Below are 57671 nucleotides of genomic sequence, written 5' to 3' on the forward strand. Positions count from 1 at the left end.
TCACACAAAGCGTGAGCTGCTGCGGGATTCGGACAGTCGCTCCCTCTACTCTCATTTTGTCTCCGCTACTCAGCGTGATGAATGGGATTGATCTCGCCAAACGACCATTAGTGAAAATTTAACGGAAGCATAATTCTTCAGCTTTGCTGATAACCACCAAGAATGGTTGCGCTCAGTTGGTGTTCGGGGTCCCCATCTGCCGCGCCGAGCAACGCAGGGTTGACGGGAATTTTCGGCCATCGGCTGTCCGAGTTCCGCAACAAGCCACGTNNAAAAGTAACTCGCCTACAGGCGAAAAACGATGTCACCCAAGCCCACAAAACAAAAAATCAGAAGAATGACTTTCTTTGACATTATCTAAGGAATATCAGCCTTAGCAATATTGGCTATGTCGACTCAATATATGTTGGAAACTTCTGCATAATCTGCGCAAACAACGCACTTTCCAGCCAACCGTTTAACCAAGCCCGCAATTGCGGATAAGCACTACCAGCGAACCACCCAGCATCCACAGCCGCAAACTGGCGGATAAACGGAAAAATCGCGACATCTGCCATACTGGCAGAATCACCTAATACAAAGCGATGTTGCTGCAAGGCGGCCTCCAGCAGCTGCAAAAACTGCTCCCCCTGTTGCCGATAAAACACTTGCGGTTGCTCGGGATAACGTTCGGGATATTTGTAGCGGTCCAGGGCTTTTTTAAAGTCACCATCATTGATCGCGATCAGGCGCACTATCGTGTCGCGGTCTGCGTTGAGCCAACCTTGCGGATCACGCTGTGCCAACGCCCACAGCATAATATCCAGGCTTTGCTCCAACACTGTTCCCTCTGTCAGTTGCAATACAGGTACGGTGCCCTTGGGAGAAATCTGCAACAAGTGTGCAGGTTTATCTCGTAGCGACACCTCTCGTACTTCGACCCGCATTTGTGCAGCCCACAATGCCACGCGTGCACGCATGGCGTACGGGCAACGCCGATAGGAGTAAAGGATAGGCAATGCCATTACAGCAGCGCTTTACGGCAATCCTTAATCAGCTGCGGGCCTTTATAGATTAACCCGCTATACAACTGCACCAGGCTGGCGCCCGCAGCCATTTTTTCTTTGGCATCGTCCCCATTCAAAATGCCACCTACACCAATAATCGGCAAACTGCCTTGCAATGTAGACGCCAGGGTTTGAATCACACGTGTAGACCCTGCCTTCACAGGCGCGCCTGACAGGCCTCCAGCTTCTTCCGCATTCGGCAACCCGGCCACAGCATCACGCGCCAGCGTGGTATTGGTCGCGATGACGCCATCCATGCGGTGCTGCATTAGCAGTTCAGCAATTTCCTGCACTTGCTCAGTCGTAAGGTCAGGTGCAATTTTAAGCACCACAGGCACATATTTACCATGCACCTGTGACAGGATTTTTTGCTCGGATTTGAGTGTGGCCAGCAATTGGCCTAGCGCGTCTTTTTCTTGCAAGGCGCGCAGGTTCTTGGTGTTGGGTGAAGAGATATTCACCGTGATATAGCTGGCATGGCTATACACTTTGCGCATGCAGGTCAGGTAATCCTCAGCCGCCCTGTCGTTAGGCGTATCAAAATTCTTACCAATATTGATACCAAGGATGCCTTTAAACTTGCTGGCTTTTACGTTCTGGATGAGCTGATCCACACCCAGGTTATTAAAGCCAAAGCGGTTAATAATGGCCTGAGCCTCAGGCAAACGGAACAAGCGCGGCTTGGGGTTGCCCGGTTGCGCGCGTGGTGTGACGGTGCCTACCTCAATAAAGCCAAACCCCAGCGCAGCCATGCCGTCAATCACGGCAGCATTTTTATCCAGGCCTGCGGCCAGGCCCACCGGGTTAGGAAAAGTCAGCCCCATCACCTGCGTAGGCTGTTCTGGCAAACGGCCAGCAGCCAATGCCAGCAGCCCCAGTTTTTCAGCGCGCTTGAGCGATTGCAAGGTGAGGTCATGTGCCTGCTCTGCATCCAGTTGAAACAGCAGCGGTTTGATTAGCGGGTAAACATTCATCTGTTATTTTCCTGAAAAATCCTCAAGTAAGGCAGCACAAGCTGTATTTCAGCGCTTACTGCCTGCATCACTTTTGCGTTACATCAAAAACCATGTCAACAATAGGGTTCAAAATTATCCTCAGAATCAGTGCTTGCTAATCATGAGCTTACAGGAGGAAACCCAATGAAAATTTTGATTGATTTATTATCTACAGACTATGGCTTGATGAGTTTTATCGTGATTGCCGTTATTTTTGTAGTCATGACCTGGGCGGGCATTTACGTCTACCTCAAGGCGCGCCAACAATAAGCGCCACACGACCACTAGCAGAAACCCCGCTTTCGCGGGGTTTGTCTTGTTTACAGCAGCACTTTTTCAATGCCGCCGTTATTGGCTTTTTGGATGTAATTTTCCATCCAGTTTTCACCCAGCACATGCTTGGCCATTTCCACCACAATGTAGTCGGCCTCAATACCGGTGTCGTCACCGTAACGTGACAAGCCTTGCAAGCAGCTTGGGCAAGAGGTCAAAATCTTGACCGCCTGCTCAGGTGCACCGACGGTCAGGCCCATTTTTTCCATGCCTTTTTCCAGTTCTTCCTGCTTGCGGAATTTCACCTGGGTCGCAATGTCAGGACGTGCCGCTGCAAACGTGCCAGACTCACCGCAGCAACGGTCATTCAGTGCCACATCGGTGCCCATCAGCTTGTTGGTGACTTCCAACGGCTTGTAGGTTTTCATCGGCGAATGGCATGGGTCATGGTACATATAACGTGTACCAGTCACGCCTTGCAAACGCATGTCTTTTTCCATCAGGTATTCATGGATATCAAGCAGACGGCAGCCGGGGAAAATTTTCTCGAACTCGTATTTCTGCAACTGATCCATGCAGGTACCGCAAGACACAATCACGGTCTTGATGTCCAGATAATTCAGTGTATTAGCCACGCGATGGAACAACACACGGTTATCAGCGGTGATCTCCTGGCCTTTATCGTGGTTGCCGGATGCTGTTTGCGGGTAGCCGCAGCACAGATAGCCTGGTGGCAATACGGTAATCGCACCGACCTCGTACAGCATGGCTTGTGTCGCCAGGCCCACGTTAGAGAACAAGCGCTCGGAGCCACAACCCGGGAAGTAGAACACCGCTTCTGAATCTTCAGTCACCTTTTGCGGATTGCGAATGACCGGGATCATGGTGTCGTCTTCCACACCCAACATGGCGCGCGAAGTTTTGGACTGCATTTTCTTCGGCATCGGGCGATTGATAAAGTGAATCACCTGCGCCTTGATTTCAGCCTTGCCCACCGTGGCTGGCGGCGCTTTTTTATCCTTGAGCAAGCCAAACTTCTTGGCCAGGCTATTGGCGATATTAATGGCCTTATAGCCCATGCCGATCATGGTGCCGCGCAAGAATTTAATGGTCGCCGGGTCTTTGGCATTCAGGTACAGCATGCCCGCAGCGGTGCCTGGGTTGAATTTCTTTTTACCCTGCTCACGCAAGAAGTTACGCATCTTGACCGACACATCGCCGAAGTCGATATTGACCGGGCACGGCTTCTCGCAACGGTGGCAAACCGTACAATGGTCGGCCACATCGTTGAACTCGTCAAAATGCTTGAGTGAAATACCGCGACGCGTTTGCTCTTCATACAAGAAGGCTTCGATCAACAGCGAAGTACCCAGAATTTTGTTACGTGGCGAGTACAGCAAGTTGGCGCGTGGCACATGCGTTGAACACACCGGCTTACACTTGCCGCAGCGCAAGCAGTCAGAAATATCATCGGCAATTTCGCCAATGGCAGACTGCTCCATGATGATGGACTCTTGCTCCAGCAAACCAAAGCTAGGCGTATAGGCGTTTTCCAGCCCGGAACCCATCAACAATTTGCCTTTGTTAAAGTGGCCTTTCGGGTCTACCTTGTTTTTATAAGCGGCAAAGGTATCAATGGTGGCCTGGTCCAGGAACTCCATCTTGGTGATACCAATACCGTGCTCACCGGAAATCACACCATTGAGGCCACGTGCCAGATCCATCACACGTGCCACAGCAGCGTGTGCGTCCTGCATCATGCCGTAGTCATCGGAGTTGACTGGGATATTGGTGTGCACGTTACCGTCACCGGCGTGCATATGCAGCGCAATAAACACGCGGCTCTTCAATACGGTTTTCTGGATTTCATCCAGCTTGTCGAGAATTTTCTGGTATTCGCGGCCGGCAAAAATATCTGCCATCGGGCGCTTGAGCTCACGCTTCCAAGACACGCGCAGATCATACGACTGCACGGCACGGAACACGTTGTCATATTGCGTAAATGCTTTGCCAAGCTCACCCAGCACGGCCACAGGCTCATCCAGCGTATTTAACAGTAAACGCCATTTGGCACGCACGTCGCGCAATAATTGCAGCGCAATATTCTGTTTGGATTTCACACCTTCAGGGTCGGCGTTACCGTCTTCGTCCGGCTGCAATGGCAGGTCGCCAGACACAAACGCTTCCAGTGCATCGACCAGGCGCAATTTATTCTGAATCGACAGCTCGATATTAATACGCTCAATACCGTCAGAGTATTCGCCCAGGCGTGGCAATGGAATCACCACATCCTCGTTAATTTTAAAGGCGTTGGTGTGACGCGCAATCGCCGCCGTGCGTGAACGATCAAGCCAGAATTTTTTACGCGCATCTGCCGAAACGGCAATAAAGCCTTCACCGTTACGCGCATTACACATACGCACCACAGCAGACGCCACTTCACCGACGGCATTCTCGTCATCAGAGGCGATATCGCACAACAACACCATTTTCGGGCGTTGCTGACGCGCGGCTTTGGTCGCGTAACCCACGGCTTTCACATACCGCTCGTCCATGTGTTCCAGGCCGGCCATAATTACGGCCGGGTCTTGCTTGGCGGTTGCATCCAGGTAGTCTTTAATCTCGACAATCGCCGGTACCGCATGTGACACATTGCCAAAAAACTCCAGCGCAATGGTACGCACATGCTTGGGCATGCGGTGCAGAATAAAGGTCGCGGAAGTAATCAGGCCATCGCAACCTTCTTTTTGCACGCCAGGCAAACCAGACAGGAACTTGTCAGTTACGTCCTTACCCAAGCCAACCTTACGGAAGCTAGGTCCTGGAATCGCGAGGATTTCTGGCTCAGACAGCAGATTCTTGAAATCAATGTCGTAGCGGCTGATTTTAAAGCGCGCCATCTCGATATCATGAATCTTGCCCAGGTTATGATCCAGACGCTCGACTTCCAACCAGGTGGCGTCAGGCGTCACCATACGCCAGGAGGCGAGGTTATCCAGTGCAGTACCCCATAGCACAGCTTTTTTACCACCAGCGTTCATGGCCACGTTACCGCCGATGCAGCAGGCATCCGCAGAGGTTGGGTCGCAGGCAAACTCCAGCCCAGCCGCAGTGGCTGCGTCCATGGCACGGCGTGTCACCACCCCGGCGCCACACTCAATGGTGGCCACCTGGCGTGAAACACCCGGCAAAGTGCGCATTTGCACGCCAGTGTGCTGATCCAGTTTTTCGGTATTGATGACTGCCGATAACGGTGTCAGCGGCACGGCACCACCGGTATAACCCGTACCACCGCCACGCGGGATAATGGTTAAGCCCAATTCGATACACGCACGTACCAGATAGGAAATCTCGGCTTCAGTATCCGGGTTAATCACCACAAACGGATACTCGACACGCCAGTCAGTCGCGTCGGTCACATGTGACACACGTGCCAGGCCATCAAACTGTACATTGTCTTTGCGCGTAAACTTGGTCAGTTTGGCCAAGGCTTTTTTACGCAAATCAGCCGTTTGCTTGAAATCATCGGCAAATTTTTCAACCGCCTTGGTGGCCGCAGCCACCAGCTTTTGCACTTTATCGTTACCGCCGCTACGCTCATTAATAGCAGAGATACGGTGGTACAAGGCTTCAATCAGCGCCTTGCGACGTTTTGGGTTTTCCAGCAAGTCATCTTGCAGATAAGGGTTACGTGATACCACCCAGATATCGCCCAACACCTCGAACAACATGCGTGCACTACGACCCGTCTTACGCTCTGCACGCAAGGTATTTAAAATCTCCCAGATTTCTTCACCCAGAAACCGAATGACGATTTCGCGGTCAGAGAAGGAGGTATAGTTGTACGGGATTTCGCGTAAACGCGTGAGAGGAGTAGAATTGTGCTTTAACAAATCTGCGTTGACAGGTGCGTTCATTGATAATTTATCAAAAACAAAAGCTAATTATACCACGCCGTATTCGGCACAAACACGGTACAGCCGCCAGGGTTTTTGACTAATCAGGTTTTCAGATGTCTACATTCAAATCTAAGTTTAAAAAATGGGTAGTGCCACTGGTCGCGCTGGCCCTGTTTGCAGGGCTGGCCTTGGCTGTAATGCAAAAACCGCAAGCGCCCGAGGTCACCTTCACCACCCTGAGTGGCGAAAAAATCAGTATGGAATCGTTGCGCGGCAAAACCGTGCTAGTTAATTTCTGGGCCACAGATTGCCCGGGCTGTATCAAGGAAATGCCAGACCTGATCAACACCTACCAGCAATACAAAGACAAAAACCTGGTAGTGATTGCCGTCGCCATGCCTTACGACCCGCCCGCGCAAGTCGCCAATTACACCAAAGAAAAAAACCTGCCTTTTACCGTCATGCATGATGGCTACGGCGAAATGGTGAAAGCTTTTGGCGACGTCAACCTGACGCCCACCACCTTTATTTTTGATGCCCAGGGCAAGCGCCTGCAAAAAACCATAGGCGAACTCAACTTTACCGAGTTACGTCAGCTATTAGACAAGGAAGCCAGCTAAATGCTGTGGGTTAAGGCGTTCCACATTATTTTTGTCACCAGCTGGTTTGCAGGCTTGTTTTACCTGCCGCGCATTTACGTCAATCTGGCCATGGAGCAGGATCCACAGGCACAGGCCAGATTACTGCTGATGGCACACAAGCTTTACCGCTTTATGCAACCATTGATGTTACTGGCGCTGGCTTTTGGCCTATGGCTATGGTTAGGTTATGGCTTCACAGGCGGCTGGCTGCATGCCAAGCTGACACTGGTGATTGCGCTGATCGGCTACCATCATTATTGCGGCAGACTGTTAAAACAATTCCGCGCACAGCAAAACCACCACAGCCACGTCTGGTTCCGCTGGTTTAACGAAGTGCCGGTAATGCTATTGGTTGCCGTGGTTATTCTGGTCGTGACCAAACCGTTCTAAGCGCATGCTGGACGCGCTACTGCAATCCGAATGGCTGATACGCATGCTGGACAAGTCCGGCAAGCAAGCAGCGCACAAACTGCTAGCCTTATTCAACATTCTTGACGACCTGCTGTCCAGTCCGATCGGGCAACAGCCAGCCAACACGACAACAGACATTAACCAGCCTGACAGGCTGCAATACTACCTGACCGCCCAGGCACAACTGGCAGGCGCCAGACTGCCTGACATGTTGGCTAATCAGTTGTATTTTATGGCGCGCAGTGCCTGCCAGGAAAAATTGCTACATCCGCAATCCAGCGCCCTGCAACATGCCAGGCAAGCTGCGCAGGCACTGCTTGATGTGCAAACCAGGCGCGAAATCAACTGGCTAGCCATCCGCAACTATGGCGTGGTCATCGTGACATTATTGTTTGGCGTCATCGGCGGATATTATTGGCACATGCAGGTCACGCCAGTACCCGCGCTGCAAGCAAAAGCGCCAGAATACTCGCCGCCTGCGCACCCCCTGTCACACGAAGCCAGCCCCTCTGAAACCGCTGCCATTTACAGCCGCCTGGAAACCATGAAGCACGGCGATTGCCGCTTGCTGGAAGCGATTCAGCTGCCAGAGCGACTGAAAAGTATATATATCGAAAACATCATCAATGGCCATGTCACCACCAATCGCGATGAGCAAGTGCTGGTCAACCAATTGCTGGACCAGGTGAAATGTAATTACACCCCCAAGCTGATGCTGAACTCCAAATAAAAAAGCCGTCGCAATCACGACGGCTGATCATTCACATTTGCCCAATTACTGGAATAATGTTTTTAGCTGATTCAAACCACCATCGTAAACGCCTTTAATCGTATCAGAAGCCGCTTTTTCGTCAGCCGGCGCTTTTGGCAAGAAATGACCTTCCCACACCACCACAGACTTGCCGTCGCCATTGCTGTGCACACTCACGGTAGAGGCGTATTCATTCACAGGCAACACGCTATCGGTGATTTTGTAAGAATAGCTTTTAGATTTGGCATTGTAGGCCGTCAATGTTTCGTTAATTTTGCCGCCATCCTGCAAGGTTAATACGCGCTTGGCACCGGCATGGTTATTTTTACCAGAGACAATTTCAGTTTTGGCCACTGCCGGATGCCAGGCGCCAAGATCGCCAAAATCAGCGACTTTTTTCCAGACCACCTCGACTGGCTGGTTAAGCTCCACCGACTTGACCACAAACAACGGCTCCGCCGCAAACGCGCTGCCTGCAGCCGCCAATAATGTTGCTAATACCAATGATTGTAGTTGACGCATGATGTTCTCCTGTTGTGATTGATTGTCCATAAAACTATACTATACGGTATAGTATATTTAACACGATAATTAAAACTAAATCAATAGGATTTATTCCTTGCGACTTGGCTTACCTCTATACAAGGCGGTATAGAGTGCTATAATCAAAGCATGAATACTTTAAAGCAAAAGATTCTTCAGGTTTCCACTGACCTGTTTCAGACGCGCGGTATCAATTCCACTGGCGTGGATACGATTGTGGCCGTGGCCGGCACCACCAAAATGACGCTTTACAAGTATTTTGAGACCAAGGAAGAACTGATCCTGGCCGTGTTGCAGCAAAGCCATCAGGACTTTCAAAACTGGATGAATGAAAAACTGGGTGGCCTCGGTGGCAGCCCGAATGAAAAAATCCAGAAACTGTTTGAATTCATTGAAGAATGGGTGACTTCGCCCTCCTTCACCGGTATCGCTTTTATCAAGGCATCGGCAGAATTCCCTAACGAAGAAAACCGCATCCACCAACTGTCTTCACAGCAATCGCGCGAGTTTCGCCAGTTCATCACCAAATTGGCGCAAGACGCCAATATTAAAGATGCCGAAGGCCTGGCGCTGCAACTGTCCATCCTGTTTGAAGGCGCCGTACAGGCAGAACAAATCAAGCGTGGTTCCGGCGCGATCAAATCGGCCAAAAAAGCCGCCAAAACCTTAATCGACATGGCCATCAAACAATCCTGAGCCTCATCAGGCTTTCAGCACTTGCCAGCCGCCTGTCTGGCGGCAATAATAGCCTCACTTTCAATTAAAGACTTTAAGCGGATTCATGAACATTCTTATTTGCGGTTCACTGGCCTACGACACCATCATGGTGTTTCCTGACCAATTTAAAAACCATATTCTGGCGGACAAAATCCACAAACTCAGCGTTGCCTTCTTGGTGCCGGAGATGCGTCGTGAATTTGGCGGTACCGCGGGCAACATCGGCTACAACCTGCAATTGCTTGAAGGCCAGCCACACATCATGGCCACCGTGGGGGATGACTTTGCGCCTTACCAAGTTTGGCTGGAACAAAACAATATTGATCCACGGCATATCACAACAGTGGCGGGCACTTATACCGCGCAGGCGTTTATCACCACCGATATGGATGACAACCAGATCACGGCTTTTCACCCGGGCGCCATGCAGCATGCACACGCCAATAGCGTGAATGATGCGCGGGACATCAAGCTGGCAATCATTGCGCCAGATGGCCGCGATGCCATGTTCCAGCATGCCAAAGAATGCCACGATGCGGGTATTCCATTTATGTTTGACCCTGGCCAGGGCTTGCCAATGTTTAATGGCGAAGAACTGTTGCATTTTATTGAAATGGCCGACTATCTGGCGGTGAACGATTACGAGTCACAAGTCATCCAAGACAAAACAGGGCTATCATTAGAACAACTGGCGGCTAAAGTAAAAGCGCTGATTGTGACCTTGGGTAGTGAAGGCTCACATATTTATGCCGATGGTCAACGCCATGATATTCCATGCGTTAAAGCAGAGTCTTTGGTAGACCCGACTGGCTGTGGCGATGCTTACCGTGCCGGCTTGTTATACGGCATTGTGCGCGGTTGGGACTGGAAGGCTTGTGGCCGCCTGGCATCCACCATGGGTGCCATCAAGATTGGCAGCCGCGGCGGCCAGAACCACCAGCCAAGCAGAACAGAGATTGAAAACATTTATAGCCATGCACTGGTGCAGGATGCGCTCAAAGAAGACCCATCCCTGCGCCAGACTGCCAGCTAAGCAATGTGCATTAGATAATTGATTACATTAAATAGTGAAGTGATGTGTGTAAATACTAGGAGAGAAAAATGACAACACGCGTATTAAAATGGATGGCTGTCGCGGTGATTGCAGGGGTATTGGCGGCATGCGCCAGTTCAAACTCTGGTAATGTGTATTCACGAGACGAAGCGCGTAAAGCACAAACAGTCAAAACCGGCGTGGTGGAAAGTGTACGCTCCGTGAAACTGGAAGGCACCAAGTCACCTGTCGGTACCATTGCCGGTGGCGCCATTGGCGGTATCGCGGGTAGCTCGGTCGGTGGCGGCAAAGGTAGTGCGATTGCTGCCGTGATTGGTGCAGTCGCCGGTGGCCTGGCGGGCTCTGCCGCAGAAGAAGTGGCAACACGTAAAAATGCTTACGAAATCACAGTCAAGCTGGATGGCGGCGGTTTGGTCGCCATTGTGCAAGAGGCTGACGAGCAATTTAACGCGGGTGAGCGTGTGCGTATTGTTGAAAGTGGCGGCACCTCCCGCGTTTCTCACTAAGCGCGGAAATAGTTTCATTTAAAAGAGCGACCATGGGTCGCTCTTTTTTATTTAGCGCGCGCAGTTTAGTCACTGGCGGCGTCACACAACTGTCACACCAACGTCACCAATCGTTCATGTGACACTCCTAATATCTCGCTAAACCTCAACCAAGGAGTTGCGTGATGTTAGAACGCCATCTGCAAGAACACGGCACATACCAGGCAGAAATTCAATCGCCAGCCGACACCACCCGTAAGCCAGCCTCAACCCTGAGCGTGGCACTGGCCACCAGCGCAGAAGAGATCATGGAAGCACAACGCCTGCGCTACCAGGTGTTTGCTGAAGAAATGGGCGCACAAATCAAAGGCCAGCAAGGGCTGGATGTCGATGGCTTTGATGCCTTTTGTGATCATTTACTGGTGCGCGACGATGCGACCCAGCAAGTCGTTGGCACTTACCGTATATTGAACCCGATGCAAGCCATGCTGGCAGGTGGTTACTACTCCGCTGGCGAGTTTGATTTAAGTCGTTTGGCCCCGCTGGCCGATCGTACAGTGGAAGTCGGCCGCGCCTGCGTACACGCTGACTACCGTAGCGGCGGCACCATCACTATGCTCTGGGCAGGCTTGGCCAAATACATGATGGCTCGCCAGTATGAGTACATGATCGGTTGCGCCAGCATCTCCATGCACGACGGTGGCCATACCGCTGCGTCCCTGTTTAACAACTTGCGTGACGACTATTTGTCGCCTGCAGAATACCGCGTGTTCCCGCACAATCCATTGCCGATTGATGCCCTGGATCAATCCCTGACCGTCGCTTGCCCGCCACTGGTCAAAGGCTATTTGCGACTGGGTGCCTATATTTGCGGCGAACCAGCCTGGGACCCTGCTTTTAATACGGCAGATATGCTGGTATTGTTACCCCTGTCTCGAATGAATCCCAGATATGCTGCGCATTTCTTGAAATAACTTGCCACAAACCTCAATGATCGTTCGCGGGTGGCGCATCACCCGCATCACACTGCATGTCCTGACAGGTGTCACCTTAGCCGCCATTGTGTTGCCAGTGTGCAACCGCTGGATGCGGCTCGGCCTGATTCAATGGTGGTGCAAGCGCCTGCTGCACTGTTTTAACCTGCGTGTGACCACCAGCGGCGAATTGCCCGATATCCGCACCCACGGCGTGTTGTTTGTAGCCAACCATATTTCCTGGTCAGATATCCATACCATCAACAGCATCATCCCGGTGCGCTTTGTCGCCAAGCTGGAGATCAGAGACTGGCCGGTATTTGGTTACCTGGTCAGAAAGTCCGGCACCATTTTCATTAACCGTACGCGTAACCGCGATGCGGCGCGTGTGGTGAATATTTGCAGCCATGCGCTCAAATTGAATGACAATCTATGCGTGTTTCCGGAAGGGACTACCACCGAGGGCCTGAGTGTACTGCCGTTTAAAAGCAGCCTGATTCAGGCCGCTATTGAAGCCAACACCAAAATCATCCCGGTAGCGATTCATTATCCATTGCCTGATGGCCAACCGAACCTGGACGTAGCTTACGCTGGCGACACCTCGATCATCGAATCGATGAACGCCTACCTGAAAATGCAGCAACCGACGGTGCACTTGCATTTTGGTACGCCGATTGCAGCCAGCGGACAATCACGACAACAGCTGGCCCAGCAAGCACACGCGCAGATTACCGCAACACTATTTGGTTAAATGGCCGGCTGACCTAGCGCAGCCATTGCACCAGCATCCCCACCACTGCAGACGCAGCAATCACGGCAATCACATTCAGTTTAAAACGCGCCAGCGCCAACCAGGCCACGACGGCCAGGCCGATGGCTAGCCAGTCTATGCCAGGGAACCATGTGCTCTGCAAAAACACATGGTAAGCAAAAAACAGGGCCAGATTTAAAATCACGCCGACCACGGCAGCGGTAATGGCACTCAGTGGTGCCGTGAAGCGTACATTGTCACGTGTATTTTCAATCAGCGGCGCACCGCTAAAAATAAATACAAAACTGGGCAAAAAGGTGAAAAAAGTCACCACTGTCGCCGCCAAAAAACCTGCTAGCAATGGCCCATCTGCGGCCAGCGCCTGATTGAGCCAACCACCAACAAAACCGACAAAGGTCACCACCATGATCAATGGGCCAGGCGTGGTTTCGCCCAGGGCAAGGCCATCCATCATCTGCGCCGGGCTGAGCCAGTGGTAATGATCCACGGCGCCCTGATAAACGTAAGGTAAGACGGCATAGGCACCGCCAAAAGTCAGCAAGGCCGCTTTGCTGAAAAACCAGCCCATTTGCGTCAACGCCCCCTGCCAGCCGAAGTGCCACCACAAGCCAGCCATCACCAGCAGCCAGAGTACCGCCCCCGTGACTGCAATGCGCACCATGCCCAGCCAGCTAAAACGTGCATGTGCCGGTGTGGGCGTGTCATCATCAATCAGGGCACGGCCAAAATGATGCGTGGCTGCACCATGGCCGCCCACGGTAAAGAGTTTGGGAGCCAGATGCCCGCCGATAAAACCCAGGCTTGCCGCGGTCAGCACGATCAAAGGAAACGGCAATTTGAACAGGAAAATCGCCACGAATGCCAAGGCAGAAATCGCCCACATGACGCGATTTTTTAACGCGCGCGTGCCAATGCGATAAGCCGCAAACAATACAATCGCTACCACCGCCGGTTTAATGCCGTATAAAGCACCCGCCACCGTCGGCACGTGACCATAAGCCATATAGACCCAGGCCAGTAACACCAGCATAAAAAACGAAGGCAAGACAAACAGCACGCCGGCGATCACGCCGCCCCAGGTGCGATGCATGAGCCAGCCAATATAGGTGGCCAGCTGCTGTGCCTCTGGCCCAGGCAAGACCATGCAATAATTGAGCGCATGTAAAAAACGTTTTTCAGATATCCAGCGTTTTTGCTCGACCAGGTCATGATGCATGATGGCAATCTGCCCGGCCGGACCGCCAAAACTGATCAGGCCGAGTTTGAGCCAATACCAGAAAGCCTGCCTGAGCGACACTGGTGCAGGTGATGTGTGTTTATCAGTGGAAGAAGTCATATCAGAAGAATGATGTGCGTGCATAAGGCCTCATTTCATAGGGCATTGCTCATGGCTGAGCATGACCCAAGATTTGAGCAGTCCTTGGACGCAGGGCGTCTTGAAGCGGGGAGGCTGCTGAATCCCCAGTGCGCATCATAACATGCTGCGCACGATTGGCCATGACAGCTGTGACAAGTATGATGCCTTTAAACGACATAGGCATCTACGCCCGTTTTTAAAATCAGTAACACTACCACCAGCATAAATACCCTGCGCACCAGCCCGGCACCATGCTTGAGTGCCAGTGCAGTCCCCACCAGGCTACCCGCCACATTGGCCGCTGCCATAACCAGGCCGACCTGCCACCACACATGACCAGTTGCGGCCAGCATCAGCAGTGCGGCAAGATTGGTGGTCGCATTCAGCACTTTCGCCGAGGCGGAGGCATGCAGGAAATCTTGTCCCAGCCAGCGCACCAGCAAAAAAATAAAGAAACTACCGGTGCCTGGCCCGAAAAAACCGTCATACCAACCAATCCCGGCCCCAATCGCCAGGGCCAGCCACAAGCGTGCGCGGGCACTCTGGCCTATCGATGCATGACTCAGGCCAAATTGCGGAGATTTTAAGGTGTAAACCAGCACCAATAACAATACCCAGGGCAGCAATTTGCGCAAGAACTGCGGATCCATCCAGGTCAGCGTCCACGCCCCCAGGCCAGCGCCGGCAAATGCTACCAAAGCTGCGGGGGCCAGCCAGGCCCAATCCAGACGCACGCGATGGCTATAGCGCCAGGCGGCCACGGTGGTGCCAAAAACACTGGAACATTTATTGGTGCCCAGCAATAAGGCAGGCGGCAGTGAGGTATAAGTCGAGAGCAGCGCAGGCACGGTGACCAACCCGCCGCCACCGACCATCGCATCCATGACTCCAGCCAGGAAGGCGGCCGCCACGACCAGCCACAACTCCATCACAGGCGCGCCAACTACTCGCCAACCGTGCCTGCTGGCCGGTCGCGCGAATCTAAGGGCACTTGGGTAAACGCACCTGTTTCCAGCGTATAAGCCGTCAGCTGTCGTCCCCACAAGCAACCGGTATCCAGCGCAATCACGCCCTCGCCCTGATACAAACCAAGCGCTGACCAATGCCCGAACAGGATGGTTTGACTGGCTTGCGCCGATTGCCGCGTAGCGACTTTGAACCAGGGCTGATAGCCAGCCGGAATATCCTGCACCTCGCCTTTGAAGGCAAACTCCATTACCCCAGTGTCATCGAGCAAACGCATGCGCGTCAGGGCATTGGTAATCGCGCGCAAGCGATCAATACCGGTTAAGCCATCATCCCAGGCGGCCGGATGGTTGCCATACATCTGCTGCAAAAAGCTTAAATAATCTGTTGACTGCAACACGGCTTCAACTTCGGCAGCCAGCGCCCTGGCCTCTGGCAAAGTCCATTGCGGATAGAGCCCGGCGTGCAGCATGGCAAAATCATCTTCCAGCACCATCAGCGGCTGCTGGCGTAACCAGCCGAGCAAGGCGGTGCCATCGTCGGCAGAAAATAATGCCGTCAGCGTATCAAAGCGATGCGGTGGCCGGATATGATGTGCCACAGCAATAGCATGCAGGTCATGGTTACCCAGCACCAGCCGCACATGCTCGCGGTGCGTGTATACCCAACGCAACACCTCCAGAGAGCCGGTACCGCGATTAATCAAATCGCCTACCAGCCACAGGCTGTCACGGCCAGGCCGAAAGTCTACCTGCGCCAGTAAATGCATCAGGGAGTGGTAACAACCCTGGATATCACCAATTGCGTATCTCGCCATGGATTCCACTTTGCCAGAAAAACGAATTTACCAATAAAAAAGCCGCTTGAATCAAGCGGCTTCTCACATTCACAGCAATTACTTCTTCAAGCTGGCAGGATCAAACTTTGCACCAGCCTGATTTGCCATATAAGCCACGGCATCTGCCACTTCATGATCACTCAGGTCAGCCGCGCCGCCGCGTGGTGGCATGCTACGAATACCTTCTGTCGCATGTTTTACCAGGGTTTCATAACCTTGCGCAATACGTGGGCCCCAGTCACCGGCGTTACCGATTTTTGGCGCTCCCAATGCCCCTACGCCATGACAGGCCACGCAAGTGCCTTTCACAATTTCTTCACCACTTTTTTCAACGTGAGCGCCAGCAGCTTCAGCCACTTCAATGGTCGCCACCGGCTTGATATTGGCCACCACTTTTTGCTCGACTGCGTCAGTTTCTTCTTTGGAAGGTGCGGCTTTCTCACTGCCAAACACGCCAAACAGGTAAGCCAGTAGCGAGACCAGCAAAGTGAAACCAACAATGGCACCTGGAATCGCAATAATTAACTCTTTAATGCTTGAACCTTGTTTGTAATCCGACATATCCGTATCCCGTTGCGTTAGAAAAAATATCCCCGCGATTATAACGCAGAACGACNNCATGTTGCCATGCCCGGCTGAATGTATACTCAATGACCGATTACTTCTGACGGCGACGCATGGCCGCCATCGCGACCAAACCCAGGCCCAGCATCGCTGCAGAACCTGGCTCAGGCACGGCACTGATACGGAACAAGGAAGTCGTGTTAGAACCTTCGTTGGCAAACGCCAGGAAGATAGAGCCGTCTTTTTCAAAGGCGACCAGACCTTCTGGCGCCAGATCGCCATCAGACACGATCATGTCGATAAAGCTGACCTTGGTCGGGTCAGTAATATCAAACAGCGCAATCGCGCCTTTCAGGGTTCTTTCCAGACCCACCGCAGCAATGGTACGACCACCCAGCGTGAACAAATCTACGCCTTCTGGCTCCACACCTTTGTCACGGCTACGGCCATCATCATAAATACCACGTGCAAACGCTTCTTTATCGAGGATATCGCCACTGTCGTACACCAGGTTGCCATCGGCATCACGGATGCTGAAAGAGCGCGCGCCTGCTGCGTACAGATCGCCTGGAGATGAATCAGTATTCGACACGCGGATATTGGCCAAGTCGCCAGTCGCGCCCAGTGAACTGGCAGCAGAGCGGTCACCGTCATCTTCACGGAAATCACCTTCGTTAGCTGTCACCAGGTAAGTATTGCCAGCCACGTCGTAGGTCGCAATCCCATCAGGCATGTACAAGCCCTTTACGTTAGCGCTGATAAAATTAACGCTGCCATTATTGAGCGGGTCGATACTGTTACCCGGCTGACTGAAGTCTTTCGCGCCCAGGCCCACCACTTTTGTGAAAGAGTTTGTGTTCAGATCCAGAATACCAATCGCGTTGGCTTCTTGCAGCGTGACATAGGCTTTGCTGCCGTCGGCACTGACTGCAATATATTCCGGCTCGAAATCCATACCGGTATTAGTGCGGATATGGCTGCCAGAAGTTGGCACACCGGCCAAAGTGGCCGTCGCAGCCACAGTGCGGCTGGTCACATCAATAATCGTGACGCTACCGACCGGGTCATTGGCAGATGCGCCATAGACGCGTGGTACGCTATTGCCGATACGTGAGCCATAGACATTTGGCGTGCCTTCGTTGGCGACCAGAATTTTGCTGCCATCTGGGGTGAATGTCAGCATGTCTGGCAATGCACCCACGGTGAATGTGTTGGTGCCTGCGGCCAAGCTTCTGCTGGAAGTGTTATACAACTGCACGATACCAGCATTGGTACGTGTATTGTTTTCAATGGCAAATGCAACCATGCCATTGCTAATGCTCACGCTGTTGATGCTGCCATAAGCACTGGTATCAATGCGTTGCAGCAAGCTACCGGTGTTCGCATCCAATACGTCCACCCCTTTTACGCCAGCCACCCACAAAGTGTTGGTGGTCACATCAAAGGCCGGGATTTCAGACAAATAGCCACCACCACTGTGGGCAAATGTCCACTCTTTGCTAATTTGGTACGTTGTTGCCGCTTGTGCCATGCTCATGCTACCGAACAGCAAGCCCATCATTAAAGTCATTTTTTTCATGTGTTTACCCTCTCCTCAAAACTCCAGAGAGCATAGTCACCCAACATGACAAATCCTTGACGCTGGCATGTCAGAAACATGGCAGCGGACTACACGCTACAGTCTGGCATACGCGTAGTTTTGTGGATAAACCACTTTCTCGCGCGCATCAGTCCAGATAATGTCGCAATTATCGTCATCCATATGCACCATGCGGCCATTGCGGTCGACACAATACTCGCCGCACACAATGCGGTCTTCAATCGCATAACCCTGGGCAATACGCGTGTAATCAAACAAAATCGAGCGAATCACCGTGCTGTCGCGCTGGATATGGCAACCAGCGTTAATCCAGGTCGGGCCGACAATCCGGGTGTTTTTATCAATGCGCGAACCGGAGCCGATATACACCGGCCCCTCAATCTGTGTGTGTTCCCAATCAATATGCACATTCAGCCCTACCCACACACCAGGTTTGACCTGCTTGCCCGGAATCGGCATCGACGGGAAAAAACCCTGCATCATTTGCTGCATCACCAGCCAATAATCGCTCACCACGCCAATATCAATCCAGTTAAACGGATGCTGGATCGCGTAAAACGGCAGGCCGCGCTGCACCAACAAAGGAAACAAATCCGAGCCAATATCAAATTCGCTGCCCGAAGGAATCAGGTCTAATACTTCAGGTTCGAAAATGTAAATCCCGGTACTCGCCCAGTTGGAGCGCGCCTCTAACTGGCTAGGCTTCTCCTGAAAAGAAATGATACGGCCTTCATGATTAGTCACCACCACACCATAGCCAGACACCTTATCCATAGGCACCTGCATGGTCACCAGGCTCGCCAGCGCGCCTTTTTCCTTGTGCTCTTTCACCGCCCGCGTAATGTCCAGGTCAATAATCGCATCACCGCACAACACAATCGTCGTATCGTCAAAAAAACCACTAAAATCCTGGATCTTACGCATGCCCCCGGCAGAGCCCACCGCATGTGGCACGATCTTGCCGTCGACAATATCGCCCTCAAACGAATAGCCAATATTCACGCCAAAGCGATGACCATCTTCAAAATAATCCTGAATTTTCTGGTGCAGGTAACTCACATTCACCATGATATCGGCCACGCCATGCATGGCCAGATGCTCAATCAAATACGCCATCACCGGCTTACCCAACACCGGGATCATCGGCTTAGGCAATTCATACGTCAGCGGCCGGACACGTGTGCCCTTACCCGCGGCCAAAATCATGGCTTTCATAGTGCAATACCCTTAAACAATCTTAATATTTCCTAAGGCAAGCATAGTCCCGCACTATGACAATATTATTTCAGCCGCGCAGCGGTGCGCAGCAAGCAAGAAGAGAAAATAGACGGCACGCGCCAAGCCAGCGCGACTTATTTGCTATAATGGCAGGATTGCGCCCGTAGCTCAGCTGGATAGAGTATTGGTTTCCGAAGCCAAGGGTCGTGGGTTCGACTCCCGCCGGGCGCACCAGTAATAAAAGCAAAGCCAAGATAGTGATTACTAACTTGGCTTTTTTAACAGCTGAAAATATTCAAGACTAGCGGACTTTTAATCCGTTTGGCGTGGGTTCGATCCCAGCACACCTTACCAAAATATAAAAGACGGATTGCAGACATGTGAGCCGTTTTCTTTTCTCGATACTGAACAGCATTTTAGACTTCAGCATTTCGTTATTTCTGCAGTTTTCAAGTTGACCATCTTCAAGCTGGTTCCGAAACGCACACCATCTGTTGCCCCAAGTCTAGTCATAATAGGCTGGTTGATACGACGTTAATCTCGATGGCGTTCGTTGGCCGTTATGTTGGCTTGGCGTGTGTCTTGAGATTTATACTGGCGGGAATGACTAGTGTTAATATCAGGCTCGACATGAGGGAATTAAAGTGAATCAAGTAAGCTCAATGACTCCTAAAGTTTATGATCAACAAACTTTATGTCTTTATTGCCGTGAGCTATTTGATGAGAAAAAGCACCCTCAACCCTTCAGTGATGAGCATATTGTTCCAGAAGGTATTGGAGGTACTCATGTACTTCCAAATGCTGTATGTCCCAGTTGTCGAACACTTACCAGTAATACGTACGAGGTTAGAACAATAAGGAGTACATTCCAGATCCCTCGCATTATTCTGGGGGTGCGCCGCAAAAAACAAAGACAGCGAAATAAAAAAAGAGGGTCGCCTTCTTTGCCGATGGTTGCATTAGGTAACAATACTGTTTCAATAGCTGAACCAGACTTAACTGTGACCGGTCGCGATTTTCCTCAGTTATTTCACTTACCTAAATTTGATCGAGCGGGCTTTTATACTGGTATTCCTAACGACGATATTTGTACCTCATTTCGAGTGGTTTTAGTTGATCTTGGGGTAACTAATAAACTGCCTGCCGGAGGAGTTACTGTTTCTATCAAAATAGATTTCTTTGAGTTTGCGATGACACTTATCAAGATGGCATACAGTTATGCATTGGCAAATAATCTGCATTTACAAACTGATATTAACGATATCAGAGATTTGATTTTCGGAAATAGAACTGATGTATTTAACTTTTTTGGTTCATTTGAGAGCGACTCTGACAAAACAAGTGAATTACACACTCTTTCACATTCTGTTCTTAAAGGCTTAGTCATAGTTAAACTCCACCTATTCTCTGCTTATACTAAACAGTCGTATATGGTTGTTATAGGCAAGAGTAATCAGGGCCCCATTTCAGTCTCAGGCTCTTCAAAAATGAAATTGCCAGCCTTTAGTGGAAATCGGATTGCACTAGTCGATAATGCAGTCAAGTTGAATACTAATTATGACAATACTCATGTTAGAAATCCAAATGAGATGTTTAGAGCTAACGAAATAATCAGCGATAAAATGCTTTTGCCTAAGAAAAACCGGATTCTAAGTTATAAGTGAATCTTATGACTGAAAGACGATAATATAAATTTAGATCGTTAGCTGTTATGTGACTTGATGTGAAAGTATGGCTTTAATCAGGCTGGTGCGAGTAAGCTAGTGTTACTGTTATGTTTGTTATTAAAACCACATTTCTTGATCCTAATGGCTGAAACTAGAGATACAAAACCACTTTTTTATAAAACAGAGCATGGCTATCAAAAGCCTATTGTTAACGTTGAGCGATTAAAAGAGATGGTGCATAAGGATTTAAAGAAGTTTGCGGACGAATATCTCGATGGTGACTTAGAGGGTGGTGAGCAATATTTAGTTGCTGTAACCCTTCTAGAGAGATATTTTGGTTTTAAATGGATTGAGAAACATATATTAGACGAGCCCCCAAATGGTTTTTTTGGGAGAGGAGTTGCGGATGAAATCAATGATGGCATTGTTATGCGTAAAGTCATTAATTTAGCTGAGTTCCTTATCAATTTAGCACCCCAAAAGAATATTGATACTATTCTTCATATGATTGCTTCGGGTGAGATTGAGTCTAATTATGCAGAGTTAGAGGTTGCAAAGTTCTTAATGACAAGAAATGTAAGCTTCCATTTTGTTACTCCAACCGTTAAGGGTGAAAGCTTTGACTTGTTAATTGATGCTCCATTCGCATCACAAGTATGTGCAGATACTAAATGCAAGTTAGAGGCAGGGGAGTTTTCCGCTAAAGGAATATTGCATAGTTTAAAACAAGCGACAAAACGAAACCTTCCAAAGGATAGGCCGGGCACTATTTTTCTTAAGATTCCTCAAGAATGGCAATCGTCGTCAAGTATCTGGGCAGAAACTCAAGATGTTTGTAGAGAGTTTCTCAAGCAACATTTAAGATTGGTTAGCATCACTATATTTGCTTCGCATATGCTACCCGTAGGGGATTTTTTGAGGTTTTGGTTTACTGGCGTAGAAATTACCAGTCATATTCATAGGTTTAACACTAATTTAAATTGGAAGTTCTTCGATGGTGGAAGTCCACAAAATAGTACTCCTGCATCTTGGATAACGCTTGAAGATATTCTCAAGTATCAACCGACTGACTAATTTCATTTTTCAAACATAAGGCAGCTGAGTTTCAGACTTCCTAGCCAGTTGCCGCTCAAGCATACACCGAAGCTCACCCTGCCTACAGCCCAACAGTCAGCACATAGTCACACATCTCTTCCCCATAGCCAAACGATCAGTTCCGGGTCTTCTTTAGTTTCTCAGTTAGGTCGCGTTCAAGTTTTCACTGCTGATGAAATTATTTCCATAAATTTAATTGATGTGGAATACAATTGAGAATCAGTTGCACCCAATCATCAATGTAATATTGTTAAAACTGCATTAATAGTTCTCAGCTAGTCTATTTAAATAATTATTTGAGGAGAAGGTCATGAAGTGGATATTGGTTTTTGGCATGTTGTTGTCAGCGCAAGTAGGGCATGCTGACAGTGTGGTCTATCAATCGGCACCTTATGGTTCGACTCAAGCTTTTGGTGCAGTGTGTTCTAGCGCTAGTTGTTTAGATCCAACCCAATGGGATGATCCTTCACAGTATATTGGAGAAACATTTTCACTCACTTCAGCCGCCACTATAAAGACAATTGATTTTTACAAAGGGCTGTTTTCTACGGATCCTATCTCTGAGCCTGTAGATATTCCATCTGATATTACGGTTGCTTTTTATGATGCTTCATCCTATAGCTTAGTTTATTCACAGACCTTTAATACCTCTGAGTACACTCAGACGGAGCGTTTCTTGGGGCCAGGCACAGGTCAAAATTATAATATTCATGCAGCTTTCACACCTTTTGACTTGGGTGCAGGTGATTATATTGTGTACTACTTTGGCGATCATTTGGGACTGCCTCTCTATGGTGGATACGGAGATACTGTCGTAGTGGTTTCACCTTCGCAAGGGGGCTATACTTTCGACAATCCTTACTATGCATTCGGCGCTACGGCAGTAAAACTCTCAGGCAGTTTTTTAACAACGGTGCCTGAGCCTGAATCTTTTGCCTTGATGTTAACCGGGTTCGGTTTAATTGCATTTGCGCAAAAAAGGAAAAAGAAAGCTTTGTAAATCGGTTGCAAGAAGTGGACTCTTGCACACCCTACCAAAATATAAAGGACGGCTTGCAGAAGTGTGAGCCGTCTTTCTTTTCTCAATGTCGAAATGTTTGATTAGAGCTCTGGACTCATAATCCGCTGGTGCTGTGTTCGACTCACAGAGAGGCCACCATTGATAAAGAGACTCAAGGTTAGCGCCTTGGGCCTTTTTTGTTTTGATAGTAGATTCAGTTAACTTTAAGTAATTTGAAAATAGCCCCAACTTAATGAGGATATCCAATGCTTGATCATATTTTTTTGACCGTTAGCGACACTGCAAGATCAATCGCATTTTATGAAAAACTTTTACCAGTCTTGGACATTGGCCTGCGCCACGACTACGATGGTAAAGACGGTCCTGCTGGACATCCAGATTTGAAAGGCTTTGGTGCTAAGGGACGCATGTTCTTTTGGCTGAGAGAAGGTCAAGCGTATCCTGGTGCTGTGCATGTAGGTTTGGTAGCAAATTCAGAAGCGATGGTGGATATAGCTTACAACAAAGCAATTGAAGCCGGTGCTACCAACATTCATCCGCCTGGCCCACAACTGCATTACGATCCTCGCTACTATGCAGCACAGGTGAGGGACTTAGATGGTTATAGCTTGGAGTTTGTTTACAAAAGCTGGCAGCACTGAATGTGAATATGTTGAGAGGTCATTCATAGCCAGTCAATCAACACTATAGACTCCTTGCTAACTGAAAATGCTCCCCGGGCTTGTTCAAACGGAGCTTTGAGCCAATTGCTAAAATCACCATTCCTTTTGACAGCCAGAATCTGGGGCTGGTTAATAGGTCGAGAATCCCGGTTGTGATCGTTGGCTGCTATGTTGGCTTGTTGTGAAAGCGAGCATGGAGTCGGTCGCAAGAGTCGTCATGTATGTCTGGAAATAGCCCATAATTACTATTGATGAGATAAGGTCGTGGTGATAATCTGCGAAAACTAAAAAAATTCTTTAATGTTTACAAGGCTACTATGAGCATGAAATCAGTATTTATTGCGGGCTTGCTATCTTTTGCAGCAAACTCTGCCTTTGCCGCCACAACTGAGTACGCAGACTTCTCAAGTTGGTCTGATGATGTTGCTGGGATTATTACGACAGAAACTTACAACGAGTATGACTTTACTGGCGGTGGTGCTAATAATGTCTTTTATGGCAGTGGTACGACGCTAGGGGGGATCACTTACAAGCTTGATAATGATGGTCAATTGTACGGTGTCAATAAAAACTTAGATTACGATGCGGCTTATCACAAATCAAATTACCTTGAGTGGCAATCGGGCATCCCAACCAACACTTTGACCATTACTTTGGCCTCCTACACTAATGCTGTCGGGTTTAATTTTGGGCAGTTTTATGGTGATGCGGAAACCTTTACGGTAAAGCTGGGCAATGGTGACACTTTCACGCTGCTTGGTAGTACGACCTATTCGTTTTTTGGTGCAATCTCCACTGCAGCTTTCAACACGGTTTCTATTACCGGGCTACCTTATCCAACGCTGGATAATTTATCTGTAGCTCCTGCTGTGGCTGCACCTGTCCCTGAGCCTGAAACTTACGGTATGTTGTTGGCTGGTTTATTCTTGGCAGGACTTTCGGTACGCCGTAATCGCCAGTAATTTGAATCACCCAGTTAAGAAGCCGACTTTATGGTCGGCTTTTTTGTTGATGCTTCCATCATCATATCTCCGGTGTCTGGCGATTTAAAGTTTAAAGCTCAGTGTTGTGTGATCTGTAGCAGAAAAAGTAAATGCGCCGAGTTACTTTTCAAACTCTTGTTCATATGCGATTAAATTCAAGGCCCGTGCCCGCACTAACTGCATGCCTAGGTTGGTGCCGGACAGCTGATGAATCGTGCCTTGTTGTGATGAAACAATCTCACCGATCACTTTGCCTTCAGCATCTCTGTATTTAAGCCATTGTTGTTGGGCTTTGCGCAGCGTGGCTTGTTGAGAGGGGTTCAACTTTTTCATCAAGCGTTTATACACAATGTTCATCTCTGCATCCCACTTCATGCGCGCTTGATTGGTAATATTGCGCATGTCTGCAGTAGAGTTCACGGTCTCTTCGGCCATTTTCTCTTCATACCATGCGTCAATGGCATGTTGCGTTGGTTCGATTGCCATGTCTGCAAAGGCCGAGACTGAAAAAATGCTAATCCATACGATGAGTAAGTGTTTTAATAAATTCATATGTACCTGGCTGATAGTCTGTTGAAGTAGCTGTGTATCTAATCTACAGCGATTCATGATTATTTCTGGCCAGAGCGCTCTTTTTCATATTCTTCATATGTTTTGGTATTCAGCCGCTCTAAGCATGGCTCAACTTCGCCTGGAGGCTGGCTGCGGCAGTTGTTTTTTGCGCCTTCTTTCACGCCTTCGTACCAGGCTTTATTGGTGCAAGCAGTCATAGTGATGCTTAAAACAATAAACAGGATAAGCATTAAGGATGATGTTGTTTTCATGGTTAGTCGCTTTCGGCATTGGCTGCCCAATCGATATTGAGTCCAGAATATTCTGGGCTAACAGTTCAAACAAGTATAACAACTAGGCATCCGTTTTATAACCTGGTGTGAAATAATGCCTGGTCTGCTACGCTAGCCCATATTCTTTCTGCTCTGACTTCATGAAGCCTGACCACACCGCCTCTACCTTGCACCCGCGTAACCTGCATCGCACGGGTTATGATTTTGCTGTGCTGGTGCAAGCGCATCCACCTCTGGCCAGCTTTGTGCGGCCAAATGCTTACGGCGATGCGTCGATCGATTTTGCCAACCCGCAAGCGGTGAAGGCGCTGAATCAGGCCTTGCTCAAACAGTATTACGACGTCGCTGTGTGGGATATTCCAAAAAATTACTTATGTCCGCCTATCCCGGGGCGGGCGGATTATGTGCATTATCTGGCGGATTTATTGGCAGAAAGCCATCCAGATTTAAACCCCGAACAAGTCCGCCTGTTGGATATCGGCACAGGTGCCAATCTGGTTTATCCGCTGATTGCGGCGCATGCTTATCATTGGGAATGTCTCGGCGTGGATATTGATGCAAAGGCTTTGCGTAATGCGCAGCAGATTGTTGAGAAAAATGGCTTGCAGCAACAGATCGCTTTGCGTCAGCAGCCTAACCCTGCATCAATCTTCAAGGGAGTGATTTTGCCGGGCGAGCAATTTACTGTTACGTTATGTAATCCACCTTTTCATGCCTCAGCCGCAGAAGCACAGGCGGGGTCGCAGCGCAAATGGCGCGGGTTGGGCAAGCGGCCTCCGCAGGCACTGAATTTTGGCGGGCAATCGAATGAGCTGGTGTGTGAGGGTGGTGAGGCGGCATTTTTAAGCACCATGATTAGCGAGAGCAAACAATTCTCCAAGCAGTGTGTGTGGTTCACCACGCTGGTTTCTAAAGCCAGCAATTTGCCGTTGGTCTACCGTGAACTGAAGAAGGTGCAGGCAGTGACGGTGAAGACGGTGGAGATGGCGCAGGGCCAGAAGCAAAGCCGGTTTGTGGCGTGGACGTTTCAGCCTGCACCTGCTAAAAAGCGCATTTAATCAGCAGCTTGCCATTTATCCTTAGGCGGCTTAGTCGTTGTGAGGGATAATAGCGCCCTTATCTTTTTTGCAGCATTTGGAGTTTCGCCATGGAAGTCAAAGTCAACTTTCTCGATAAGCTACGTCTTGAGGCCAAGTTCGATGACTTCACGGTGATTGCCGACCAGCCTATCCGCTATAAAGGCGATGGCTCGGCACCTGGCCCGTTCGATTATTTTCTGGCTTCCTCAGCGCTGTGTGCAGCTTATTTTGTGAAGCTGTATTGCAGCACACGCAATATTCCTACCGATAATATCCGCCTGTCGCACAACAATATCGTTGATCCCGAAGACCGCTACAAGCAGATTTTCAAAATCCAGATTGAGTTGCCGACCGATATTTCTGAAAAAGACCGTGTCGGTATTTTGCGTTCGATAGACCGCTGCACGGTGAAAAAAGTGGTGCAGGCTGGCCCCGATTTCATCATTGAAGAGGTCGCGAACCTGGATGCCGATGCGCAGGCCTTGCTCACCGTTAATCCGGGCACAGAGTCACAGACTTATATCACTGGCAAAGATTTACCGTTGGAGCAAACCATCGCCAATATGTCTGGTTTGCTGGCGAGCCTGGGCATCAAAATTGAGATTGCGTCGTGGCGCAATATTATTCCCAATGTATGGTCGTTACATATCCGCGATGCGCATTCGCCGATGTGTTTCACTAACGGCAAAGGTGCCACCAAGGAAAGTGCGCTGGCATCGGCTTTGGGCGAGTATATCGAACGGCTGAGTAACAACCATTTTTATGCTGGCTCGTACTGGGGTGAAGAGATTGCCAATGCTCCATTTGTGCATTACCCGAACGAACGCTGGTTTAAGCCTGGCCGCAAGGATGCGTTGCCTAAGGAAATTCTTGATGACTACTGCCTGGAGATTTACAACCCGGATGGCGAGCTGCGCGGCTCGCACCTGATAGATACCAATTCCGGCAATGCTGAGCGCGGCATCTGTTCATTGCCTTTTGTACGCCAGTCGGATGGCGAAACCGTATATTTCCCAACCAACCTGGTGGAAAACCTGTTTGTCAGCAACGGCATGAGCGCGGGCAATACGCTGGTGGAGGCGCAGGTGCAATGTTTATCCGAGATTTTTGAGCGTGCAGTCAAACGCGAAATCATTGAGGGTGAAATTGCCTTGCCAGATGTGCCGCAGGACGTGCTGGCGAAATACCCTGGTGTGGTCGCTGGCATTCAAGGGCTGGAAGAGCAGGGCTTTCCGGTGCTGGTGAAAGATGCGTCTCTGGGAGGTGAATATCCTGTGATGTGCGTTACCTTGATGAATCCGCGCACCGGCGGCGTGTTTGCTTCATTCGGTGCGCATCCCAAGCTGGAAGTGGCGCTCGAACGTAGCCTGACTGAGTTGCTGCAAGGCCGCAGCTTTGAAGGCCTGAATGATTTGCCGCAGCCGACCTTTGCCAGTGAAGCCGTGACTGAGCCGAATAACTTTGTTGAACACTTTATTGACTCCAGTGGTGTGGTGTCGTGGCGCTTTTTCAGTGCCAAAGCGGATTATGAGTTTGTGGAGTGGGATTTTTCCGGCCAGGGCGAAAACGCTAATACCGAAGAAGCCGCGACCATGTTTGGCATGCTGGCCGAGATGGGCAAAGAGGCTTATGTGGCCGTCTATGACCAATTAGGCGCGACCGCTTGCCGCATCCTTGTGCCGGGGTATTCTGAAGTGTATCCGGTAGAAGATCTGGTCTGGGATAACACGAACAAGGCGTTGCTATTCCGCGAAGATATCCTTAACCTGCATACTCTGGATGATGACCGCCTGGAAGCGTTGCTGGAGCGCCTGGAAAATAATGAGCTGGATGATTATGGCGACATTGCTACTCTGATTGGCATTGAGTTTGACGAGAATACTGACTGGGGGCAGCTCACAGTAATGGAGTTGAAGTTGCTGATTCATCTCGCTTTGCAGCAGTTTGAAGAAACCCATGACCTGGTGGGTGCCTTTTTGCAATATAACGACAACTCACTGGCGCGCGGATTGTTTTACCAGGCCTTGAATGTGGTACTGGAAGTATTGCTGGATGACGAACTAGCACTTGCCGATTACGAAACCAACTTCCGCCGCATGTTTGGTGATACACGCATGGATGCGGTGATCGGTTCAGTCGATGGCAGCGTGCGCTTTTATGGCCTGACGCCAACCAGTATGCAACTGGAAGGTCTGGACAGGCACCAGCGCCTGATCGATAGTTATAGAAAAATACATGCGGCACGGGCTAAAGTGGCGGCCGGGTGAGTGGTGGCAAATAGGCGTGAAAATCCAAATATATTCAATAGATTAGAAATAGTCGAATCACGCGTATAATAGCCATACCCTGCGCACTACCAATCAACGCAGCGGTTCTGAAATACCTCAAGTTGTTACCTCGTTAGTCCAGATTGGTGTTGCCGCAGGCAACAGACCAGCGCCTAATTAATTTATTGCATGGTGATGCCATGCAATTTCTATAAGTTGAATTACTTTGTCACAAGAAAATACCCCCGCAAACATCACGTTTGCTGATTTAAATTTATGCGCGCCTGTGTTGCGCGCGATTGCCGATGCCGGCTATACCTCACCAACGCCGATTCAGGCACAGGCGATTCCTTATGTGCTGCGTGGTGGCGATTTGCTCGCTGGTGCGCAAACTGGTACCGGCAAAACCGCCGGATTTACCTTGCCGATTCTGCACCGCTTGTCTGAAGCACCATTGGTGCAGGCGGCAAAGGGCAAGCCGCGTTGTTTGATCTTGTCACCGACGCGTGAGTTGGCGGCGCAGATCGGCGAGTCTGTTACTACTTATGGCAAATATTTGCCGCTTAAAAGCATGGTGGTGTTTGGCGGCGTCAGCATCAATCCGCAAATCAACCGTTTGAGCAAACCACTGGATATCCTGGTGGCGACGCCTGGCCGTTTACTCGACCTGGTGCAGCAAAAAGCGCTCGATTTATCTGCCATTGAAATCCTGGTGCTGGACGAAGCCGACCGTATGCTGGACATGGGCTTTATCCACGACATTAAAAAAGTATTGGCCATGCTGCCTAAAAAACGCCAGAACCTGCTGTTCTCGGCCACTTTTTCTGATGACATCAAACGCCTGGCGGATAGCTTGCTTAATACGCCAGACCTGGTGGAAGTGGCACGCCGCAATGCATCCAATGCGCTGATTGAGCAGAGCGTGCACATGGTGCCGCAGGCGCACAAGCGCGAAATGGTCAGCTATTTGATCAAGCATCATCAATGGCAACAAGTGCTGATTTTTACGCGCACCAAACATGGCGCCAACCGACTGGCAGAAAAGCTGGTGAAAGATGGTATCCCGGCGATGGCGATTCATGGTAACAAGAGCCAGAATGCGCGTACAGCAGCGCTGGCACAGTTTAAAGCGGGCACCATTACGGCGCTGGTGGCGACGGATATTGCTGCACGTGGGCTGGATATTGACCAGTTGCCGCAAGTGGTGAATTTTGAATTGCCGAATGTACCTGAAGACTATGTGCACCGCATTGGCCGTACTGGCCGTGCCGGTGCCAGTGGCGCTGCTATTTCACTGGTAGACCGTGAAGAATTTGGCATGCTCAAGGATATTGAAAAGCTGATTAAGCGCGATATCCAGCGGGTGCCGGTAGAAGGTTTTGTCGCGCCTGAGAAAAACAGCGAAGAGCCTGACCGCCCACCACGTGGGCAGAACCAGGGCCGTCAACGCCAGGGGCAGTCTCAGAAACAAGGACAGCCACAGAAACAGGGTCAGGCTCAGAAGCCGTCACAACCCCGCCAAGGACAAAGCCAGCCGCAAGCGCAGGCCGGCGCCAATAAGCCAGGTCAAGGCAAGCCGAATCCGCACAAGTCCGGGCATGCGAATCCTGGCCAACGCAACGGTCATCAGACGCAACATCGCCAGGGCGGCAACAAGCCTCAAGGCGCGTTGTTTACGCCCAAACCAGGTGCGAATACGGCTAGTAAAACACCGCCGAAAGCGCGCTAATGCATATTTGGGTGGATGCAGATGCTTGCCCGGTCGTGATTAAAGAAATCCTGTTCCGGGCGGCAACGCGTTCTCTTATCACCACCACCTTTGTTGCCAACAAATTGCTGCGGGTGCCACCATCACCATATTTGCGTGCGATGCAGGTCGATAAAGGCTTTGACGTGGCAGATAATGCCATTGTTGCTGCGCTGGTGGCGGGGGATCTGGTGATTACTGCTGATATTCCCTTGGCCGCGCAAGTCATAGACAAAGGCGGCCATGCGCTGAATCCGCGCGGTGAGTTTTATTCGACTGAAAATATCAAGGAGCGGCTGGCAATGCGCGACTTTATGGAGTCGTTACGCGCCAGTGGCGTAGAAACGCAAGGCCCAAGTGCAATGCAGTCCTCTGATCGCCATACCTTTGCATCACAGCTTGACCAGTTTCTGGTGCGCCAGAAGCGCAAGGGTGCAAGCGTAAACATCGATTCGAGCCAGCCTTAAATCGATAGCAGGTAAGTCAGCAGGGCTTGCAGCAAGTGTAAACGGCTGGCAGAGATGCCAGCCGTTTTTATTGGCATCAGCGTGATGCTAAGTTACTGTTTTGTCACACATGTTAATCCTTGAAAATGGTCGGTGTGGGCTATTGGCGGCTGTTTTGTTTTTGCTAGAATGAACGCTGTAATAATAGATAATTCGCAAAAATATTATTGCGATAATCTAATTTAAAAGGATATGTAAATGCGCTTTTTTAAAACCTTAGTGCTTGCGATGACCATGCTGGTGTCAGTGTCCTCACAAGCGGCAGTTGAAAGTTATGGCACCTTGTTGTCTGGCAGTTACCAGCCGGCGACTGATTTTGCATCGCTTTCAGTGAGCGGCACAGGCAATGTGTACACTTTTACCTTAACCGCCTACGACCTGAATGCCTTGTTTACCAATAAAGCCTTTATTGGCTCAATTGCCGTCAAGGTATCGCCAGATGTGAAGGCAAACACAATTGCTGTGAGTGGTATTTCCGGCGGCGTGACCAACCTGGCAGCCAGCAATGGCGGCGGTCCTGGTGGCGATTGGGATTTCAGGTTTGTGCTTGGTCAAGGCGCTAACGACAGACTGTTGGCAAACGAGTCAGTCACCTGGACGGCAACATTTGCGTCTAATGTGAGCATTGATGACTATGCACTGCACGTGCAAGGATTGACCAAGGCGCAAGGTGACAGTGCCTGGTATCTGAATTCAGTCGTCACTACGCCTGTGCCTGAGCCTGCTTCATGGGCATTTTTGCTGGTAGGGTTGGGCGTTGCCAGCAGCATGCGTAAGCGTCGTGCGTAATCACGCTTAACTCTTAAGTGTTATCAACAAACGGCTTGCATTGATGCAGGCCGTTTTTGTTTGTGCGCGCTGGTCAAGGCAGCTTTAAGAGCAACTATTGTGCGCATCAAGCGCTACGTTTTGATTGTAATGAATTGAAAACACCTTTGATTTAACTGGTTATTTTTAAGGGCTTGCATTAGCATGAGTTAAAACAGCGTATATAAAGCTGTCTGTAAGAATAAAAAGAAGAGGTCATCAGTTAATGAGTTTGCAGACTCGGATTGACGAGGCGTTATTTCACAGGCTGTTATCGGGAGCACGCATTCCTTTAATCGGGAGTGCGTTCGGTGGCCTGTTGATTGCGTTTTCGCAACTCGGCTCCGAAAAAAGTGATCTGTTCCTGCTCTGGTGCGGCGTGGTCTATGCGGTGATTGTTTTTCGCGTATTTTGCCTGAAACGTTGTCACCAGATGCTGGCCAAGCATGGCTTTAATTATTCTTTGGCGTATAGATATTGCCTGACTCTGGCGCTCTCCGGCCTGGCGTGGGGCGCGCTGGGCTTTCTGGTGAAAGACGCGCCGCCAATGACGGTGATTATCGTCATCACGGCCATTCAGGCGATGGTGATGGGCGGCGTGGTCACCATGGCGTCCTGTATCCCAGCTTTTTTTGCCTTTAGTTTACCGGCGATGTTGCCGACGGTGCTGGTGTTCTCGTTTAGTGAAAACTTGTCGAGCTTTATCATGGCCGTGTTTAGCGTGATTTTTTACTTGTTGATGATAGGCATCGCCTACCGTTTTAACCAGTCATTGCGGCAAGCCACACGCATCAGCTTTGAGAACGAAGATTTAATCGGTTCTTTAAAGGATGCTTATCACAAGATTTCTGCGCAGAATCAGGAGCTTAATCATGTGGCGCACCATGATACGCTCACCGGTTTGCCTAACCGCAAGCTGTTGTCATTGCGCTTGCAGCAGGCGATAGAACTGGGGCGGGTGAAGAAAACCGGTACGGCGATCTTGTACCTGGACCTGGATGGTTTTAAAGCCGTGAATGACCAGTGGGGGCACGAGGCGGGCGATCTGGCCTTGATCGAAGTGTCGCAGCGCTTGAGCAAGGTGATCCGCGGTAGCGATACGCTGGCGCGCGTGGGGGGCGATGAGTTTGTGATCGTGCTGTCTGATTTGCCTGAACAGGGAAGGTCCTCGGTGGAAATGGTCGGTCAAAAATGCCTGATGGTGTTTGAACGGGATTTCCAGATTCAGGGCGTTGTTTGCCGTCTGGGAACGTCGATAGGCTTAACCGTGTGCAAAGACGGTCAGACCATAGATCAACTGCTGTCTGCAGCCGATAAGGCCATGTATCAGGCAAAGTTACTGGGTTGCGGGCAAATATCCTGGGCAGTTTAAGCTGCCGCGGGTTAAATGCGGGGTGAGGCACAGTGGTGCCCAACTCTGCCAGGATTGAAAATCTGTGCTGATTTTCAATTGCATAAATTAGCTTTTGCGATAAGAATTCATACTTTGATGATTGTCATGCGAGAGTAATCATGCGGCCGCAGTATAAGATTGTGATGGTGTATGTATTGGTGGGCGCCGCCTGGATATTCTTTTCCGACAAGGTCGTTGCGCAGCTGTTTACGGACCCGCGTGACCTGACCACGGTACAGGATATCAAAGGCTGGCTGTTTATTCTGGTCACGGCCGTGTTGTTGTTTTTTCTGGTGAAGCGTGCGCTCGCAGATGCTGCACAAGACCAGCAAAAACTGATTCACAGTTATGACCAGACCATTCGTGGCTGGGTGCAAGTGCTCGATTTGCGACACAAGGAAACCAAAGACCACACTTATCGCGTCGCGGCCATGACGGTGGCGCTGGCCAGTAAAATGGGCGTGACTGACGAAGCCTCCCTGAAGCTGATTGAGCGCAGCGCCATTTTGCACGATATAGGTAAAATCGGCATTCCCGATGCGGTGTTAATCAAGCCCGGCCAGTTGGATGAGGAAGAAATGCAGCTGATGCGCACGCATCCGCAGATTGCACGCGACTTGCTGGCAAATATTGATTTTCTACGTAACTGTATGGATATTCCCTATGGTCATCATGAGCGCTGGGATGGCCAAGGATATCCGCTCGGTTTACAAGGTGAGCAAATTCCATTTGCCGCGCGGATTTTTTCGATTGTTGATGTGTGGGATGCCTTGATGCACCCCAGGGTCTACAAGCCGGCCTGGCCGGAAGATAAGGTGTTGGACTATATTCGCAGTGAATCCAGTATCCGCTTCGATCCGGCCGCCGTGGATGCGTTTTTTGCCCATTATGATGTGATCAAGGACGCCGCCAGTGCGTCTTATAGTGAAAAATAGCTTGGGTGCAATGGCTTGGGTGAGGGGAAGGTAACCTGCTGGATGCCGGTATCAGGTAATTTGCCGGGCATTTATACAGGTATTTGGGGATTTGATTTTAATCGCATCCCTTACAGTAGTGGACGGGGGCTTAGGCTAAACATCCATGTCTGCACAACAATTCATATCTGCAGGGCGGGGCAAGCTAATCAGACGTTTGTGGCTGATGGTCTTGTTTGCGCTATTAATTTGCCTCACGTTCACGCAGGCCAGCTTGCCTGTAACCACGCATCGCCTGATTGTTTTGTTACTCGCCCTGGGGGTCGTCTTATGGGGGGTGTTAACCGTACTCATCTGGCATCAACAACGCACCGCACTAGGCACGCAAGCCGCAGACCTGCAAACCTTTAACCGGGTGCTGGCAGATGTTTATGCCAGTGACACGTTTACCCCGGTGGTGTTTTCACCGAGCGCATCTGCCAGCGTCGAGAGTGGCTGGCAACAACTGCGTACACAACTGGCGCAATTGGACAGCGATGGCGCCTCAGTCAAGCAACATCATCAACAACTGAATCAGCTTTATCTCGCCTTGAGCCAATGTAACCAGGCCATTGTGCAGAGCCAGGATAAGCACAGCCTGTTTGAACAGATTTGCCGGATTATCGTGAATCTGGGCCATGCCAATATGGCCTGGATTGGTGAGCTGGATAGAGACAGTAAACAGATTGTGGTCGCCAGTGCCTTTGGTTCTGGCATTAACTATCTGGACGAAGTATTGATTTCAGCAGACCCGGCCGCCGCAAGCGGCAGAGGGCCATGCGGTTTAAGCATGCTGTCCGATCACCCGTACTGGGTACATGATTTCCAAACCAATCCTATTAGCGCGGTGTGGCATGACAAGGCCACCGAGTTCGCCTGGAAAGCCGCTGCCTTTTTGCCGCTGCATGCTGAAGGCAAAGTTATCGGCTGTTTGTCATTGTATGCAGAACATGAGCATGCATTTGAACCAGATATCCAGCGCTTACTGCAGGATATGGTCGCGAATATTGATTTCGCCCTTGGTCGCTTTGAGGTGCAAGCGCAGAACAGCCTGTTTCAAACCAATTTGCTGATGAGCGAGCAGCGCGCACAACTGGTGCTGGAAAACGCGCTGGATGCCATTGTGAATATCGACCTGCAAGGTTCAATTGTGGAGTGGAACCGGGCTGCCGCGCATATGTTTGGGTATACGCGAGCGGAGGTGCTTGGGCGTATGCTAGAGGATGTGATTGTGCCGCCTGCGTATCGTGAGGCGCACCATCAAGGCATGCAACGTTTGCAGCAATCCGGTCACTCGCGATTGTTAGGTAAGCTGATTGAAATTACTGCTTTGCGCCGGGATGGCAGCGAGTTTCCCATTGAACTGACGATTGTGGAAATCAAGCGCGACCATGAGCATTATTACAGCGCATTTATTCGCGATATCACTACCCGTAAAGAGGCAGAAGAGCGCATACGGTTCCTGGCCAATTATGATTCTTTAACTGGCTTGCCTAACCGTCACCTGCTGAATGAACGCGTGATTGTTGAAATTGAGAAAGCCTGGGACCAGGATGGACAATTTGCGTTGATGTTCCTCGATCTTGATCACTTTAAAGATGTGAATGATAGTTTGGGTCATCGCTACGGCGATAATCTGCTGATTGCATTGACGCATCGCTTTCAAAGCCTGGTGCGACCGCAGGATACGATTTGCCGCCTGGGTGGCGATGAGTTTGTGTTTTTACTGGCAGAGGCGGATCACACCATTGCCAAAGAGGTGGTAGAGCGTCTGCTAAAAGCCGTTGAGCAGCCGTTTTTGATCGACCAGTACGAGCTGACCATTACCGCGTCGGTCGGCATTGCTATCTACCCGGATGACGGCCTGGATATGGAAAGCCTGCAACGCAATGCTGATGTCGCCATGTACCGCACCAAAAAAGAGAGCCGTAATAGTTACCGCTTCTTTAGTAACCATATGCAAGTGCAGACGGCGCGTAACCTGCAACTGGTGAATGCCTTGCGCCAGGCCATTGCGCTGGGACAGCTGGCGGTGTATTACCAGCCGCAGGTCGCACTCGACTCTGGTCGCCTGGTCGGCGTAGAGGCCTTGCTGCGCTGGAAGCATCCGCAATTAGGTTTTATTTCACCCGCCGAATTTATTCCGCTGGCGGAATCCAGCGGCCTGATTATTTCCATCGGCAGCTGGGTGCTGGAGCAGGCCACGCAGCAAATTCACACCTGGCAACTGGCGGGCATCCAAGATATTTCGGTATCGGTTAACTTGTCCAGTATCCAGTTCAGGGATCCGAAACTGCCTGCGCTGGTGAAGAGTATTCTCGAGCGTTATCAGGTGTCACCGCACTGCCTTGAACTGGAGCTGACCGAAGGCGTGGCACTGGAAAACCCGGAAGGGGCGGTGGCCATGATGGATGCGCTCAGTGGCTTGGGCGTGCGTTTGTCGATTGACGATTTTGGCACGGGGTATTCCTCACTCAGCTACCTGAAAAAGTTTAAAGTCTACAAACTCAAGGTAGACCAGACGTTTGTCCGTGACATCACCACTGATGATGAAGACAAGGCCATTGTCATCGCGATTATTCAACTGGCGCGCAGCCTGGGCATGAAAACCATTGCCGAAGGGGTGGAAACCCCGGAGCAGAAAGCTTTCTTGCAAGCGCAAGGCTGTGACGAGATGCAAGGCTATCTGCTGAGTAAACCCATGAGCAGTGAAGACGCCACGACTTTCCTGCTGTCTTATTAATTCACTTCGGTTGTTTATTTCCCAATCTCTGACCGCACACGGTGAGCCGCTGCATTGCTGACGATGGTGTTTTTTCGCATACGCATCACAATATTTTTATGTTAATAAAATATAAACATTGTTAAAATAACTCACGAATACATCTTAATAAATCAAAGTGAGGAGTTACACAATGTATAGCAAGGGAGTCGTTTTATCCAGAATGAAGAAAATCAGCCTGGCCGTGATGCTGGCTGGTTTGTCCGCGAATCTGCACGCGATTGAGTTGTTGAGCGGGTTTGGCGGCGATGCCGGTTTTGGTGAGCTGGCCATGTTAGCCAATGATGATGATTCAAGCAACGCGTTAAATTTGCCGTTTGGTATTAATTTCTTTGGCCAGGAATTCAATCGTTTTTTTATTAACAATAACGGCAATATCAGCTTTTTGAGCGATTTGTCTACATTTACACCAGAAGCTTTCCCGGTGGCGACGCAGCCCATGATCGCCCCTTACTGGGCAGATGTAGATACGCGTGTTGGGCAAACACCGACTGCTTTCGGCAGTAATAGTGTGTATGTGGCCTCGCCCAGCGCAGAGACCGTCGTGGTGACTTGGCATAACGTCGGTTACTATCCAGCGCAAAACGATAAACAGAATAACTTTCAATTAGTGCTGCAAAAAACACCAGGCACTTCTAATGGTAGTTTCAGTGCCGAGTTTCGCTATGACCGACTGGAGTGGACGACAGGCGATGCCAGTGGCGGCGTCAATGGTTTGGGCGGCACACCTGCGCAAGCTGGCTATGATGCCGGTGATAATATCAATTACGAAACCCTGCCTGGCTCTCGTTCTAACGAGGTGCTGAACCTGGTCAATTTGAGTAATGTTTCTACGGCGACGCCTGGTTTATGGAGATTCTCGTTTAATAACGGCGCCTTGCCAGGACAAACGGCCGAAAATGCTTTTTTACCGGTGGTGGTCGATGGCGCGTATCAATTCGAGTTTAATGTGCAATTGAATCAACGTGTGTTTATTGACCCGCTGGTGGCTGTTGGCTATGACTACGAAGTCACAGGCGGTAATCAGTTTACCTCTGTATTGTTACCGCTTCTGGCAGCTGACACAGATGGTTACGCAATTTATGCTTTAGGTAACCTGACACCAGGTGGCCTGTTAGGCACCGTAACTGGTGGCACCGTGTTTAATTTTGCGACGCCACTGACAGGTTTCACGGTGGCTGGTGTTGATGCTGCGGCCATGCTGGATCCGGCGAATACGACCGCATTTGTTACCGGGCTGACTTTTTTGAATGCAGGTGTGGTGCAGATGTCGCAAACACCAATTACCACATTGGTGGCACAAGTGCCTGAGCCATCCTCCTATGCCATGCTGTTATGTGGTCTGGCGGGATTGATTGTTGTGCGCAGAAAAACGCGCGCCTAAGTCTTTATTAGGCTGATCTCAAAAACCCTGCTTTTGCAGGGTTTTTGCATTCATGACACAGGCAACAGTGTGGTGCCTCACAATCGTTGTGGGCACACATATTTCTTTAAAGTCTTTTCATTGATGCATTATTTTTCTTGACACTGTAAATGATAATTATTATCATTTGAAAACAGTTTAGCCAAGGAGAGTCATGATGAAACGTCATACGGTGGTTGGAAAAACCATGCTGGCTGGAAAAACCGCCTGCAAAGTGCTTTATCACCAGTCTTCAGACACGGTGGAGCTGGAAGTCGGCGGGACCACACTCAAATTTGAGGCCGACAGCTTTATCGTGATTAACGAAATGCTACGCAAGGCGGCGGCCCGTATTGTGATGCAAACTGAAATAGAGATGAGTGTTTGAAAGAGAGATTGCCATGAATACAATGAATATCCACGCGATGCGTTATGACCCCAGCTTGCCCGATGCTGAATCGGTGATGGCGTCATTGCTCTATATTGCCACCTTGTATATCAAGAAACCAACCTATGATTTGGCCAAGCAGGCCTTGCGCCTGGCCGAAACACTGACTGCGCCCGAGTATGCGGATTCAGACCTGATTTGCAGTGTGTCGCGCCGCATGTGTGTGCAGTGGACCCTGCTGGTCAATGAGCATGAGCAGGCTGAAACGCCACTGGCAATATAAAAACAACCGTGTTTAGGGCTTGAGTATGAGTGAGGAAAGTATGTGTAAGAAAATTCTGTTGTCCGGTCAGGCTGGTTTCCGTGTACATTATTGTGAAACACACCGCACGATAGAGCTTGAGATCGGCGCCATGAGCTTGCGGCTGGATGAAGACGCGCTGGAAGTGATGAGTGATGCTTTGGATGAGTCTGTGAGCAAGTTGCAGGCCTTGCATGCGACCAAAGGCTCTTTTCAGGCATTTATGCGGCAATTGAATATGCCGGATTAAGGCGCTGGTCTAAAGCGTAAACTACACAGGCTGTGATGCTCGCATCACAGCCTGTTTTCAGTTTCAATATTTGGCGGGTACGAACATTTCTTTGGGGACAGGTTCGCGGATGTAGTCGGCGTTATAGACGCGCTTGGGCAGTACGACAGGTGCGTGGGCCACTTCTCCGTAGTTAATCTGGCTCAACAGGTGGCTGATGCAGTTAAGGCGCGCCTTCTTTTTATCGACGGCCTCTATGACCCACCACGGTGCTTCGGGGATATGCGTACGTTCCAGCATGACTTCCTTGGCTTTGGTGTATTGCTCCCACAGGCGGCGGGATTCCAGATCCATCGGGCTTAGTTTCCATTGTTTGAGCGGATCGTGAATACGGGTCATAAAGCGCAAATGCTGTTCGTCGTCGGTGATCGAAAACCAGTACTTAATTAAAATAATGCCGGAACGTACCAGCATCTTTTCAAACTCTGGCACCGAGCGGAAAAACTCTTCATATTCGTCGTCGTTACAAAAGCCCATGACTTTTTCGACCCCGGCACGGTTATACCAGCTACGGTCAAACAACACAATTTCGCCGCCTGCCGGCAGGTGCGAAATATAGCGCTGAAAATACCACTGTGAGCGCTCACGTTCACTGGGGGCAGGCAGTGCAGCCACACGGCAAACGCGCGGGTTCAGGCGCTGCGTGACACGTTTAATGACGCCGCCTTTACCGGCAGCATCGCGTCCCTCAAACAGCACCACCACTTTCAGTTTGTTGCGCACGACCCAGTCTTGCAATTTGACCAGCTCACCTTGTAGCCGAAACAGCTCTTTAAAGTAGGTTTGTCGATCCGACAGGGTAGATTGACTGCGCGCTGATTGCAGGCCATCGATATGAGTCGCCCCCGCAAATTCGGCCAGAATCTGCTCCATACGTTCGTCGTCCAGCTCCATTTCCAGCTCTTCATCAAAACTATCCAGCATTTCATTGTTGAAGCGTTCGTCCATAGACAAGCGTTCATCAACAGATTCAATTTCAGCAGATTTTTCTGTGGTCATGGAGGGTTCCAGTATGGATATGCAGAGTTCTAATTTAGAGTTGCAGCATGACAGTTTGATGACTATTGCGTGCTTGCCGCGTCTTTTTGTCATCAATGTGACATATTTCAAAACAATACTCTGAATTCTTAATAGAACATCCGGAGAATATTGATGGATACTTCAGCGGCTAGTCATTCGACGCTGTTACATAGTGCGTCTTCCTCTAAACCTAATCTCGATAAGAAATCTGGTGCGCTGACCATGGCGGTATTTGTTGGCTTATTGCTGATTGGCCTGGTGTATACCGGCTTTAGTCTGATGCATGATGTGACGGATACCGGTGCGCAGACAACTACCTGGGTGCCATTTATTTTGCTCGGTGTGGCGTTGGTAATTGCGCTCGGCTTTGAGTTTGTGAATGGCTTTCACGATACGGCGAATGCGGTGGCCACTGTCATTTATACCCATTCATTGCCTGCTAACTTTGCGGTGATCTGGTCGGGCACCTTTAACTTTCTGGGCGTGTTGGTGTCTAGTGGTGCCGTGGCTTTCGGCATTATTTCCCTGTTGCCCGTCGAGCTGATTTTACAAGTGGGCTCGGGCGCCGGGTTTGCCATGGTGTTTGCCTTGTTAATCGCTGCCATTATGTGGAATTTAGGCACCTGGTTGCTGGGTTTGCCGGCTTCCTCATCGCATACCTTGATTGGTTCTATTATCGGCGTGGGGGTTGCCAACGCCTTGATGCATGGTCGTGATGGCACCAGTGGTGTCGATTGGGCGCAGGCGACCAAAATCGGTTATTCCTTATTGCTTTCACCGTTAATCGGCTTCTTTTTTGCGGCTTTATTGTTACTTGCCCTGAAAGCATTTGTCAAAAGCAAAGAGCTGTATCAAGAACCTAAAGGCAATAAACCACCGCCACTGTGGATACGCGGCTTGTTGATTTTGACCTGTACCGGCGTATCGTTTGCGCATGGCTCCAATGATGGCCAAAAAGGCATGGGCCTCATTATGTTGATTCTGGTGGGGACAGTGCCTATGGCCTACGCTTTGAACCGCGCCATGCCGGTGGATCAAATGACGCAGTTTGTTGCCGTGGCACAAGTCACTCAGCAATCACTGGCGCACAGCACCAGTTTAGCCGAGCCTGCCAGCAGCGAAGCTGCGCGCCATGTGCTCACTGAGTATGTGCGCACAAAGGCCGTTACCTCTGAAGTGGTGCCTGCCTTGGCCGCCATGACTGGCAGCATAGGTGAGCAGGTGAAATCGCATGGTACCTTTGCTGAAGTGCCTGCCGAGCAGGTAGGTAACGTGCGTAACGATATGTACCTGGTTTCTGAGGCCATTCGTTTTCTGGACAAAGATGAAAGCGTTAAATTTGACGCTGATACCAAAGCCAATGTGACAGCGTTCAAAAAGGAAATTGATGGCGCAACCAAATTTATTCCGCTGTGGGTAAAAGTGGCGGTTGCGATTGCCCTGGGCCTGGGCACCATGGTGGGCTGGAAACGCATTGTGGTCACGGTGGGTGAGAAAATTGGTAAAACGCACCTCACTTACGGCCAGGGTGCATCGGCCGAGCTGGTCGCCATGACCATGATAGGCGCTGCGGATATGTATGGCCTGCCGGTATCGACCACCCATGTATTGTCCTCAGGCGTGGCGGGGACCATGGCCGCAAACAAATCAGGCTTGCAAATGTCTACCATCCGCAACCTGCTGATGGCCTGGGTGCTGACTTTGCCTATGGCGATGGTGCTGTCAGGCAGTTTGTACTGGCTGTTTACACATTTGTTTTAAATGTGTTTAAGCGGATGCTAACGACAAAAGAAATGTACAAGCGCTAATACGCTACATTTCTTTTGTCTGGCTGAGGCTGCTTGTGACTGCGGCGGGAGTAGCTTGGAATGACCAACGGCTAGTCAGGGATTTTAGCCGTTACATTCTTGGTCAGGGTATTCAACGTTTGATTCAGGGTATCAAACGCGCTGTTGTTAAGCCCGGTATCACAGGCCACACGTTTTTGTACATCTGACAGCTTGCTGCGCAAGGCCTGGCCTTCTTCGGTCAGGCTGACAATCACCACGCGCTCATCATCTTTCTGGCGTGTGCGTTTGGTCAGCTTTTTCACTTCCAGGCGTTTGACCACCGGCGTGATAGTGGCTGGTTCCAGCATCAGTTTTTCGGCGATTTGTTTAATCGACAATTGTTTGTATTGCCAGAGGGCGACCAATACCAGATATTGCGGATAAGTCAGGTTGAGTTTGTCCAGATCGGGCTTGTAAGAGCGCAGCAAGGCATGGGTTGCCGAGTAGAGCGAAAAGCACAATTGGTTTTCCAAATAGAGGTTAGGCATGAGCTTTAAAAATTATATTGTCATTAATAGGAATCATTAATCATTACAGCATCAATCGGGGTGAGTGTCTATAGCTGTTTTGTAGGAGAAACACTGGTTTTGTATAAGATATGAGACCTCACAGCGTAAATCTGGGTATTCATAGCCATTTTGAGGTGAAAGACCCTGATGAAGCGGGGAATGGCTGTGTTTGAGGATGGCGGCGAATAGATTAAAGTGCGTTAAAATGGATGGATATTCCAGCCCAATTCATGTGCAGTAGAAAGCCTTCCGCGTTATGTTGCCTTCCGTGACTTTTCTTGACCTCGAGACCACCGGGGCGACCCCTTTACGTGACCGTATCACCGAGATTGCGCTGGTGCGCTTTGACAACGGTGTTGAAACTTTGCGCTGGCAAACCTTGGTTAATCCGCAACAGCCTATCCCGCCGTTTATTCAATCCTTGACTGGTATTAACGACGCCATGGTGGCCGATGCCCCACTGTTTGCCGAAGTGGCGGATAAATTATTAGCGTTTTTGGAAGGCTCCGTGCTGGCTGCGCATAATGTGCGTTTTGACCATGGCTTTTTAAAATCGGAATTCAAACGCCTGAATATTACTTTGCGGCAACAAGTGCTGTGTACGGTCAAACTCTCGCGCCTGCTATACCCGCAGCATTATAGTCACGGTATAGATGCGATTGTCGCCCGTCACCAGATCACCGGCCTGGCACGTCACCGCGCCATGGGTGATGTCGAGGCGATATTGATCATGTTGAATGATGCCAGGCGTGACCTCGGCGCAGAGGTGGTGCAGGCCGCTGCGCTGAAGTTAATGGCCGCACCGACCTTGCCGCCACATATCGATGCCAGTCTGGTCGGCGAGTTGCCTGAGGCGCCAGGTGTTTACCTGTTTTATGGCGAGAACGACTTGCCTTTATATATAGGTAAAAGTGTCAATGTGCGCGCACGCGTGCTGTCGCACTTCAGTAGTGATCATGCCTCTAGCAAAGAGATGCGCATGACACAGGAAATGAAACGCTTTGAATGGATACCCGCCGCAGGCGAATTTAGTGCCTTGTTGCTGGAGTCACGGCTGGTGAAAGAACGCATGCCGATTTATAACCGGCAATTGCGGCGCGAGCGCCAGTTGTGCAGCTGGCAGTTAGTGGCTGGTGCACAACCGATAGTCAGGCTGGTGAATGAGGATGAGATTGACCCTAGCCAAATGGCACATTTGTTCGGTACGTTTAGGAGCAAGCGGCAAGCTGTTGAGACCTTACGCAAGATTGCTGACCTGAGTCACTTGTGTGCCAAAACACTGGGGCTGGAAACCGGGCGTGACGGGCCGTGTTTTGTTTATCAACTTAAACGCTGTAAAGGCGTCTGTTGCGGGCAGGAATCTGCCGAGATGCATGCCTTGCGTGTGCAGCAAGCACTGATGGCACATAAGCTCAAAGCCTGGCCGTATCGTGGCAAAATAGGCATAGAAGAATACAACCTCGAAAATGATTTACGTCAGATTCACGTGTTTGAGCACTGGGTGTATGTAGGCGTGGCGGTGGATAACGAGAGTTTGCTGGCTTTACGCGAGCAAAAAACAGCGCTCAAGTTTGACCTCGATAGCTACAAATTACTGTTGAAAATGCTGTCACAGAAAAAGACCCGTGTACTGGATCTGGCTGGTTAGGAAAGCGTTCACCAACCGTGTACACGGGTAAGGGGTAGGGTACGTATCAGGGCAGGTAAAAAGTGCTATTGGTGGATACTTGCTCGCCATTCGGTTTTCCATCATTCGAGAGCGCTGTTACCTCAATCTGGATGCGATGGCTGCCCTGCAGATCGCTCGCAGGCACAGATAAACTTAAAGGCACTAATATTTCCTCAGTAGAAGCGGCTATTAGTATCTGCTCACTTTCCACACGCAAGCCGTCTATGCCGCGGGCGCGCACCTGGTAGCGCTGATTGTGCTCGGTGGCATTGGTGAGGTGCAACTGGTAAGGGTTTTCAATGCCATGGCCGGTTTCGCGGTACATGATATTGCGGTCACGCATGATGTCGACCTTGAAATCGGGTTTATGCAGCAGCCCGTAGCCCAACCAGGCAGTTATCAATACAAATAATCCGCTATAGATCAGCACGCGTGGCCGCAGCAGATGTTGCCGTAGTTTGTGTTGCCCGCTGAGGCCCGCCGCGGAAAAGCGGATTAAGTCGCGTGGGTACTGCATTTTGTCCATGATGTCATTGCAGGCATCAATACACAAGCCGCAGCTGATGCACTCATATTGCAAACCATTGCGGATATCGATACCGACCGGACACACTTGCACGCAGATATTGCAGTCTATGCATGAGCCCAGGCCATCTGCCTGGTAATCCTGGTTTTTACTGCGGCCACCACGCGGTTCGCCACGCGCACTGTCATAGGCCACAATCAAGGTGTGATTATCAAACATCGCACTTTGAAAGCGCGCATAGGGGCACATATGTTTGCATACTTGTTCGCGCAGAAAACCGGCGTTGCCATAAGTGGCTAGTCCGTAAAATCCTAGCCAGAAGCAGGACCAACCGCCCATTTGCCATTGCACCATGTCGTTGAATAATTCGCGTATCGGCGTGAAGTAACCGACAAAGGTAAAGCCGGTGACCAATGAAAAAGCCAGCCAGGCGGAGTGCTTGCTCACTTTAATGCCGATTTTGTGTGCGCCCCAAGGCTGGCCATCCAGTTTTTGCCTGGCCATGCGGTCACCTTCTATCGTGCGCTCCATCCACAAAAAGATCTCGGTATACACCGATTGCGGACAGGAGAACCCGCACCAGAGACGGCCTGCCACTGCAGTAAATAAAAACAGGCCCAGGGCGCTAATGATCAGTAGCAGTGCCAGGTAAAACAAATCCTGCGGAAAAATCACCAGGCCAAACAGGTAGAAGCGATGGGTATCGATATCCAGCAACAGTGCCTGACGGCCGCCGTATTGCAGCCAGGGCATGCCGTAAAACACTAATTGTGTCAGCCAGATCATCAGCCAGCGCCAATTTTTAAAATAGCCGCTGACTGAGCGTGGATAGACCTTGGGTGTTTTCTGATAAAGCGAAATAGTCTGCCCGGCGACAGGGGCTGCCACAATCGGGATCACAGGTTTACTGCGTGAAGATGTCATACAAGCACTCGGTATCAATAAGACGAGTGCAGTGTAAAAGAGAAGGTTAATTTAAAACAGATTCAGTTTTCTGTTAAAAAACCATATCAGATGCGCGATGTTCACGCCTGCTTGATCAGTTGCCCCAGGCGTTCAATGGCCTGCAAATGCACGTGATTAACGGTATGCCCGTAATTGAGCCGGATATAGCTGGCGTATTGCTGTTGTGACGAAAACATATGGCCGGGGGCGAGACTGATGTTCTCGGCAATCGCTTGTTGAAACAGCTGCAAACTATCGCGTTGATCGGGTAGCTGTAGCCATAAGAAATAGCCGCCTTGCGGCAAGGTAAAGCGCACTTGTGGTGGCAGGTGCTGGTGGATGGCTTGCGAGAATTGTAATTGCTGCAACATGAGTTGGTGTCGCAACTGGCGCAAGTGTTTGTCATAGCCGCCTTTCGCCAGGTAACTCGCTAATGCCAGTTGTGCTGGTATTGAGGTGGCCAGGGTCGTGGATATTTTTAAGCGGGTGATTTTTTCGGCAAAGCGTCCGGCGGATACCCAGCCGACACGGTAGCCCGGTGCCAGCGCTTTTGAAAAAGAGCTGCAATGCATCACCCAGCCTTCTTTGTCCCAGGTGTTGGCAGGTAGCGGACGCTGTTTGCCAAAATATAATTCGCGGTACACATCATCTTCTATCATGGGCAATTGATAGCGCGTGATCAACTCGACCAAGGCCTGCTTTTTTTGCTCCGGCATCAGGCTGCCGGTTGGGTTCTGAAAGTTGGTCATCAACCAGCAGGCTTTGGGTTGGTGCTGAATAATGGCGCGTTCCAATGCCGCCAGGTCTATGCCTTGCTCGGGGTGGCTGGGCACTTCAATCGCGCGCAAACCCATGCGCTCAATTGCCTGTAAAGCCGCATAAAAACTGGGCGACTCGATAATTACGCTATCGCCAGGCTGGGTCACGGCGGCCAGGCAGAGGTTGAGTGCTTCCAGTGCGCCATTGGTAATCACAATGTCACTGAGGTCGGTGGGTTTGCCATCCAGTTGGTAGCGCAATGCAATCTGGCGCCGGAGGGCGATATCGCCCTGACCAATGTCACTGACCGTATCTTGCGGCTGCATACGGCGCACGGTGCTGGCCATATGATCGGCCAGTTTTGACAGCGGGAATAACAACGGGCTGGGAAAGGCTGAGCCAAACGGAATCTGCTGCGGGTCTTTAATGCGCTCCAGCAGGTTGAACACCAGGTCGCTGACTTGCAATGTGGTGGGCGTGCCTTCGTCGCTGGCGGTGTGCGGTAACAGGCGTTCACTGCGCAGTGGTCCGGCGACGTAATAGCCAGAGCGCGGCCGTGTCACAATCAGGCCGCGAGCTTCCAGTAGATAGTAAGCCTGGAATACAGTAGATGCATTGACCTGCTTGCTGGTTTGGATCTGGCGGATAGAGGGCAGTTTGTCACCACGCTTGAGCAGGCCTTGCTGAATCGCGCTGGCGATTTCTTCGGCGATGATTTCGTATTTCTTCACAACGGGCCTTGCTGCCGTTAAGCACATAATCTGATATGGTTAATTTAATCTAAACTGCCGCTGTTCGGCAATGCCTGGCCGCGATAAGCTGCTATCTTTTGTGAAAAAGGCTAGGCATGCATATCTCTGAATTGCTGATGTCGGCAGTGAAAAGCGTGGCGCAACAGAATAAAAAACACTATGCATTAACCATGCACGACGGGCAGGCGCTGCAGCTAAAGGTCGCAGATATGTTTAACGTGCACTTGTTGCAGCAGGATCATCCGCTTGCCTGTGTGCATTTTCAACCGCTGAGTTCATTGAATAATATTGAAATGCAGCCAATGTATCGCGTGGCTTCGCTACGCACGGCGACGGGCGAGGATACCCAGCTCTCTGCCGAATTGCTGGAATGCGTGTTTGCGGTGTATCGTTATTACACCAATGGCAGTATCCGGCCCTGGCGAAACGCTGTAAAATAAGGTGTTGGATGGCAAGTCAGGCTGTTAATCCAGTGGGCTGGGCAGCCGTGAAAAACATGCGCAAATATATTTGCATTCTGCAATAAATTGCGTATAATTGCGGGTTCTTTAAAAGGCGACGTTTAAGGCATCATTATGTACGCAGTGATTAAAACAGGTGGCAAACAGTACAAAGTAGCCGCTGGTGACAAATTAAAAGTAGAAAAATTGGTTGGTGACGTTGGTTCTACTGTTGTGATCGACAAAGTGTTGTTGATTGCTAACGGCGAGTCAACTACGATTGGTGCACCTTTGGTGGCCGGTGCTAAAGTGAGTGCGACTGTGGTATCACATGGCCGTGGCGACAAAGTGATGATTTTTAAAATGCGTCGTCGTAAGCACTACCGTAAGACTCAAGGTCATCGCCAGAGCTATACCGAAATTCAAATCGACACTATTTCTGCTAAATAATTAAGCAGATTGCTAGAGGGAATCAAACATGGCACACAAAAAAGCAGGCGGTAGTTCACGTAACGGCCGCGACTCACAAGCAAAACGCCTGGGCGTTAAAGCTTTCGGTGAAACAGTAGTTAACGCTGGCAGCATCATCGTTCGCCAACGTGGTACTAGAATGCACGCTGGCGAAAACGTCGGCATGGGTAAAGACCACACACTGTATGCATTGGTAGAAGGCAAAGTTAAATTTGCAATCAAAGGCGCGTTGAAGCGTCATACCGTGAGCATCGAAGCGGTTTAATCAAAGTTGTATGTAAAAAGCCCTGTCGCTTGACGGGGCTTTTTACTTTATAGTTCGCAGATTGCATGCAGCCTTGTTCACCATAACGCAGCCATGCGCTTAAAAGGCAAATTGAATCATGAAGTTTATTGACGAAGCTACTATCAAAGTTTACGCCGGTGACGGTGGCAACGGCGTTGCCACGTTCCGCCGCGAAAAGTATGAGCCTATGGGCGGCCCCAACGGTGGTGATGGTGGTCGCGGCGGCTCTATTTTCGTGGTGGCCGATCGTAATATCAATACGCTGGTGGATTACCGCTATACGCGTACCTTTAAAGCTGAGCGCGGTGAGAACGGCAGCGGTTCCGATTGCTACGGTAAAGGTGGCGATGACATGATCCTGCGCGTGCCCGTCGGCACTACCATTAGTGACAAAGCCACCGGGCAGATGATGGTGGACTTGAGTGTGGATGGCCAAAAAGTGATGATGGCCAAAGGCGGCAATGGCGGCCTGGGTAATATCCATTTTAAAACCAGTACCAACCGTTCCCCGCGTCAATGTACCAAGGGTGATCCAGGTGAGGCGTTCGAGCTGTATCTGGAGTTGAAAGTCTTGGCAGACGTCGGCTTGCTCGGCATGCCTAACGCCGGTAAATCTACCTTTATCCGCTCAGTCTCCGCGGCTAAACCAAAGGTGGCCGATTATCCGTTTACCACGCTGCATCCCAACCTGGGGGTGGTGCGTGTCGACAGCAATCGTAGCTTCGTGATTGCCGATGTGCCTGGTTTGATCGAGGGCGCCGCTGAAGGTGCCGGCCTGGGCCATCAGTTCTTGCGCCATTTGCAGCGTACCTCTTTGCTGCTGCATTTGGTCGACTTGGCACCATTTGATGATGCGGTAGACCCGGTCCAGGAAGCCAAAGCCATCGTGAATGAACTGAAGAAATACGACCAGGAACTTTTCGATAAACCGCGCTGGCTGGTATTGAACAAAATTGATATGTTGGAAGACAGTGCGCAAAAAGTCGCTGATTTTGTGAAAGCCTATGGCTGGAAGGGCCCGGTATTCCCGATTTCTGCGATTAGTGGTATCGGTTGCCAGACGCTGACTTACGCTATCATGGACCATATTGAACAAGCGCGTGCACAACGCGAATTAGAAGAAGCGCAACCTCAGCCCGCGGCAGAATAAGTTTTATGAGTGTCTCTCTCATACAAGACAGTAAAACCCTGATTGTGAAGGTGGGTTCCAGCCTGGTCACCAATAATGGCCAGGGCTTGGATAAAACTGCCATTGCCGCCTGGGCAGAGCAAATCAGTGCGCTGGTCAAGCAGGGCAAGCAAGTGGTGCTGGTTTCCAGTGGTGCAGTCGCCGAAGGCATGCAGCGCCTGGGTTGGAAAAAGCGCCCGGTAGAAGTGAATGAATTGCAAGCCGCTGCCGCCGTTGGCCAGATGGGCCTGGTACAGATGTATGAGCAGTGTTTCTCGCAGCACGGCTTGCACACTGCGCAATTGCTGCTGACGCATGAAGACCTGGCAGACCGTAAGCGCTACTTGAATGCGCGGACGACACTGCGTACGCTGCTCGATTTAAACGTGATTCCTATCATCAACGAAAATGACACGGTGGTGACCGAAGAGATCCGCTTTGGGGATAACGATACCTTGGGTGCGCTGGTAGCAAACCTGATCGAAGCCGATGCGCTGATTATCCTCACTGACCAGCAAGGCCTGTATTCGGCGGATCCGCGCAAAGACCCTGCTGCGGTATTTATCAATTTTGAAACTGCTGGTAACCCCGCGCTGGAAAGCATGGCTGGTGGTGCTGGTAGTGCGGTGGGCACGGGTGGCATGCTGACCAAGATCCTGGCGGCCAAGCGCGCGGCCAGTAGTGGTGCGCACACCGTGATTGCGTCTGGCCGTGAGCCGCAGGTGCTGATGCGTTTAAGCCAGGGTGAAGCTATCGGTACGCATTTAAAAGCGGGCAAAATGAAAACGCTGGCCAAGAAACAATGGTTGGCCGATCATTTGCGCGTGGGCGGAAAGTTGGTGCTGGATGATGGTGCTGTCAATGTGCTGAGCAAAGATGGCAAGAGTTTGCTGCCGATTGGTGTGGTGGATGTGCTGGGCCAATTTGAGCGTGGCGATGTGGTCGCCTGTGTCGATGCACAAGGAAAAGAGTGGGCGCGTGGCATTGTCAATTACAATGCCAATGAAGTGCGCAGAATTAAGCGTAAACCCAGTAACGAGATTGAAAGTGTGCTGGGATATGTGGAAGAAAAAGAGTTGATACACAGAGATAATCTGGTATTGGTTTAATTGCCAACAAGACGAAGAGAGTGCAAGGCAACGTGATGAGTAAACCTTTGGTAGCCATTATTATGGGGTCGGACAGTGACTGGCCAGTGATGAAAAATGCCGCACAAATGCTGGCAGATTTTGGGGTGGCTTATGAAGCGCGCGTCGTATCTGCGCATCGCACACCAGATCTGATGTTCCAGTTTGCCGAGTCAGCTGCAAGCAATGGTTTTCAGGTGATTATCGCCGGTGCTGGTGGTGCTGCGCACCTGCCAGGCATGGTGGCGGCGAAAACCACCTTGCCGGTATTGGGTGTGCCTGTGCCTTCCAAGCATCTGCAAGGGCAAGATTCATTGCTGTCTATCGTACAAATGCCTAAAGGGATTCCGGTGGCTACGTTTGCCATTGGTGACGCAGGGGCTGCCAATGCCGGGTTGTTTGCCGTGGCCGTGCTGGCGAACCAGGATGCTGGCTTGGCTGAGAAATTAGCGACTTTCCGCAAAAAACAAGCCGAAAAAGTCCATGCAATGGTGTTGAGCGAACAACCATGACATCATCCGTGATTCAACCTTCTGCCATGTTGGGTATGTTGGGCGGCGGCCAGCTAGGTCGTTTCTTTGTCATTGCTGCGCATGAAATGGGCTACAAAGTCACGGTGCTGGACCCGGACAAAAATAGCCCGGCGGGCATGATTGCTGATGTGCATTTGTGTGCGGCATACGACGATGCAGCCGCTTTGAAAACCATGGCTGACACCTGCCAGGCAATTTCGACTGAATTTGAAAATGTGCCCGCTGAAACGCTGGCGACCTTGGCAAAATCAACCATCGTTCATCCAAGCGCAGATGCCGTAGCGATTGCGCAGCACCGTATCAAAGAGAAAACCTTCTTTAAAGATTCTGGCTTGCCGATAGGTCCGTTTGTGCCGGTGACGGCTGAAAGCGATTTGCCGCAAGATGGTGATATGTATCCGGCGGTGCTCAAGGTAGCGCGCTTTGGTTACGATGGTAAAGGTCAGGCACGTGTCGCCAACCGCGAACAAGCTGTGGCCGCTTTCCAGGGCTTTAAGCAGGAAACCTGCGTGCTGGAAAAAATGTTACCGCTGGACCTGGAAGTGTCCGTGGTGCTGGCGCGCGATGTGCATGGCAATATTGCTGCATTCCCCACTGCTGAAAATAGCCATTTGAACGGTATTCTTGATATCAGCATTGCTCCGGCGCGCTGCTCCGAAGTGATTAAAGCCAATGCGCAAGAATTGGCGAAAAAACTGGCCAATAGCCTGAATTATGTCGGTGTATTGGGCGTGGAGTTTTTTGTGGTCGGCAACCAGTTGCTGGTTAATGAAATTGCGCCGCGTCCGCATAATTCCGGTCATTACACGCTGGATGCTTGTGTGACCAACCAGTTTGAACAGCAGGTGCGTGTGATTACCGGTCAGGCATTGGGCAGTCCGCATTTGCACAGCAATGCAGTCATGGTGAATATTCTGGGTGATAGCTGGCTGTATAGCGGCAAACAGGTTGAGCCTGCGTGGGATAAAGCCTTTGCGCATGGTAACCTCAAAATGCACTTGTACGGCAAGCATGAGCCGCGCAAAGCGCGCAAAATGGGGCATTTCACGGTGATTGGTGAGGACGCGCAAGCTGTGCTTAATGCCGCTAAAGTGGCGCGCAGTGAATTGCATATTGGTGAGTAACTAACACTGTTAAAAAAGCCCGGTATGTCCGGGCTTTTTTGTGTCTGGTTTTTGCTGCGTGGCGGATGTTAGGTAATAAAAAAGCCGGACATCCGTCCGGCTCTTTTAGTATGCACCCCTACTGAAATTATTCAGCAGCTTTTTTCGCGCGAGGCTTAGCAGCTTTTTTAGCTGGTGCCGCTTCGGCTTTAGGTGCAGCTGCTTTTTTCACAGAAGCCAAAGTCGCAGGTGTGTCACCGGACAATGCTTTGATCGCAGCAGTCAAACGGCTCTTATGACGAGCAGCTTTGTTTTTGTGGATGATTTTTTTGTCAGCGATGCGGTCGATCACGCTTACGTTTTCTTGGTAAGAAGCTACTGCAGCAGCTTTATCACCAGTTTGAATCGCTTTGATTACTTTTTTGATCGCAGTACGCAAAGTAGAACGCAACGCAGCATTGTGCGCGTTTACTTTGACGGATTGGCGCGCGCGTTTGCGAGCTTGTGCGGTATTTGCCATATTCGTTTTATCCTGTAACTTTCAAAAGGGGTGTGATACGAAACCGTGCATCATACTGTTTTTGCTTTGTTTTTGCAAGATTAAAAACGCATTTAGTCGATTGATTGTTGCTGCATGGTAAAATCGGCCAACTTTTCAATCTGCTGACAGTCCGCTGCTAGCGATAAGCTGCCAAAAATAGACTAAGGCGCGTATTTTCCATCATTTATGAATTTGCTCAAAGCTCTGGCCACTGTGGGTGGCATGACGTTTATTTCGCGCCTGCTCGGCTTTGTACGTGACACGCTGATCGCCCGTATTTTTGGCGCGGGCATGGCCACCGATGCGTTTTTTGTGGCGTTTAAAATCCCTAACCTGTTGCGCCGTATTTCTGGCGAAGGCGCGTTTAGCCAGGCCTTTGTGCCTATCCTTTCCGAGTATCGCAAGCAGCGTACGCCGGAGGCGACCAAGGCGCTGATTAACCATGTGGCCAGTTTGCTTGGCCTGTTTCTGGTGGCGATTACTATTGTCGGCATGTTGGCTGCGCCGCTGATTGTGCGCCTGACCTCACCGGGCTTTGTGCATGACCCGGCCAAGTTTGCGTTGACCACTGAGCTGTTGCGTATCACCTTTCCTTACATCCTGTTTATTTCGCTGGTATCGATGGCAGGCGGGGTACTCAATGCCTTTAGCAAGTTCCAGGTGCCTGCCTTTACGCCGGTCTGGCTCAATTTGAGTTTTATCACGGCGGCGATTTTTATTGCGCCGCATTTTCACAACTCCGTCTATGTATTGGCCTGGGCAGTATTTGTGGGCGGTATTATCCAGTTACTGTATCAGTTACCTTACCTGCAAGAGATAGGCATGTTGCCGCGCTATGCACTTAACTTTGAGGACGAAGGCGTGCGCCGCATTCTCAAGTTGATGGGCCCCGCTATTTTTGGCGTGTCTGTGGCGCAGATTTCCATCGTGCTGAATAATATTTTTGCTTCATTTATGCCAACCGGTAGCGTGTCCTGGTTATATTACGCTGATCGCCTGATGGAATTTCCGACCGGCGTACTCGGCGTGGCATTAGGCACGATCTTGCTGCCGAGTTTATCCAAGGCGCACGTAGATAAATCCAGCGCCGAGTTTTCATTGTTGCTGGACTGGGGCTTACGCCTGACCTTTATGCTGGCCATTCCGGCAGCGGTGGCGATGGCTGTGCTTTCCAAGCCTTTGGTTGCTAGCCTGTTTTATTACGGTAAATTCACCGCTATGGACGTGTTGCAAACCGAGCGCGCACTCATTGCTTATAGCCTCAGCCTGTTGGGCCTGATTATGGTCAAGGTGCTTGCACCGGGGTTTTATGCGCGCCAAAACGTGAAAACGCCGGTTAAGATCGCCATCTTTACCTTGGTTGTGACGCAAATCATGAACGTGGCTTTCTTGCAGTTGACGCCTTTGCAGCATGCCGGATTGGCGCTGTCTGTTGGCCTTGGTGCTTGCCTCAATGCGACCTTGCTATGGGTTACTTTGCAGAAAACGGGAGCTTATCAGCCGCAGCCTGGCTGGCTATTATTCTTGCTTAAACTGCTGATTGCGGTGACGGTGATGGCGCTGGTGTTACATGCGGCGGCGACCTGGTCCAGCGATTGGCTGGCCATGGCGACATTAACGCGTATGTCGCATCTGGCGGGTATCGTGGTGCTGGGCATGAGTGTGTACTTCGCCGCACTCGGCTTGCTCGGTTTCAGGCCAAGAGACTTTATGAAACGGGTGGCTAAATGAAACGGATGACTAGGTAATGCAGATATTTCGCCATATTCCAGCTGCGTCCTCGCCGCAAGCGATTGCGATCGGTAATTTTGATGGCATGCATTTGGGGCACCAGGCTTTGTTGCGCCAACTGGTCGCTTATGCACACACCTACAAAATCACACCCGCAGTGATGACTTTTGAACCGCATCCGCGTGAGTTCTTCATGCCACAAAAGGCGCCTGCCCGTTTGGCGTCGATGCGCGAAAAACTGGAGTATTTTGCCGAATGCGGCGTGCAGCATGTGTATGTGCAGCGCTTCAATCAGGCATTTGCAGCACAAAGCCCGGCCACGTTCATGCAGGTGTTGCGTCAGCAACTGAATGCCAATGTGGTCATGGTCGGCGAAGATTTCTGCTTTGGTGCCAAGCGCGCAGGCACGGTGCAAACGCTGATTGAACACGGCTTCAACGTGATCCCACTGCCTGAAGTGCAATTGCATGGCGAGCGCGTTTCCAGCACCCTGGTACGTAATGCGCTGTCGGCAGGCGAACTGGTCAAGGCGCATACTTTGCTTGATCGCCCATACAGCATTAGCGGCAAGGTGGTACATGGCGCCAAGCTCGGACGCCAGTTAGGTTACCCGACAGCCAATGTACATATGCGCCACGAACGGCCTGCACTGACCGGGGTTTATGCGGTAAAATTGAACAATTTACCGGCGGTTGCCAATTTGGGTAACCGGCCGACTCTGGAAGGCATCCCCAAACTCAAGCTTGAAGTGCATGTGTTTGATTTTAATGGTGATCTTTACGATCAGCATGTGCATGTGCAGTTTTTTCATAAACTGCGTGACGAACAAAAGTTTGCCGGGCTGGATGCATTGAAGGCGCAAATTGCGCTGGATGCCTTGCAGGCGAAACAATATTTTAGCCACGGATAAACGCTGAACATCAATCAGCCATCAATCTGTGGCTGATTTTTTGGATATTTAAATGACTGACCAAACCAAAGATTCAAAATATAAACTGAATTTACCTGAAACCAGTTTTCCCATGCGCGGTGATTTGTCCAAGCGCGAACCCGCCTGGTTAAAAAGCTGGCAAGAGCGCAAGGTGTACGAGCGCATCCGTGCCAAACGTAAAGGCGCGCCAGCCTTTATCCTGCATGATGGCCCGCCGTACGCCAACGGTGATATTCACATTGGTCATGCCGTCAATAAAATCCTCAAGGACATCATCATCAAGGCCAAAACCATGGGTGGTTTTGACGCGCCTTATGTGCCGGGCTGGGATTGCCACGGCCTGCCGATCGAGCTGGTGGTAGAGAAAAATCACGGCAAGAATATTGATCCGGCCAAGTTCCGCGAGCTGTGCCGTGCCTACGCTGCCGAGCAGGTCGAGAAGCAGAAAAAAGACTTTATCCGCCTGGGCGTATTGGGTGACTGGGATCATCCTTACCTGACCATGGCGTTTAATACCGAGGCCGATATCATGCGCGCCCTGGGTGATATCTACCAGAATGGATATCTGTATCAAGGCTCCAAGCCGGTGCACTGGTGTGTAGACTGCGGCTCTGCCCTGGCTGAAGCCGAGGTGGAATACGAAGACGTCAATTCGCCTGCGATTGATGTTGGCTTTAAGGTCGTCGATAACGCTGCCTTGAGCAAAGCATTTGGTACTGCCGTGAATGGTGATGCCTATGCTGTGATCTGGACTACCACGCCATGGACGCTACCTGCTAACCAGGCGGTAAGCGTGAATGCCGAGCTGGATTATGACCTGATTCAAACCAGCAAAGGCTTGCTGATCCTGGTGCGTGATCTGGCAGAAAAAACCTTGGCCAGATATACCGAAGAAAATACTTCTGTCATCGCCAGTTGCAAGGGCGAAGCTTTGCGTGGTTTGCTGTTACAGCATCCGTTCGACAACCGCCAGGTGCCAGTGATCACGGGTGACCACGTGACGACCGATGCCGGTACCGGCCTGGTGCATACGGCTGCCGCCCATGGTAACGATGACTGGTTGGTGATGCGCGCCAATTTCCCTAATGAAAAACCGCGCGTACTCATTGGTGGTGATGGCAAATTCTTTAGCAGCGAGTTGGTTGAATTTGTAGAAATCCGCGGCCTGAGTCGCCAGGATGCTAACAAGATCATCCTGGCCAAGTTGCAGGAAAATGGCGTGTTGTTGGCCTCTGCGCGTTTGAACCACAGCTTCCCGCATTGCTGGCGTCATAAAACGCCACTGATGCAATTGGCGACGCACCAGTGGTTTATCGGCATGAACTCTGTCGGCCCAGATGGCAAGGCCTTGCGTGAGCACGCGAATACCGCCGTGGATGCGACCCAGTTCTTCCCGAGCTGGGGCCGTGCACGCCTGGAAGCCATGATCAAGAATCGTCCGGACTGGTGCGTGTCACGTCAGCGTAACTGGGGCGTACCTATGCCGTTTTTTGTGCATAAAGAAACCGGTGAGCCGCACCCTGACACTGCGCAATTGCTGGAAACCGTGTGCAAACAAGTGGAACAACAGGGCATCGAAGCCTGGTTTAGCTTAGATGGTGCTGCTTTCCTGGCACAACACGCACCGGCGAATGCCGAGCGGTATAAAAAAGTGACTGACACGCTGGACGTCTGGTTTGACTCTGGTGCGACACATTATGCTGTGGTGCGCTCGGAGCAGCATCCTACTTTGTCCGCTACCGCCAAACTGCGTGAGGCTCAGCACCAGCCAGTGGCTGACTTGTACCTCGAAGGCTCAGACCAGCACCGAGGCTGGTTCCAGTCCAGTTTATTGACCGGTTGCGCGATTGACGGCAACGCGCCATACAAAGCCTTGCTGACGCATGGTTTTGTGGTCGATGGCGCGGGTCATAAAATGAGTAAATCCAAAGGTAACGTCGTCGCGCCACAAAAGGTCATGGATACCTATGGCGCCGATATTCTGCGTCTGTGGGTAGCGTCGACCGATTATTCCGGCGAGCTGACCATCAGCGACGAGAT

At 50.5% G+C, this 57671-nt stretch carries 55 protein-coding genes and 1 tRNA gene (1 of these 56 running past the window's edge); 39 read left to right on the plus strand and 17 right to left on the minus strand.

Annotation, left to right across the window (positions count from 1 at the left end):
* Nucleotides 1-386: 386 nt before the first annotated feature.
* Entirely contained in the window at nucleotides 387-1004 is a 618-nt protein-coding gene (locus B3355_RS05160; protein WP_292780996.1) for a glutathione S-transferase, read from the minus strand.
* Nucleotides 1004-2020: a quinone-dependent dihydroorotate dehydrogenase gene (locus B3355_RS05165; RefSeq protein WP_292781000.1), complete on the minus strand. Its 1017-nt coding sequence runs from the start codon at nucleotides 2018-2020 to the stop codon at nucleotides 1004-1006. Before B3355_RS05165 ends, B3355_RS05160 begins: the two co-directional genes overlap by 1 nt.
* A 165-nt stretch (nucleotides 2021-2185) precedes the next feature.
* Here B3355_RS05165 and B3355_RS05170 point away from each other — a divergent pair, with 165 nt between their 5' ends.
* The gene (locus B3355_RS05170; RefSeq protein ID WP_019883169.1) at nucleotides 2186-2311 is read left to right on the plus strand and encodes a DUF3149 domain-containing protein; all 126 of its coding nucleotides are present in this window, start codon (nucleotides 2186-2188) and stop codon (nucleotides 2309-2311) included.
* Between the two features lie 50 nt (nucleotides 2312-2361).
* Here B3355_RS05170 and B3355_RS05175 read toward each other — a convergent pair whose 3' ends face one another.
* Nucleotides 2362-6231, minus strand: coding sequence for a DUF3683 domain-containing protein (locus B3355_RS05175; RefSeq protein WP_047516769.1), 3870 nt, complete (start codon nucleotides 6229-6231; stop codon nucleotides 2362-2364).
* A 95-nt stretch (nucleotides 6232-6326) separates the two neighbouring features.
* On the opposite strand from B3355_RS05175, the gene B3355_RS05180 reads away from it, so the two are divergent.
* Genes B3355_RS05180 through B3355_RS05190 form a run of 3 tightly spaced genes read left to right on the plus strand, consistent with a single transcriptional unit; the run spans nucleotide 6327 to nucleotide 7995 of the window.
* Nucleotides 6327-6833: a TlpA disulfide reductase family protein gene (locus B3355_RS05180; RefSeq protein ID WP_047516766.1), complete on the plus strand. Its 507-nt coding sequence runs from the start codon at nucleotides 6327-6329 to the stop codon at nucleotides 6831-6833.
* Entirely contained in the window at nucleotides 6834-7244 is a 411-nt protein-coding gene (locus B3355_RS05185) for a CopD family protein (protein ID WP_292781007.1), read from the plus strand.
* A gap of 4 nt (nucleotides 7245-7248) precedes the next feature.
* Entirely contained in the window at nucleotides 7249-7995 is a 747-nt protein-coding gene (locus B3355_RS05190) for a hypothetical protein (RefSeq protein ID WP_292781009.1), read from the plus strand.
* Nucleotides 7996-8040: 45 nt separating this feature from the next.
* Here B3355_RS05190 and B3355_RS05195 read toward each other — a convergent pair whose 3' ends face one another.
* Nucleotides 8041-8538: an SRPBCC family protein gene (locus B3355_RS05195; protein ID WP_292781012.1), complete on the minus strand. Its 498-nt coding sequence runs from the start codon at nucleotides 8536-8538 to the stop codon at nucleotides 8041-8043.
* A 150-nt stretch (nucleotides 8539-8688) separates the two neighbouring features.
* On the opposite strand from B3355_RS05195, the gene B3355_RS05200 reads away from it, so the two are divergent.
* The 5 genes from B3355_RS05200 to B3355_RS05220 all read left to right on the plus strand — a co-directional run bounded on the left by B3355_RS05200 (nucleotide 8689) and on the right by B3355_RS05220 (nucleotide 12540).
* Entirely contained in the window at nucleotides 8689-9255 is a 567-nt protein-coding gene (locus B3355_RS05200) for a TetR/AcrR family transcriptional regulator (RefSeq protein ID WP_019883175.1), read from the plus strand.
* Between the two features lie 85 nt (nucleotides 9256-9340).
* The gene (locus B3355_RS05205; RefSeq protein ID WP_292781015.1) at nucleotides 9341-10309 is read left to right on the plus strand and encodes a carbohydrate kinase family protein; all 969 of its coding nucleotides are present in this window, start codon (nucleotides 9341-9343) and stop codon (nucleotides 10307-10309) included.
* Between the two features lie 68 nt (nucleotides 10310-10377).
* On the plus strand, nucleotides 10378-10836 hold the full coding sequence (locus B3355_RS05210) for a glycine zipper 2TM domain-containing protein (RefSeq protein ID WP_292781018.1): 459 nt from the start codon (nucleotides 10378-10380) through the stop codon (nucleotides 10834-10836).
* A gap of 164 nt (nucleotides 10837-11000) precedes the next feature.
* Nucleotides 11001-11789: a GNAT family N-acetyltransferase gene (locus tag B3355_RS05215; protein WP_019883179.1), complete on the plus strand. Its 789-nt coding sequence runs from the start codon at nucleotides 11001-11003 to the stop codon at nucleotides 11787-11789.
* Between the two features lie 16 nt (nucleotides 11790-11805).
* Nucleotides 11806-12540 carry a lysophospholipid acyltransferase family protein gene (locus tag B3355_RS05220; protein WP_292781022.1) on the plus strand — a complete coding sequence of 245 codons (735 nt, stop codon included), beginning with the start codon at nucleotides 11806-11808 and terminating at the stop codon, nucleotides 12538-12540.
* A 13-nt stretch (nucleotides 12541-12553) separates the two neighbouring features.
* Here the strand turns inward: B3355_RS05220 and chrA are convergent, their stop codons facing one another.
* The 6 genes from chrA to B3355_RS05250 all read right to left on the minus strand — a co-directional run bounded on the left by chrA (nucleotide 12554) and on the right by B3355_RS05250 (nucleotide 19101).
* A complete protein-coding gene (chrA, locus tag B3355_RS05225; protein ID WP_292781025.1) occupies nucleotides 12554-13921 on the minus strand; it encodes a chromate efflux transporter in 1368 nt (455 codons plus the stop codon).
* A gap of 164 nt (nucleotides 13922-14085) precedes the next feature.
* The gene (locus B3355_RS05230; RefSeq protein WP_292781028.1) at nucleotides 14086-14847 is read right to left on the minus strand and encodes a sulfite exporter TauE/SafE family protein; all 762 of its coding nucleotides are present in this window, start codon (nucleotides 14845-14847) and stop codon (nucleotides 14086-14088) included.
* 14 nt (nucleotides 14848-14861) lie between these two features.
* On the minus strand, nucleotides 14862-15701 hold the full coding sequence (locus B3355_RS05235; protein ID WP_292781031.1) for a symmetrical bis(5'-nucleosyl)-tetraphosphatase: 840 nt from the start codon (nucleotides 15699-15701) through the stop codon (nucleotides 14862-14864).
* A 78-nt stretch (nucleotides 15702-15779) separates the two neighbouring features.
* A complete protein-coding gene (locus B3355_RS05240) occupies nucleotides 15780-16283 on the minus strand; it encodes a c-type cytochrome (RefSeq protein WP_019883185.1) in 504 nt (167 codons plus the stop codon).
* A 97-nt stretch (nucleotides 16284-16380) separates the two neighbouring features.
* A complete protein-coding gene (locus tag B3355_RS05245) occupies nucleotides 16381-17865 on the minus strand; it encodes a choice-of-anchor I family protein (RefSeq protein WP_292781035.1) in 1485 nt (494 codons plus the stop codon).
* A 96-nt stretch (nucleotides 17866-17961) separates the two neighbouring features.
* Nucleotides 17962-19101, minus strand: coding sequence for an NDP-sugar synthase (locus B3355_RS05250; RefSeq protein WP_292781037.1), 1140 nt, complete (start codon nucleotides 19099-19101; stop codon nucleotides 17962-17964).
* A gap of 160 nt (nucleotides 19102-19261) precedes the next feature.
* On the opposite strand from B3355_RS05250, the gene B3355_RS05255 reads away from it, so the two are divergent.
* From B3355_RS05255 to B3355_RS05280, 6 genes are all read left to right on the plus strand, one after another.
* Nucleotides 19262-19338: transfer RNA gene (locus B3355_RS05255), tRNA-Arg, on the plus strand.
* Nucleotides 19339-19748: 410 nt separating this feature from the next.
* Entirely contained in the window at nucleotides 19749-20768 is a 1020-nt protein-coding gene (locus B3355_RS05260) for a hypothetical protein (RefSeq protein ID WP_292781040.1), read from the plus strand.
* A 144-nt stretch (nucleotides 20769-20912) separates the two neighbouring features.
* Nucleotides 20913-21845, plus strand: coding sequence for a hypothetical protein (locus B3355_RS05265; protein WP_292781043.1), 933 nt, complete (start codon nucleotides 20913-20915; stop codon nucleotides 21843-21845).
* 331 nt (nucleotides 21846-22176) lie between these two features.
* Nucleotides 22177-22866 carry a PEP-CTERM sorting domain-containing protein gene (locus B3355_RS05270; RefSeq protein ID WP_047514791.1) on the plus strand — a complete coding sequence of 230 codons (690 nt, stop codon included), beginning with the start codon at nucleotides 22177-22179 and terminating at the stop codon, nucleotides 22864-22866.
* Between the two features lie 266 nt (nucleotides 22867-23132).
* On the plus strand, nucleotides 23133-23528 hold the full coding sequence (locus B3355_RS05275) for a VOC family protein (protein WP_292781049.1): 396 nt from the start codon (nucleotides 23133-23135) through the stop codon (nucleotides 23526-23528).
* A gap of 344 nt (nucleotides 23529-23872) precedes the next feature.
* Nucleotides 23873-24511, plus strand: a complete 639-nt coding sequence (locus B3355_RS05280) for a PEP-CTERM sorting domain-containing protein (protein WP_047514784.1) — start codon at nucleotides 23873-23875, stop codon at nucleotides 24509-24511.
* Between the two features lie 141 nt (nucleotides 24512-24652).
* Here the strand turns inward: B3355_RS05280 and B3355_RS05285 are convergent, their stop codons facing one another.
* Both B3355_RS05285 and B3355_RS05290 read right to left on the minus strand, forming a co-directional pair.
* Nucleotides 24653-25018 carry a lysozyme inhibitor LprI family protein gene (locus B3355_RS05285; protein ID WP_292781052.1) on the minus strand — a complete coding sequence of 122 codons (366 nt, stop codon included), beginning with the start codon at nucleotides 25016-25018 and terminating at the stop codon, nucleotides 24653-24655.
* Nucleotides 25019-25143: 125 nt separating this feature from the next.
* Nucleotides 25144-25356: a hypothetical protein gene (locus tag B3355_RS05290; protein ID WP_292781056.1), complete on the minus strand. Its 213-nt coding sequence runs from the start codon at nucleotides 25354-25356 to the stop codon at nucleotides 25144-25146.
* Nucleotides 25357-25517: 161 nt separating this feature from the next.
* Here B3355_RS05290 and rlmF point away from each other — a divergent pair, with 161 nt between their 5' ends.
* The 12 genes from rlmF (at nucleotide 25518) to B3355_RS05350 (ending at nucleotide 39252) form a co-directional block, all read left to right on the plus strand.
* A complete protein-coding gene (gene rlmF, locus B3355_RS05295) occupies nucleotides 25518-26435 on the plus strand; it encodes a 23S rRNA (adenine(1618)-N(6))-methyltransferase RlmF (RefSeq protein WP_292781059.1) in 918 nt (305 codons plus the stop codon).
* 89 nt (nucleotides 26436-26524) lie between these two features.
* Nucleotides 26525-28723, plus strand: coding sequence for an OsmC domain/YcaO domain-containing protein (locus B3355_RS05300; RefSeq protein ID WP_292781062.1), 2199 nt, complete (start codon nucleotides 26525-26527; stop codon nucleotides 28721-28723).
* Between the two features lie 226 nt (nucleotides 28724-28949).
* Complete coding sequence (locus B3355_RS05305) at nucleotides 28950-30452, plus strand: DEAD/DEAH box helicase (RefSeq protein ID WP_292781065.1); 1503 nt, start codon at nucleotides 28950-28952, stop codon at nucleotides 30450-30452.
* Nucleotides 30452-30937, plus strand: coding sequence for a YaiI/YqxD family protein (locus B3355_RS05310; RefSeq protein WP_292781069.1), 486 nt, complete (start codon nucleotides 30452-30454; stop codon nucleotides 30935-30937). The genes B3355_RS05305 and B3355_RS05310 overlap by 1 nt, the downstream gene beginning before the upstream one ends.
* Nucleotides 30938-31174: 237 nt before the next feature.
* Nucleotides 31175-31765: a PEP-CTERM sorting domain-containing protein gene (locus tag B3355_RS05315; protein ID WP_292781071.1), complete on the plus strand. Its 591-nt coding sequence runs from the start codon at nucleotides 31175-31177 to the stop codon at nucleotides 31763-31765.
* Nucleotides 31766-32009: 244 nt separating this feature from the next.
* Nucleotides 32010-33155, plus strand: coding sequence for a GGDEF domain-containing protein (locus B3355_RS05320; protein WP_047514766.1), 1146 nt, complete (start codon nucleotides 32010-32012; stop codon nucleotides 33153-33155).
* A 140-nt stretch (nucleotides 33156-33295) separates the two neighbouring features.
* Nucleotides 33296-34111 (plus strand): HD-GYP domain-containing protein, encoded by an 816-nt coding sequence (locus B3355_RS05325; protein ID WP_019881437.1) that lies wholly within the window; start codon nucleotides 33296-33298, stop codon nucleotides 34109-34111.
* A 145-nt stretch (nucleotides 34112-34256) separates the two neighbouring features.
* On the plus strand, nucleotides 34257-36872 hold the full coding sequence (locus tag B3355_RS05330) for a putative bifunctional diguanylate cyclase/phosphodiesterase (RefSeq protein WP_292781077.1): 2616 nt from the start codon (nucleotides 34257-34259) through the stop codon (nucleotides 36870-36872).
* 202 nt (nucleotides 36873-37074) lie between these two features.
* A complete protein-coding gene (locus tag B3355_RS05335; protein ID WP_292781080.1) occupies nucleotides 37075-38295 on the plus strand; it encodes a nidogen-like domain-containing protein in 1221 nt (406 codons plus the stop codon).
* Nucleotides 38296-38488: 193 nt separating this feature from the next.
* Nucleotides 38489-38701 carry a hypothetical protein gene (locus B3355_RS05340; RefSeq protein ID WP_232410995.1) on the plus strand — a complete coding sequence of 71 codons (213 nt, stop codon included), beginning with the start codon at nucleotides 38489-38491 and terminating at the stop codon, nucleotides 38699-38701.
* A 13-nt stretch (nucleotides 38702-38714) separates the two neighbouring features.
* Nucleotides 38715-38984, plus strand: coding sequence for a hypothetical protein (locus B3355_RS05345; protein ID WP_029512310.1), 270 nt, complete (start codon nucleotides 38715-38717; stop codon nucleotides 38982-38984).
* 40 nt (nucleotides 38985-39024) lie between these two features.
* Nucleotides 39025-39252, plus strand: a complete 228-nt coding sequence (locus tag B3355_RS05350) for a hypothetical protein (RefSeq protein ID WP_228519697.1) — start codon at nucleotides 39025-39027, stop codon at nucleotides 39250-39252.
* Between the two features lie 63 nt (nucleotides 39253-39315).
* On the opposite strand, the gene ppk2 is transcribed toward B3355_RS05350, so the two are convergent.
* Nucleotides 39316-40290, minus strand: coding sequence for a polyphosphate kinase 2 (ppk2, locus tag B3355_RS05355; protein ID WP_292781089.1), 975 nt, complete (start codon nucleotides 40288-40290; stop codon nucleotides 39316-39318).
* A gap of 153 nt (nucleotides 40291-40443) precedes the next feature.
* Between ppk2 and B3355_RS05360 the strand changes: the two genes are divergently transcribed.
* Entirely contained in the window at nucleotides 40444-42072 is a 1629-nt protein-coding gene (locus B3355_RS05360; protein WP_292781091.1) for an inorganic phosphate transporter, read from the plus strand.
* A gap of 118 nt (nucleotides 42073-42190) precedes the next feature.
* Here the strand turns inward: B3355_RS05360 and B3355_RS05365 are convergent, their stop codons facing one another.
* Nucleotides 42191-42601, minus strand: a complete 411-nt coding sequence (locus tag B3355_RS05365; RefSeq protein WP_232411281.1) for a MarR family winged helix-turn-helix transcriptional regulator — start codon at nucleotides 42599-42601, stop codon at nucleotides 42191-42193.
* A gap of 304 nt (nucleotides 42602-42905) precedes the next feature.
* Between B3355_RS05365 and B3355_RS05370 the strand changes: the two genes are divergently transcribed.
* Nucleotides 42906-44297, plus strand: coding sequence for a 3'-5' exonuclease family protein (locus B3355_RS05370; protein WP_292781096.1), 1392 nt, complete (start codon nucleotides 42906-42908; stop codon nucleotides 44295-44297).
* A gap of 46 nt (nucleotides 44298-44343) precedes the next feature.
* Here the strand turns inward: B3355_RS05370 and ccoG are convergent, their stop codons facing one another.
* Both ccoG and B3355_RS05380 read right to left on the minus strand, forming a co-directional pair.
* Nucleotides 44344-45768, minus strand: coding sequence for a cytochrome c oxidase accessory protein CcoG (ccoG, locus tag B3355_RS05375; RefSeq protein WP_292781099.1), 1425 nt, complete (start codon nucleotides 45766-45768; stop codon nucleotides 44344-44346).
* A gap of 101 nt (nucleotides 45769-45869) precedes the next feature.
* Complete coding sequence (locus tag B3355_RS05380; protein WP_292781102.1) at nucleotides 45870-47279, minus strand: PLP-dependent aminotransferase family protein; 1410 nt, start codon at nucleotides 47277-47279, stop codon at nucleotides 45870-45872.
* 116 nt (nucleotides 47280-47395) lie between these two features.
* Between B3355_RS05380 and B3355_RS05385 the strand changes: the two genes are divergently transcribed.
* The 7 genes from B3355_RS05385 (at nucleotide 47396) to B3355_RS05415 (ending at nucleotide 52449) form a co-directional block, all read left to right on the plus strand.
* Nucleotides 47396-47740: a hypothetical protein gene (locus B3355_RS05385; RefSeq protein ID WP_047514737.1), complete on the plus strand. Its 345-nt coding sequence runs from the start codon at nucleotides 47396-47398 to the stop codon at nucleotides 47738-47740.
* A 135-nt stretch (nucleotides 47741-47875) separates the two neighbouring features.
* Nucleotides 47876-48190, plus strand: a complete 315-nt coding sequence (gene rplU / locus B3355_RS05390) for a 50S ribosomal protein L21 (RefSeq protein ID WP_019881452.1) — start codon at nucleotides 47876-47878, stop codon at nucleotides 48188-48190.
* A gap of 28 nt (nucleotides 48191-48218) precedes the next feature.
* Nucleotides 48219-48476, plus strand: a complete 258-nt coding sequence (gene rpmA, locus B3355_RS05395; protein WP_019881453.1) for a 50S ribosomal protein L27 — start codon at nucleotides 48219-48221, stop codon at nucleotides 48474-48476.
* 118 nt (nucleotides 48477-48594) lie between these two features.
* Nucleotides 48595-49647, plus strand: a complete 1053-nt coding sequence (gene cgtA, locus B3355_RS05400; protein ID WP_292781108.1) for an Obg family GTPase CgtA — start codon at nucleotides 48595-48597, stop codon at nucleotides 49645-49647.
* Nucleotides 49648-49652: 5 nt separating this feature from the next.
* Entirely contained in the window at nucleotides 49653-50774 is a 1122-nt protein-coding gene (gene proB, locus B3355_RS05405) for a glutamate 5-kinase (RefSeq protein WP_024929492.1), read from the plus strand.
* Nucleotides 50775-50809: 35 nt separating this feature from the next.
* Complete coding sequence (gene purE, locus B3355_RS05410) at nucleotides 50810-51304, plus strand: 5-(carboxyamino)imidazole ribonucleotide mutase (RefSeq protein WP_047514728.1); 495 nt, start codon at nucleotides 50810-50812, stop codon at nucleotides 51302-51304.
* Nucleotides 51301-52449 (plus strand): 5-(carboxyamino)imidazole ribonucleotide synthase, encoded by a 1149-nt coding sequence (locus B3355_RS05415; RefSeq protein ID WP_024929494.1) that lies wholly within the window; start codon nucleotides 51301-51303, stop codon nucleotides 52447-52449. The genes purE and B3355_RS05415 overlap by 4 nt, the downstream gene beginning before the upstream one ends.
* 127 nt (nucleotides 52450-52576) lie before the next feature.
* Here B3355_RS05415 and rpsT read toward each other — a convergent pair whose 3' ends face one another.
* Nucleotides 52577-52948 carry a 30S ribosomal protein S20 gene (gene rpsT, locus B3355_RS05420; protein WP_019881458.1) on the minus strand — a complete coding sequence of 124 codons (372 nt, stop codon included), beginning with the start codon at nucleotides 52946-52948 and terminating at the stop codon, nucleotides 52577-52579.
* A 207-nt stretch (nucleotides 52949-53155) separates the two neighbouring features.
* Between rpsT and murJ the strand changes: the two genes are divergently transcribed.
* The 3 genes in view from murJ to ileS are tightly spaced (at most 52 nt apart) and all read left to right on the plus strand, a layout consistent with a single transcriptional unit that may run on beyond the window.
* Nucleotides 53156-54700, plus strand: a complete 1545-nt coding sequence (gene murJ, locus B3355_RS05425; protein WP_292781116.1) for a murein biosynthesis integral membrane protein MurJ — start codon at nucleotides 53156-53158, stop codon at nucleotides 54698-54700.
* A gap of 16 nt (nucleotides 54701-54716) precedes the next feature.
* A complete protein-coding gene (locus tag B3355_RS05430; RefSeq protein ID WP_019881461.1) occupies nucleotides 54717-55610 on the plus strand; it encodes a bifunctional riboflavin kinase/FAD synthetase in 894 nt (297 codons plus the stop codon).
* A gap of 52 nt (nucleotides 55611-55662) precedes the next feature.
* Nucleotides 55663-57671, plus strand: partial view of an isoleucine--tRNA ligase gene (gene ileS, locus B3355_RS05435; protein WP_292781121.1) — the 5' portion only. The gene runs 850 nt beyond the window's last position; 2009 of the gene's 2859 nt are visible here — the first part of the coding sequence; its start codon is at nucleotides 55663-55665; its stop codon lies beyond the right edge, outside the window.

Origin of the sequence: Methylophilus sp. UBA6697 (assembly GCF_002454655.1) — a bacterium.
In the GTDB taxonomy this organism is placed as follows: domain Bacteria; phylum Pseudomonadota; class Gammaproteobacteria; order Burkholderiales; family Methylophilaceae; genus Methylophilus.

Bases quoted from the DNA above. Each gene is read 5' to 3' on its own strand.
- rpmA (WP_019881453.1), top strand. From the start codon at position 48,219: ATGGCACACAAAAAAGCAGGCGGTAGTTCACGTAACGGCCGCGACTCA.
- B3355_RS05300 (WP_292781062.1), top strand. From the start codon at position 26,525: ATGGAAGTCAAAGTCAACTTTCTCGATAAGCTACGTCTTGAGGCCAAG.
- B3355_RS05235 (WP_292781031.1), bottom strand. From the start codon at position 15,701: ATGGCGAGATACGCAATTGGTGATATCCAGGGTTGTTACCACTCCCTG.
- B3355_RS05320 (WP_047514766.1), top strand. From the start codon at position 32,010: ATGAGTTTGCAGACTCGGATTGACGAGGCGTTATTTCACAGGCTGTTA.
- rlmF (WP_292781059.1), top strand. From the start codon at position 25,518: ATGAAGCCTGACCACACCGCCTCTACCTTGCACCCGCGTAACCTGCAT.
- B3355_RS05280 (WP_047514784.1), top strand. From the start codon at position 23,873: ATGAAATCAGTATTTATTGCGGGCTTGCTATCTTTTGCAGCAAACTCT.
- B3355_RS05430 (WP_019881461.1), top strand. From the start codon at position 54,717: ATGCAGATATTTCGCCATATTCCAGCTGCGTCCTCGCCGCAAGCGATT.
- B3355_RS05180 (WP_047516766.1), top strand. From the start codon at position 6,327: ATGTCTACATTCAAATCTAAGTTTAAAAAATGGGTAGTGCCACTGGTC.
- B3355_RS05245 (WP_292781035.1), bottom strand. From the start codon at position 17,865: ATGAAAAAAATGACTTTAATGATGGGCTTGCTGTTCGGTAGCATGAGC.
- ccoG (WP_292781099.1), bottom strand. From the start codon at position 45,768: ATGACATCTTCACGCAGTAAACCTGTGATCCCGATTGTGGCAGCCCCT.
- B3355_RS05205 (WP_292781015.1), top strand. From the start codon at position 9,341: ATGAACATTCTTATTTGCGGTTCACTGGCCTACGACACCATCATGGTG.
- B3355_RS05335 (WP_292781080.1), top strand. From the start codon at position 37,075: ATGAAGAAAATCAGCCTGGCCGTGATGCTGGCTGGTTTGTCCGCGAAT.
- B3355_RS05200 (WP_019883175.1), top strand. From the start codon at position 8,689: ATGAATACTTTAAAGCAAAAGATTCTTCAGGTTTCCACTGACCTGTTT.
- rpsT (WP_019881458.1), bottom strand. From the start codon at position 52,948: ATGGCAAATACCGCACAAGCTCGCAAACGCGCGCGCCAATCCGTCAAA.
- B3355_RS05215 (WP_019883179.1), top strand. From the start codon at position 11,001: ATGTTAGAACGCCATCTGCAAGAACACGGCACATACCAGGCAGAAATT.
- cgtA (WP_292781108.1), top strand. From the start codon at position 48,595: ATGAAGTTTATTGACGAAGCTACTATCAAAGTTTACGCCGGTGACGGT.
- B3355_RS05250 (WP_292781037.1), bottom strand. From the start codon at position 19,101: ATGAAAGCCATGATTTTGGCCGCGGGTAAGGGCACACGTGTCCGGCCG.
- B3355_RS05340 (WP_232410995.1), top strand. From the start codon at position 38,489: ATGATGAAACGTCATACGGTGGTTGGAAAAACCATGCTGGCTGGAAAA.
- purE (WP_047514728.1), top strand. From the start codon at position 50,810: ATGAGTAAACCTTTGGTAGCCATTATTATGGGGTCGGACAGTGACTGG.
- B3355_RS05160 (WP_292780996.1), bottom strand. From the start codon at position 1,004: ATGGCATTGCCTATCCTTTACTCCTATCGGCGTTGCCCGTACGCCATG.
- murJ (WP_292781116.1), top strand. From the start codon at position 53,156: ATGAATTTGCTCAAAGCTCTGGCCACTGTGGGTGGCATGACGTTTATT.
- B3355_RS05270 (WP_047514791.1), top strand. From the start codon at position 22,177: ATGAAGTGGATATTGGTTTTTGGCATGTTGTTGTCAGCGCAAGTAGGG.
- B3355_RS05220 (WP_292781022.1), top strand. From the start codon at position 11,806: ATGATCGTTCGCGGGTGGCGCATCACCCGCATCACACTGCATGTCCTG.
- B3355_RS05370 (WP_292781096.1), top strand. From the start codon at position 42,906: ATGTTGCCTTCCGTGACTTTTCTTGACCTCGAGACCACCGGGGCGACC.
- B3355_RS05240 (WP_019883185.1), bottom strand. From the start codon at position 16,283: ATGTCGGATTACAAACAAGGTTCAAGCATTAAAGAGTTAATTATTGCG.
- B3355_RS05350 (WP_228519697.1), top strand. From the start codon at position 39,025: ATGTGTAAGAAAATTCTGTTGTCCGGTCAGGCTGGTTTCCGTGTACAT.
- B3355_RS05290 (WP_292781056.1), bottom strand. From the start codon at position 25,356: ATGAAAACAACATCATCCTTAATGCTTATCCTGTTTATTGTTTTAAGC.
- B3355_RS05170 (WP_019883169.1), top strand. From the start codon at position 2,186: ATGAAAATTTTGATTGATTTATTATCTACAGACTATGGCTTGATGAGT.
- B3355_RS05385 (WP_047514737.1), top strand. From the start codon at position 47,396: ATGCATATCTCTGAATTGCTGATGTCGGCAGTGAAAAGCGTGGCGCAA.
- B3355_RS05190 (WP_292781009.1), top strand. From the start codon at position 7,249: ATGCTGGACGCGCTACTGCAATCCGAATGGCTGATACGCATGCTGGAC.
- B3355_RS05230 (WP_292781028.1), bottom strand. From the start codon at position 14,847: ATGGAGTTGTGGCTGGTCGTGGCGGCCGCCTTCCTGGCTGGAGTCATG.
- B3355_RS05185 (WP_292781007.1), top strand. From the start codon at position 6,834: ATGCTGTGGGTTAAGGCGTTCCACATTATTTTTGTCACCAGCTGGTTT.
- B3355_RS05310 (WP_292781069.1), top strand. From the start codon at position 30,452: ATGCATATTTGGGTGGATGCAGATGCTTGCCCGGTCGTGATTAAAGAA.
- B3355_RS05315 (WP_292781071.1), top strand. From the start codon at position 31,175: ATGCGCTTTTTTAAAACCTTAGTGCTTGCGATGACCATGCTGGTGTCA.
- B3355_RS05265 (WP_292781043.1), top strand. From the start codon at position 20,913: ATGGCTGAAACTAGAGATACAAAACCACTTTTTTATAAAACAGAGCAT.
- chrA (WP_292781025.1), bottom strand. From the start codon at position 13,921: ATGCACGCACATCATTCTTCTGATATGACTTCTTCCACTGATAAACAC.
- B3355_RS05175 (WP_047516769.1), bottom strand. From the start codon at position 6,231: ATGAACGCACCTGTCAACGCAGATTTGTTAAAGCACAATTCTACTCCT.
- B3355_RS05415 (WP_024929494.1), top strand. From the start codon at position 51,301: ATGACATCATCCGTGATTCAACCTTCTGCCATGTTGGGTATGTTGGGC.
- B3355_RS05360 (WP_292781091.1), top strand. From the start codon at position 40,444: ATGGATACTTCAGCGGCTAGTCATTCGACGCTGTTACATAGTGCGTCT.
- B3355_RS05165 (WP_292781000.1), bottom strand. From the start codon at position 2,020: ATGAATGTTTACCCGCTAATCAAACCGCTGCTGTTTCAACTGGATGCA.
- B3355_RS05325 (WP_019881437.1), top strand. From the start codon at position 33,296: ATGCGGCCGCAGTATAAGATTGTGATGGTGTATGTATTGGTGGGCGCC.
- B3355_RS05195 (WP_292781012.1), bottom strand. From the start codon at position 8,538: ATGCGTCAACTACAATCATTGGTATTAGCAACATTATTGGCGGCTGCA.
- B3355_RS05285 (WP_292781052.1), bottom strand. From the start codon at position 25,018: ATGGCAATCGAACCAACGCAACATGCCATTGACGCATGGTATGAAGAG.
- B3355_RS05275 (WP_292781049.1), top strand. From the start codon at position 23,133: ATGCTTGATCATATTTTTTTGACCGTTAGCGACACTGCAAGATCAATC.
- proB (WP_024929492.1), top strand. From the start codon at position 49,653: ATGAGTGTCTCTCTCATACAAGACAGTAAAACCCTGATTGTGAAGGTG.
- B3355_RS05330 (WP_292781077.1), top strand. From the start codon at position 34,257: ATGTCTGCACAACAATTCATATCTGCAGGGCGGGGCAAGCTAATCAGA.
- rplU (WP_019881452.1), top strand. From the start codon at position 47,876: ATGTACGCAGTGATTAAAACAGGTGGCAAACAGTACAAAGTAGCCGCT.
- B3355_RS05345 (WP_029512310.1), top strand. From the start codon at position 38,715: ATGAATACAATGAATATCCACGCGATGCGTTATGACCCCAGCTTGCCC.
- ppk2 (WP_292781089.1), bottom strand. From the start codon at position 40,290: ATGACCACAGAAAAATCTGCTGAAATTGAATCTGTTGATGAACGCTTG.
- B3355_RS05210 (WP_292781018.1), top strand. From the start codon at position 10,378: ATGACAACACGCGTATTAAAATGGATGGCTGTCGCGGTGATTGCAGGG.